At 71.9% G+C, this 56,240-nt stretch carries 60 protein-coding genes and 1 pseudogene (2 of these 61 cut by a window edge); 24 read left to right on the top strand and 37 right to left on the bottom strand.

Annotated features, from left to right (window positions below):
- From dapA to thyX, 5 genes are all read right to left on the bottom strand, one after another.
- Positions 1 to 922, bottom strand: partial view of a 4-hydroxy-tetrahydrodipicolinate synthase gene (gene dapA / locus AB0H62_RS14980; protein WP_220242281.1) — the 5' portion only. 92 nt of this gene lie to the left of the window's left edge; the window shows 922 of its 1,014 coding nt (coding positions 1–922); the start codon lies at positions 920 to 922; its stop codon lies beyond the left edge, outside the window.
- Between the two features lie 103 nt (positions 923 to 1,025).
- The gene (locus AB0H62_RS14985; RefSeq protein ID WP_220242282.1) at positions 1,026 to 2,513 is read right to left on the bottom strand and encodes a serine/threonine-protein kinase; all 1,488 of its coding nucleotides are present in this window, start codon (positions 2,511 to 2,513) and stop codon (positions 1,026 to 1,028) included.
- 87 nt (positions 2,514 to 2,600) lie between these two features.
- Complete coding sequence (locus AB0H62_RS14990; protein ID WP_220242283.1) at positions 2,601 to 3,842, bottom strand: Nramp family divalent metal transporter; 1,242 nt, start codon at positions 3,840 to 3,842, stop codon at positions 2,601 to 2,603.
- A gap of 153 nt (positions 3,843 to 3,995) precedes the next feature.
- Positions 3,996 to 4,394, bottom strand: a complete 399-nt coding sequence (locus AB0H62_RS14995; RefSeq protein WP_220242284.1) for an ACT domain-containing protein — start codon at positions 4,392 to 4,394, stop codon at positions 3,996 to 3,998.
- A complete protein-coding gene (gene thyX, locus AB0H62_RS15000) occupies positions 4,394 to 5,146 on the bottom strand; it encodes an FAD-dependent thymidylate synthase (RefSeq protein WP_220242285.1) in 753 nt (250 codons plus the stop codon). Before thyX ends, AB0H62_RS14995 begins: the two co-directional genes overlap by 1 nt.
- Positions 5,147 to 5,276: 130 nt before the next feature.
- Between thyX and AB0H62_RS15005 the strand changes: the two genes are divergently transcribed.
- Together AB0H62_RS15005 and AB0H62_RS15010 are read left to right on the top strand one after the other, a co-directional pair.
- Entirely contained in the window at positions 5,277 to 5,783 is a 507-nt protein-coding gene (locus tag AB0H62_RS15005; protein ID WP_220242286.1) for a toxin-antitoxin system HicB family antitoxin, read from the top strand.
- A gap of 15 nt (positions 5,784 to 5,798) precedes the next feature.
- Entirely contained in the window at positions 5,799 to 6,788 is a 990-nt protein-coding gene (locus AB0H62_RS15010) for a DUF4097 family beta strand repeat-containing protein (RefSeq protein WP_220242287.1), read from the top strand.
- 581 nt (positions 6,789 to 7,369) lie between these two features.
- On the opposite strand, the gene AB0H62_RS15015 is transcribed toward AB0H62_RS15010, so the two are convergent.
- Entirely contained in the window at positions 7,370 to 8,584 is a 1,215-nt protein-coding gene (locus AB0H62_RS15015; RefSeq protein ID WP_360586449.1) for a crosslink repair DNA glycosylase YcaQ family protein, read from the bottom strand.
- A 64-nt stretch (positions 8,585 to 8,648) separates the two neighbouring features.
- On the opposite strand from AB0H62_RS15015, the gene AB0H62_RS15020 reads away from it, so the two are divergent.
- On the top strand, positions 8,649 to 9,209 hold the full coding sequence (locus AB0H62_RS15020; protein WP_220242289.1) for a GNAT family N-acetyltransferase: 561 nt from the start codon (positions 8,649 to 8,651) through the stop codon (positions 9,207 to 9,209).
- Here AB0H62_RS15020 and AB0H62_RS15025 read toward each other — a convergent pair.
- Entirely contained in the window at positions 9,199 to 9,678 is a 480-nt protein-coding gene (locus tag AB0H62_RS15025) for a GtrA family protein (RefSeq protein WP_360586452.1), read from the bottom strand. The two genes, AB0H62_RS15020 and AB0H62_RS15025, sit on opposite strands and share 11 nt — an antisense overlap.
- Before the next feature lie 167 nt (positions 9,679 to 9,845).
- On the opposite strand from AB0H62_RS15025, the gene AB0H62_RS15030 reads away from it, so the two are divergent.
- Complete coding sequence (locus tag AB0H62_RS15030; protein WP_220242291.1) at positions 9,846 to 10,373, top strand: hypothetical protein; 528 nt, start codon at positions 9,846 to 9,848, stop codon at positions 10,371 to 10,373.
- 88 nt (positions 10,374 to 10,461) lie between these two features.
- Here AB0H62_RS15030 and AB0H62_RS15035 read toward each other — a convergent pair whose 3' ends face one another.
- From AB0H62_RS15035 to AB0H62_RS15100, 14 genes are all read right to left on the bottom strand, one after another.
- The gene (locus tag AB0H62_RS15035) at positions 10,462 to 10,908 is read right to left on the bottom strand and encodes a tetratricopeptide repeat protein (RefSeq protein WP_220242292.1); all 447 of its coding nucleotides are present in this window, start codon (positions 10,906 to 10,908) and stop codon (positions 10,462 to 10,464) included.
- Positions 10,905 to 11,654 (bottom strand): 4-hydroxy-tetrahydrodipicolinate reductase, encoded by a 750-nt coding sequence (gene dapB, locus AB0H62_RS15040; RefSeq protein ID WP_220242293.1) that lies wholly within the window; start codon positions 11,652 to 11,654, stop codon positions 10,905 to 10,907. Before dapB ends, AB0H62_RS15035 begins: the two co-directional genes overlap by 4 nt.
- Positions 11,651 to 13,015 (bottom strand): pitrilysin family protein, encoded by a 1,365-nt coding sequence (locus tag AB0H62_RS15045; protein ID WP_360586656.1) that lies wholly within the window; start codon positions 13,013 to 13,015, stop codon positions 11,651 to 11,653. The genes dapB and AB0H62_RS15045 overlap by 4 nt, the downstream gene beginning before the upstream one ends.
- Before the next feature lie 298 nt (positions 13,016 to 13,313).
- Positions 13,314 to 15,563 (bottom strand): polyribonucleotide nucleotidyltransferase, encoded by a 2,250-nt coding sequence (locus tag AB0H62_RS15050; RefSeq protein WP_220242295.1) that lies wholly within the window; start codon positions 15,561 to 15,563, stop codon positions 13,314 to 13,316.
- A 238-nt stretch (positions 15,564 to 15,801) separates the two neighbouring features.
- Complete coding sequence (rpsO, locus tag AB0H62_RS15055) at positions 15,802 to 16,071, bottom strand: 30S ribosomal protein S15 (protein ID WP_220242296.1); 270 nt, start codon at positions 16,069 to 16,071, stop codon at positions 15,802 to 15,804.
- 141 nt (positions 16,072 to 16,212) lie between these two features.
- Entirely contained in the window at positions 16,213 to 16,728 is a 516-nt protein-coding gene (thpR, locus tag AB0H62_RS15060) for an RNA 2',3'-cyclic phosphodiesterase (protein ID WP_360586455.1), read from the bottom strand.
- A gap of 4 nt (positions 16,729 to 16,732) precedes the next feature.
- Entirely contained in the window at positions 16,733 to 17,206 is a 474-nt protein-coding gene (locus tag AB0H62_RS15065) for a helix-turn-helix transcriptional regulator (protein ID WP_220242298.1), read from the bottom strand.
- A gap of 150 nt (positions 17,207 to 17,356) precedes the next feature.
- Positions 17,357 to 18,322: a bifunctional riboflavin kinase/FAD synthetase gene (locus AB0H62_RS15070; RefSeq protein WP_354870079.1), complete on the bottom strand. Its 966-nt coding sequence runs from the start codon at positions 18,320 to 18,322 to the stop codon at positions 17,357 to 17,359.
- 48 nt (positions 18,323 to 18,370) lie between these two features.
- Positions 18,371 to 19,285 (bottom strand): tRNA pseudouridine(55) synthase TruB, encoded by a 915-nt coding sequence (gene truB, locus AB0H62_RS15075; protein WP_360586457.1) that lies wholly within the window; start codon positions 19,283 to 19,285, stop codon positions 18,371 to 18,373.
- A gap of 46 nt (positions 19,286 to 19,331) precedes the next feature.
- Positions 19,332 to 20,654, bottom strand: coding sequence for an MFS transporter (locus AB0H62_RS15080; protein ID WP_220246904.1), 1,323 nt, complete (start codon positions 20,652 to 20,654; stop codon positions 19,332 to 19,334).
- A 123-nt stretch (positions 20,655 to 20,777) separates the two neighbouring features.
- Positions 20,778 to 21,596 carry a PhzF family phenazine biosynthesis protein gene (locus AB0H62_RS15085; protein WP_360586459.1) on the bottom strand — a complete coding sequence of 273 codons (819 nt, stop codon included), beginning with the start codon at positions 21,594 to 21,596 and terminating at the stop codon, positions 20,778 to 20,780.
- A 21-nt stretch (positions 21,597 to 21,617) separates the two neighbouring features.
- Positions 21,618 to 22,931 carry an MATE family efflux transporter gene (locus AB0H62_RS15090; protein WP_220246905.1) on the bottom strand — a complete coding sequence of 438 codons (1,314 nt, stop codon included), beginning with the start codon at positions 22,929 to 22,931 and terminating at the stop codon, positions 21,618 to 21,620.
- Between the two features lie 67 nt (positions 22,932 to 22,998).
- A complete protein-coding gene (locus tag AB0H62_RS15095) occupies positions 22,999 to 24,138 on the bottom strand; it encodes a cytochrome P450 (protein ID WP_360586461.1) in 1,140 nt (379 codons plus the stop codon).
- Positions 24,131 to 25,156, bottom strand: coding sequence for a bifunctional oligoribonuclease/PAP phosphatase NrnA (locus AB0H62_RS15100; protein ID WP_220242302.1), 1,026 nt, complete (start codon positions 25,154 to 25,156; stop codon positions 24,131 to 24,133). Before AB0H62_RS15100 ends, AB0H62_RS15095 begins: the two co-directional genes overlap by 8 nt.
- Positions 25,157 to 25,181: 25 nt before the next feature.
- On the opposite strand from AB0H62_RS15100, the gene AB0H62_RS15105 reads away from it, so the two are divergent.
- Positions 25,182 to 26,225, top strand: a complete 1,044-nt coding sequence (locus tag AB0H62_RS15105) for an SAM-dependent methyltransferase (protein WP_360586463.1) — start codon at positions 25,182 to 25,184, stop codon at positions 26,223 to 26,225.
- A gap of 14 nt (positions 26,226 to 26,239) precedes the next feature.
- On the opposite strand, the gene AB0H62_RS15110 is transcribed toward AB0H62_RS15105, so the two are convergent.
- On the bottom strand, positions 26,240 to 27,211 hold the full coding sequence (locus tag AB0H62_RS15110) for an amidohydrolase family protein (protein ID WP_360586465.1): 972 nt from the start codon (positions 27,209 to 27,211) through the stop codon (positions 26,240 to 26,242).
- A gap of 70 nt (positions 27,212 to 27,281) precedes the next feature.
- On the opposite strand from AB0H62_RS15110, the gene AB0H62_RS15115 reads away from it, so the two are divergent.
- Positions 27,282 to 27,764, top strand: coding sequence for a MarR family transcriptional regulator (locus AB0H62_RS15115; RefSeq protein ID WP_220242305.1), 483 nt, complete (start codon positions 27,282 to 27,284; stop codon positions 27,762 to 27,764).
- Positions 27,765 to 27,943: 179 nt separating this feature from the next.
- Here the strand turns inward: AB0H62_RS15115 and rbfA are convergent, their stop codons facing one another.
- The 6 genes from rbfA to rimP all read right to left on the bottom strand — a co-directional run bounded on the left by rbfA (position 27,944) and on the right by rimP (position 33,974).
- Positions 27,944 to 28,432, bottom strand: coding sequence for a 30S ribosome-binding factor RbfA (gene rbfA / locus AB0H62_RS15120; RefSeq protein WP_360586468.1), 489 nt, complete (start codon positions 28,430 to 28,432; stop codon positions 27,944 to 27,946).
- A gap of 32 nt (positions 28,433 to 28,464) precedes the next feature.
- A complete protein-coding gene (locus tag AB0H62_RS15125; RefSeq protein WP_220242307.1) occupies positions 28,465 to 28,758 on the bottom strand; it encodes a DUF503 domain-containing protein in 294 nt (97 codons plus the stop codon).
- Between the two features lie 78 nt (positions 28,759 to 28,836).
- Entirely contained in the window at positions 28,837 to 31,887 is a 3,051-nt protein-coding gene (gene infB / locus AB0H62_RS15130; RefSeq protein ID WP_220242308.1) for a translation initiation factor IF-2, read from the bottom strand.
- A gap of 82 nt (positions 31,888 to 31,969) precedes the next feature.
- Complete coding sequence (locus AB0H62_RS15135; RefSeq protein WP_360586471.1) at positions 31,970 to 32,386, bottom strand: YlxR family protein; 417 nt, start codon at positions 32,384 to 32,386, stop codon at positions 31,970 to 31,972.
- On the bottom strand, positions 32,383 to 33,429 hold the full coding sequence (gene nusA, locus AB0H62_RS15140; RefSeq protein WP_220242309.1) for a transcription termination factor NusA: 1,047 nt from the start codon (positions 33,427 to 33,429) through the stop codon (positions 32,383 to 32,385). The genes AB0H62_RS15135 and nusA overlap by 4 nt, the downstream gene beginning before the upstream one ends.
- Positions 33,426 to 33,974, bottom strand: coding sequence for a ribosome maturation factor RimP (rimP, locus tag AB0H62_RS15145; protein ID WP_220242310.1), 549 nt, complete (start codon positions 33,972 to 33,974; stop codon positions 33,426 to 33,428). Before rimP ends, nusA begins: the two co-directional genes overlap by 4 nt.
- A gap of 133 nt (positions 33,975 to 34,107) precedes the next feature.
- Between rimP and AB0H62_RS15150 the strand changes: the two genes are divergently transcribed.
- Positions 34,108 to 35,025 carry a ferritin-like domain-containing protein gene (locus AB0H62_RS15150; protein ID WP_220246906.1) on the top strand — a complete coding sequence of 306 codons (918 nt, stop codon included), beginning with the start codon at positions 34,108 to 34,110 and terminating at the stop codon, positions 35,023 to 35,025.
- A 66-nt stretch (positions 35,026 to 35,091) separates the two neighbouring features.
- Here the strand turns inward: AB0H62_RS15150 and AB0H62_RS15155 are convergent, their stop codons facing one another.
- The 6 genes and pseudogenes from AB0H62_RS15155 to AB0H62_RS15180 all read right to left on the bottom strand — a co-directional run bounded on the left by AB0H62_RS15155 (position 35,092) and on the right by AB0H62_RS15180 (position 39,567).
- Positions 35,092 to 35,793 (bottom strand): hypothetical protein, encoded by a 702-nt coding sequence (locus tag AB0H62_RS15155; RefSeq protein ID WP_255638200.1) that lies wholly within the window; start codon positions 35,791 to 35,793, stop codon positions 35,092 to 35,094.
- A gap of 157 nt (positions 35,794 to 35,950) precedes the next feature.
- Positions 35,951 to 36,115: a hypothetical protein gene (locus tag AB0H62_RS15160; RefSeq protein ID WP_220242311.1), complete on the bottom strand. Its 165-nt coding sequence runs from the start codon at positions 36,113 to 36,115 to the stop codon at positions 35,951 to 35,953.
- 41 nt (positions 36,116 to 36,156) lie between these two features.
- A pseudogene (locus tag AB0H62_RS15165) lies at positions 36,157 to 36,519 on the bottom strand (hypothetical protein); the annotation flags it as partial.
- Positions 36,520 to 36,666: 147 nt separating this feature from the next.
- On the bottom strand, positions 36,667 to 37,440 hold the full coding sequence (locus AB0H62_RS15170) for an isocitrate lyase/phosphoenolpyruvate mutase family protein (protein WP_220242312.1): 774 nt from the start codon (positions 37,438 to 37,440) through the stop codon (positions 36,667 to 36,669).
- Positions 37,441 to 37,489: 49 nt separating this feature from the next.
- Positions 37,490 to 38,104 carry a GPP34 family phosphoprotein gene (locus tag AB0H62_RS15175; protein ID WP_220242313.1) on the bottom strand — a complete coding sequence of 205 codons (615 nt, stop codon included), beginning with the start codon at positions 38,102 to 38,104 and terminating at the stop codon, positions 37,490 to 37,492.
- A complete protein-coding gene (locus AB0H62_RS15180; protein WP_255638201.1) occupies positions 38,101 to 39,567 on the bottom strand; it encodes a glycosyltransferase family 39 protein in 1,467 nt (488 codons plus the stop codon). The genes AB0H62_RS15175 and AB0H62_RS15180 overlap by 4 nt, the downstream gene beginning before the upstream one ends.
- A 156-nt stretch (positions 39,568 to 39,723) precedes the next feature.
- Between AB0H62_RS15180 and AB0H62_RS15185 the strand changes: the two genes are divergently transcribed.
- Entirely contained in the window at positions 39,724 to 40,935 is a 1,212-nt protein-coding gene (locus tag AB0H62_RS15185) for a histidine kinase (RefSeq protein WP_360586475.1), read from the top strand.
- Positions 40,932 to 41,582 (top strand): response regulator transcription factor, encoded by a 651-nt coding sequence (locus AB0H62_RS15190; RefSeq protein WP_360586477.1) that lies wholly within the window; start codon positions 40,932 to 40,934, stop codon positions 41,580 to 41,582. Before AB0H62_RS15185 ends, AB0H62_RS15190 begins: the two co-directional genes overlap by 4 nt.
- Positions 41,583 to 41,626: 44 nt before the next feature.
- Here the strand turns inward: AB0H62_RS15190 and AB0H62_RS15195 are convergent, their stop codons facing one another.
- Positions 41,627 to 41,998 (bottom strand): helix-turn-helix domain-containing protein, encoded by a 372-nt coding sequence (locus AB0H62_RS15195; RefSeq protein ID WP_220242315.1) that lies wholly within the window; start codon positions 41,996 to 41,998, stop codon positions 41,627 to 41,629.
- A 116-nt stretch (positions 41,999 to 42,114) separates the two neighbouring features.
- Positions 42,115 to 42,549, bottom strand: a complete 435-nt coding sequence (locus AB0H62_RS15200) for an SRPBCC family protein (RefSeq protein ID WP_266118105.1) — start codon at positions 42,547 to 42,549, stop codon at positions 42,115 to 42,117.
- 50 nt (positions 42,550 to 42,599) lie between these two features.
- Between AB0H62_RS15200 and AB0H62_RS15205 the strand changes: the two genes are divergently transcribed.
- From AB0H62_RS15205 to AB0H62_RS15255, 11 genes are all read left to right on the top strand, one after another.
- Entirely contained in the window at positions 42,600 to 43,157 is a 558-nt protein-coding gene (locus tag AB0H62_RS15205) for a TetR/AcrR family transcriptional regulator (RefSeq protein WP_220242317.1), read from the top strand.
- A 38-nt stretch (positions 43,158 to 43,195) separates the two neighbouring features.
- Positions 43,196 to 44,206, top strand: coding sequence for an Lrp/AsnC family transcriptional regulator (locus AB0H62_RS15210; protein WP_220242318.1), 1,011 nt, complete (start codon positions 43,196 to 43,198; stop codon positions 44,204 to 44,206).
- On the top strand, positions 44,203 to 45,099 hold the full coding sequence (locus AB0H62_RS15215) for a polysaccharide deacetylase (protein WP_220242319.1): 897 nt from the start codon (positions 44,203 to 44,205) through the stop codon (positions 45,097 to 45,099). Before AB0H62_RS15210 ends, AB0H62_RS15215 begins: the two co-directional genes overlap by 4 nt.
- Entirely contained in the window at positions 45,096 to 46,394 is a 1,299-nt protein-coding gene (locus AB0H62_RS15220) for an MFS transporter (protein ID WP_220242320.1), read from the top strand. The genes AB0H62_RS15215 and AB0H62_RS15220 overlap by 4 nt, the downstream gene beginning before the upstream one ends.
- Positions 46,394 to 47,185, top strand: coding sequence for an SDR family oxidoreductase (locus AB0H62_RS15225; RefSeq protein ID WP_220242321.1), 792 nt, complete (start codon positions 46,394 to 46,396; stop codon positions 47,183 to 47,185). Before AB0H62_RS15220 ends, AB0H62_RS15225 begins: the two co-directional genes overlap by 1 nt.
- Positions 47,178 to 48,176 carry a 2-dehydropantoate 2-reductase gene (locus AB0H62_RS15230; protein ID WP_360586481.1) on the top strand — a complete coding sequence of 333 codons (999 nt, stop codon included), beginning with the start codon at positions 47,178 to 47,180 and terminating at the stop codon, positions 48,174 to 48,176. Before AB0H62_RS15225 ends, AB0H62_RS15230 begins: the two co-directional genes overlap by 8 nt.
- Positions 48,173 to 49,324, top strand: a complete 1,152-nt coding sequence (locus AB0H62_RS15235; RefSeq protein WP_360586483.1) for a M20 family metallopeptidase — start codon at positions 48,173 to 48,175, stop codon at positions 49,322 to 49,324. Before AB0H62_RS15230 ends, AB0H62_RS15235 begins: the two co-directional genes overlap by 4 nt.
- 110 nt (positions 49,325 to 49,434) lie before the next feature.
- Positions 49,435 to 49,869 (top strand): hypothetical protein, encoded by a 435-nt coding sequence (locus AB0H62_RS15240; protein ID WP_220242324.1) that lies wholly within the window; start codon positions 49,435 to 49,437, stop codon positions 49,867 to 49,869.
- On the top strand, positions 49,866 to 50,054 hold the full coding sequence (locus AB0H62_RS15245; protein ID WP_220242325.1) for a hypothetical protein: 189 nt from the start codon (positions 49,866 to 49,868) through the stop codon (positions 50,052 to 50,054). Before AB0H62_RS15240 ends, AB0H62_RS15245 begins: the two co-directional genes overlap by 4 nt.
- 390 nt (positions 50,055 to 50,444) lie before the next feature.
- The gene (locus AB0H62_RS15250) at positions 50,445 to 51,131 is read left to right on the top strand and encodes a response regulator transcription factor (protein ID WP_360586486.1); all 687 of its coding nucleotides are present in this window, start codon (positions 50,445 to 50,447) and stop codon (positions 51,129 to 51,131) included.
- Complete coding sequence (locus AB0H62_RS15255) at positions 51,128 to 52,510, top strand: HAMP domain-containing sensor histidine kinase (protein ID WP_220242327.1); 1,383 nt, start codon at positions 51,128 to 51,130, stop codon at positions 52,508 to 52,510. The genes AB0H62_RS15250 and AB0H62_RS15255 overlap by 4 nt, the downstream gene beginning before the upstream one ends.
- On the opposite strand, the gene AB0H62_RS15260 is transcribed toward AB0H62_RS15255, so the two are convergent.
- Entirely contained in the window at positions 52,464 to 52,865 is a 402-nt protein-coding gene (locus AB0H62_RS15260; RefSeq protein WP_220242328.1) for an ester cyclase, read from the bottom strand. The two genes, AB0H62_RS15255 and AB0H62_RS15260, sit on opposite strands and share 47 nt — an antisense overlap.
- Before the next feature lie 56 nt (positions 52,866 to 52,921).
- Here AB0H62_RS15260 and AB0H62_RS15265 point away from each other — a divergent pair, with 56 nt between their 5' ends.
- The 4 genes from AB0H62_RS15265 to AB0H62_RS15280 form a co-directional block, all read left to right on the top strand.
- The gene (locus AB0H62_RS15265; RefSeq protein ID WP_220242329.1) at positions 52,922 to 53,488 is read left to right on the top strand and encodes a TetR/AcrR family transcriptional regulator; all 567 of its coding nucleotides are present in this window, start codon (positions 52,922 to 52,924) and stop codon (positions 53,486 to 53,488) included.
- Between the two features lie 9 nt (positions 53,489 to 53,497).
- Positions 53,498 to 54,406: a LysR family transcriptional regulator gene (locus tag AB0H62_RS15270; RefSeq protein WP_360586489.1), complete on the top strand. Its 909-nt coding sequence runs from the start codon at positions 53,498 to 53,500 to the stop codon at positions 54,404 to 54,406.
- Positions 54,407 to 54,531: 125 nt separating this feature from the next.
- On the top strand, positions 54,532 to 55,692 hold the full coding sequence (locus tag AB0H62_RS15275) for a CoA transferase (protein ID WP_360586491.1): 1,161 nt from the start codon (positions 54,532 to 54,534) through the stop codon (positions 55,690 to 55,692).
- 34 nt (positions 55,693 to 55,726) lie between these two features.
- On the top strand, positions 55,727 to 56,240 hold the 5' portion of the coding sequence (locus AB0H62_RS15280; protein ID WP_360586493.1) for a crotonase/enoyl-CoA hydratase family protein. 251 nt of this gene lie beyond the right edge of the window; only the first 514 of its 765 coding nucleotides appear in the window; the start codon lies at positions 55,727 to 55,729; its stop codon lies beyond the right edge, outside the window.

Consider the following 56,240-nt stretch of genomic DNA (forward strand, 5'->3'; position numbering starts at 1 on the left):
CCTGGGCCGCGCTGTCGCCCAGCGGCACGCCGCCCTGGGCGAGATCGGCCGCGATCAGGGCACTTTGCTCCTCCGTGGCGGGCACGACGGGCAGCCGCGGGTCGCCGATGTCGAAGCCGCGCAGCCGCAGCGACGCCTTGGCGAACGCGACGCCGCCGACGCGCGACATCGCCCGCATCACCGGCAGCATGGCGCGGTGGTTGGTGCGCGCGGTGGAGGTGTCGCCGCTCTCGTAGGCCTCGATCATCGCGCGGATGCGCCCGGCCACCACGTGGCCGATCACGCTGACCACACCGACGCCGCCGACGGCGATCCACGGCAGGTTCAGGCCGTCGTCGCCCGAGTAGTAGGCCAGGTGCGTATTGGCGATCACCTCGGAGCCGGCGATGAGATCGCCCTTGGCGTCCTTCACCGCGGCGATCCGCGGGTGCTCGGCCAGCCGCAGCAGCGTGTCGACCTCGATGGGCACGATCGAGCGCGGCGGGATGTCGTAGAGCATCACCGGCAGGTCGGTGGCGTCGGCGACCGTGGTGAAGTGCGCGAACAGGCCGGCCTGGCTGGGTCGCGAGTAGTACGGCGTGACCACGAGCAGGCCGTGGGCGCCCGCCTCGGCGGCGGCACGGGCCTGCTCGACGCTGTGCGCGGTGTTGTTGGTGCCGGCGCCCGCCACCACGGTGGCCCGGTCGCCGACGGCCTCGACGACGGCGCGGATCAGCGCCGTCTTCTCCTCGTCGCTCGTGGTCGGGCTCTCGCCGGTGGTGCCGTTCAGGACCAGCCCGTCGTTGCCCAGCTCCACGAGGTGCTCGGCGAGCTCCTGGGCCCGCTTCAGGTCCAGCGCGCCGTCGCTGTCGAAGGGCGTGGCCATCGCGGTGAGCACGCGGCCGAACGGGCGTCCGGGCGCGGCGGTAGGTGGAGTGGACATGGTGTTGACGGTACCTCGTCGAACGGGTGAACCCGGGCCCGACCTGGTGAAGATCGGAGATTTTCCCGGCCGGGCGGGCGCCGGGCGGAACATCTCGCCCCGGTCACTTGATCTTAGTGGTGATCTGCGCCGGGATCTGGGCGTTGCCGGGCTTCGCGAGCACGCAGTAGAACTCTCGGCTGGGCTGGCTGTAGTCGTTGGGCGGCGCGAGCTCCCACTGGCGCTGGGTGGGCACGATCGCCTGGTAGGTCAGGCCTGCCCGCTGGTTTTCCGGCACCACCGACGAGTGGAACGACGCCGCGCAGCGCGCCTCGGCGAGCCGGGTCACGGACTCGAGACCGGGGTAGGCGGCGACCTGCGCGCCGTCGCTGCTGTAGTTCTCGGTCGGCAGGATGTCACCGACGTCGTAGACCTCGAGGGTGTGGCTTTTCTCGCACGTCGCGCTGTTGTCGTCGCCGATGACGACACCCTGCTGCACTGCCGCGTTGAAGCAGCGGTAGGACAGGCCGATCTGCGTCTTGAGAAAGCCGTCGGGGCCGTAGGTGACGGTGGGCTGCAGCTGCGGGTCGACCTTCGGCGTCCACACGGGTTTGCCGAGGAAGAAGCCGCCGACCAGCGCGGCGACGACGAGCACGGCGGCGCCGGCGAGCCACCGGCCGCGGCGCGAGCCCTTCGGCGGCGCGGCGACCCGCGTCGGGGCGGTGCCGAGTGCCGGAGCGGTGCTGCCCGACGGCGGCGTGGGCGGCTGACCGGCCGCGGTGGCGAGCAGGTTCCGGGTCTGCGGGGCCGTGAGCCGCGCCTCCGGCTTGGTCACCAGCAGCCCGAGGATCGCCGCGGCGAGCGGGCCCTGGCCGCGGGTGAGGTACGGGACCTCGGTCATGATCGCGTGCAGCGTCGCGGCCGTGGTCGGCCGTTCGAACGCGACGATGCCCTCCACGGCGAAGAACAGCGTCGCGCCGAGTGACCACAGGTCCGACTCGGGCATGGCCTCGCGGCCCTCGACGCGTTCAGGCGCCATGAACGCCGGCGAGCCCACGATCACGCCGCTCGTGGTGAGGCGTGGGTCGTCGATGGCGTGCGCGATGCCGAAGTCGGTGAGCTTCACGCGGCCGTCGGGCGCGACCATGATGTTGGCGGGCTTCACGTCGCGGTGCACGATCCCGGCGGCGTGCGCGGCCTGCAGCGCGGCGAGCACGCGGTCGCCGATCACCGCGACGTGCGCGGCAGGCATCGGGCCCTGGCGGCGCACGAGGTCGGCCAGCGTCGGGGCCTCGACGAGCTCCATCACGATGAACGTGGTGCCGTTGTCGGTGATGATGTCGTAGACCGTGACCACGGCCGGGTCGTTGAGCCGCCCGCCGGTGCGAACCTCACGCAGCACGCGTTCGGAGAACACGGCTTGGCCCTCCGTGTCCGGCAGCCGCAGTTCCTTGATGGCCACCTGGCGGCCGATCACCTGGTCCTGCGCGCGCCACACCACGCCCATGCCGCCGCGGCCGAGCTCACCCAGCAGCAGGTAGCGGCCGGCGACGAGCCGCGGCCCGGGCGCCGGGCGAGTCGGGTCGTACGGACGCGTCTGTTCGTCGGTCACGGGGCCGGGCTCCTCGTTCGGGGTCGCGCAGATGCTAGTCGGACCGCGCGAGGCCCAAGCCGGTTCCTTCGGGTTTCAGCCCCGGTTTCAGCCCGCGACGGTGAGGTAGATGAGCGCGATGTTGAGCGTGATGATCACGGCCGCGACGCACCACGCCAGCACGGTGGTGATCCGGCGGTTCACGTCGGTGCCCATGAGCTGCGCGTCCGACGTGAGACGGATCAGCGGCACGAGCGCGAACGGGATGCCGAACGACAGCACCACCTGCGACACCACCAGCGCCGCACTCGGGTCGGCGCCCAGCGCGAGCACCAGGATCGCCGGCGTGAGCGTGACGAGCCGGCGCACGAGGATCGGGAACTTCTTGCGCAGCAAGCCTTGCATGATCATCGCGCCCGCGTAGGCGCCGACCGACGTGGACGCGAGGCCCGAGGCCAGCAACCCGATCGCGAACAGCAGCGCCACCGTCGGGCCGAGCGCTGTGGCGACGGCTCCGTGCGCGCCCTCGATCGAGTCGACGCCGGGCAGGCCTTGCAGGTTCGTGGCGGCGAGCAGCAGCATGCCGAGGTTGACCGCGCCGGCGAGGAGCATCGCGAGGCCGACGTCGTAGCGGGTCGCACGAAGCAGGCGTCGCCGCTTCTCGGGCGCAGGCGTGCCGTGGCGGTCGCGGACGAGCCCGGAGTGCAGGTAGACCGCGTGCGGCATCACGGTGGCGCCGAGCATCGCGGCGGCGATCAGCACGCTGTCGGCGCCATCGAAGCGCGGCACGAGCCCGCTCGCGATCCCCGACGCCGAGGGCGGCTCCACGAACAGGCTCGCCAGGAAGCCTATGGCGATCACGGCGAGCAGACCCGTCACGACACGTTCGAACGGGCGCTGGCCGCCGCGGTCCTGCACCGCGAGCAACGTCAGCGACACGAAGCCGGTGATCAGGCCGCCGACCACGAGCGGCAGGTCGAACAGCAGGTTCAGCGCGATGGCGCCCCCGACGACCTCGGCCAGGTCCGTCGCCACGGCGACCACCTCGGCCTGCGCCCAGTACGCCAGCCGCGCCGAGCGCGGCAGCCGCTCGCGCAGCGCCTCGGGCAGCGAACGGCCCGTGACCAGGCCGAGCTTCGCCGACAGGTACTGCACCAGCACGGCCATCAGGTTCGCCGCGACGATCACCCACACCAGCAGGTACCCGAACCGCGCGCCCGCGCTGATGTTGGACGCGACGTTGCCCGGATCCACGTACGCCACGGCGGCGACGAACGCCGGACCGAGCAGAGCCGAGCCCGCACGCAGGCGGGCGAGCCGCCTGGGTCGGACCGCTTCCGCCACTGCCATCTCGTCGCCCTCCATCTATCGGGTGTCCCAACTCGAAGTTTAGGCACGCCGAACTTTCCAGGGCAAGGGTGTGCTCGGCCACCAGCCGGTTGGCCGTATCGGACAACGACGGCCCTCCGCCTTGCGGGCGGAGGGCCGTCGTCGTGAGTCTGCTCAGGCGGGCAGGCCGACCTCGTGGCCGGCGTCGCGGAACGCCTTCACCGCGCGGTCGAGCTCCGCGGCGCGCACGAGGATGTGGTCGGTGTCGAAAGTGGACAGTGAGAACAGCGCGACGCCGGCGGCAGCAAGTTCCGAGGCCAGCGCCGAGATCACGCCGGTGAGCGTGAACTCCAGCGGGCCGCGCACGCTCATCAGGCGCCAGCCGTGCTCGACGACGCCACCCGAGGGCTCGCGGCCCGTCGGGCAGATCACCGAAAGCTCCTCCGGCGTGCGGGTGACGGACACGAGCGCGGGCTCGGCGGGGTCGAGCAGGTCTGCGGGCACCGGTGCGTCGGCGGGCAGGCGCACCACCGAGTAATCGCCCGGGCGGACGTCGATCGCGAGTCGTTTCATCAGCCTTCGAGCACCTTCGGGCTCGAGGCGACCTCGGTGCCGTCGGGCAGGGTGGAGATGGTGAAGTCGGCGAACACGTTGCCCGCGGCCTTCTGCAGCTCCCGCAGGCACTCGATGGCCAGCGCGCGGATCTCGACGTCGGCGTGCTCGGTGGCGCGCATGGCCACGAAGTGGCGCCAGGCGCGGTAGTTGCCGGTGACGACGATGCGCGTCTCGGTGGCGTTCGGGAGCACGGAGCGAGCGGCCTGGCGAGCCTGCTTGCGGCGCAGCGTGGCGCTCGGCGCGTCGGCGAACTTCTCCTCGAGCCCGGCGAGCAGCTCGGTGTAGGCGTCGGCGCTCGCCTGCGCGGCCTTGAGGAACTTCTCGTGCAGTTCGGGGTCGTTCGCGATCACGTCGGGCTCGACGAAGGCCGCGTCACGCTCGGGAACGTAGCGCTGTGAGAGCTGCGAGTAGGAGAAGTGGCGGTGGCGGATGAGCTCGTGGGTGAGCGAGCGCGAGATGCCGGTGATGTAGAAGCTCACGGATCCGTGCTCCAGCACGGAAAGGTGGCCGACCTCGATGATGTGGTCGATGTACCCGGCGTTGGTGGCCGTCTTCGGATTCGGCTTCTTCCACGACTGGTAGCAGGCGCGCCCGGCGAACTCGGCCAGGGCCTGTCCCCCGTCGGCGTCCGTCGTCCACGGCACGTCCTCCGGCGGGAAGAACTCCGTTTTCGCGACCAGTTGCACTCTGGGCGACACGGTCTCGACCACGTCAGCACTCCCTCTCCGGCTTGCGGCTCCCGGCCCGCACTCTAACCGCTTGTGTGTTCGACACCGGCGTGACACCACTTGATGTCACGACGTCCTTGACTGACGTCACATGTGACGTCATAGTGGTGTCATGGACCTGACGCCGTACATCGCGAACCTTCGCGAAGACCTCGCGAACACGGCCTCCGCCGGGGACGAGCAGACCCGGCGCACGGCCGCTCTCCTTTCGTCCGCACTCGAACCCTCGGCCCGGCTCACGTTGATGAACGCGCTGGCCGACCTCGCCGCCGAGGTGACCGCCGCCCTGCCGGGCCAGGTCGTGGACGTCCGGCTCGACGGCCGCGACGTGCGCGTGGTCGTGACCGGCGCACCCGAGCCCGGCGAACCGGCCCGGACGGACCAGGCGCGCACGCCGCCCCCGCCCATCGACGGCGGAGACATCTCGCGCATCACGCTGCGGCTCGTGGAACAGATCAAGAGCCAGGCCGAGCAGGCGGCGGCCGCGCAGGGGGTCTCGCTCAACACGTTCGTCGCCCAGGCCGTGCAGGGGGCGCTCGGCCAGGCGCAGCACCACCAGCAGCGGCACCACCAGGGCGGCCGCTCGGAGACCAAGCTGCACGGCTGGGTCCAGAGCTAGAAGGCGGAAGCGACGATGAGTGAAGAAAATTCCAATCGGGACGAAGCCGCCGAGGAAGCCGTCGCTGGTGCGGCGGAGGAGGCTGTCGCCGCGGCTGACTTTGGTTCGTCCACTTCGGACGATCCGCTGGCGCGTTCACAGGAGTTCGAGGCCGACGGCCCGCTGGAGCTCGACGTCGGCGTGACGATCGGCCGCGTGGAGCTGGTGCTGGACCGCGAGTCCGGCGCGCGGGTCGACCTGCGGCACGACGTCGGCGAGCAGCCACCGTGGGTCAGTGGTGTGAACAACCTGCTGTCGTGGGTCGGCGAGCGCTTCGGCGACCAGCTGGGCGTGACCGCGGACGCCTCGCCGGCCGACGCGGTGCGCCAGGCGCGCATCGAGAAGACCGGCAACCGGCTCATGGTGCGGGCGGCGAAGGAGTGGCAGCTGCGGAACGTGCCGGTGGCCGTCACCGTGCACGCGCCGAAGGGCTCCCACGTGGAGGTCCGCGCCGGCGCCGCCGACGTCACGGTCACCGGCACCGCCGGGCGCGCCGACATCCTCACCGGCTCCGGCGAGGTCACCCTGGAACAGGCCGACGGCGCCGCCACCGTGCGCACCGGCACGGGCCGCGTGAAGCTCGGCCCGACGCCCGCCGGCCTCCAGCTGCGCACCGGCAGCGGCTCGGTGGAGGCGGCGTCCGTCTCGGGCTCCGCGACTCTCGCCACGGGCACCGGCAACGTCTGGCTCGGCTCCGTCGCGGGCGAAGTCATGGCCCGCACCGGCAGCGGCGACCTCTCCGTCGCCGAAGCGGCCTCCGGCTCGGTCGATCTGATCACCGGCTCCGGCGAAGTCCGCGTGGGCATCCGCCGCGGCGTCGCGGCCGAAGTCGAGCTCGCCTCGTCCGCGGGCCGCGTCCACAGCGAGCTGGACGTGTCCGACGTGCCGCCCGAAGCGGGCACCACCCTGCGCGTCCGCGCCCGCACCGGCACCGGCAACGCGGTGGTGACCCGCGCGGCCGGCTAAGGGGGAGGCGGCGGGCCGGACCGAGGCATCCGGTCCGGCCCGCCGCTTCGTATCCACAGCCTGTCCGGCACGAAACCCTTGTGCAGCAAGGAATTCTGGCTCGGTGAACGCGCTTTCGGCACACCAGGCACTCCGCCGCCGAACATCGACTTTCCCGCCAGGTGCCCAGCTCCCCTGCGGCAGGAATCCGCTCCGGCCCGCCACATCTCGCCGGACGGCAACTCCCGCGCGAGACCCTTGCCCGGCAACGCATTCAGGCCAGCTCGGCGCACCACCCGCGCCAAGAGCACCGCCATGCCCATGAAACCGGCTCTTCCGCCAGGGTGCACACCCGTGGTCAGGCGTGAGGCTTCGTGCGACACGCAGGCTCCGCCGCGCGAAGCACCCGCCCGGCAAGGCGTTCGAGTCTGACCCCCCGCAATACGCGTGACAACCGCACCACCAGGTCGCCAGGTCGCCGGAACCGGCCGTGCCGCCCGGTGAGCAGCGTCGGCGCCAGATATCCGCTCCGGCCCACCGCTTCTCGTCCGCCCACCTGTTCCGGCGCGAACTCCCTGCGCCGCAACGCGTTCAAGCGTCGCTCAGCGCACCGCGCGCGACAACGGCCCCGCCAGGTCACCGCGCGGGCCCACCGCCACGCCGTCCAACCCGAGCCACTGCGCCATGTGCGCCAGCTCCCCCGCCAGCTCGTCGGCGACCCGCGGCACGTCGGCGCCCTCCTCGGCGAAGGAGCCCTGCACGCGCAGCACGCCGGCGGCGCGGTCGGACTTGAGGTCCACGCGGGCGGCCAGCGAACCGTCGAGCAGGAACGGGAAGACGTAGTAGCCGTAGAGCCGCTTGGGTTCCGGCACGTAGATCTCGATGCGGTAGCGGAAGCCGAAGAGCCGCTCGGTGCGGGCGCGTTCCCAGATGAGCGGGTCGAACGGGCACAGCAGGGCCCGCCCGGTCACCGCGCGCGGGGTGCGAGCGGCCGTGTGCCGGTAGGCGATGCCGCGCCAGTCGCGGACCTGGACGGGTTCCAGGGTGCCCGCTTCGACCAGTTCGGCGACGGCCTGGCGCGCGACGTCCGGGCCGAGCCGGTAGTAGTCGCGCAGGTCGGTCTCCGTGGCCACGCCGAGAGCACGCGCGGAGCGGTCGATCAGGCCACGGGCACCCTCCTCGGCCGACACCTGCCGGGAAAGGATCTCCGGCGGCACCACGCGTTCGGTCAGGTCGTAGAGCCGCTCGAACGACCGGCGCGTGCCCGTGGACAGGCGGCCGAGGCCGAACAGGTACTCGCACGCCTTCTTCACCACCGAGCGTTCCCACCACGCGCCGGGCCCACGGCCGGCGACCTCCGCTTCGAGCACCTTCTCGATGGCGCCCGCGCCGATGGGGCCGTGTTCCTTGACGATGGCGAGCACGTCGTCGATCAGGCCCGGGACGGTGTCGACGACGCGGGTGTAGTTGCGCCACCAGCCGTCGCGTTTGGCGCCGGAGCGCAGGAGCGGCCAGTCTTCGACGGGCAGCAGGCTCGCTTCGTGAGCCCACGACTCGACGAGCATCCGCGGTTTGCGCGCGGTGCCGGTCCAGGCGGCGTCGTCGACGAGGGCCTGGTCGTAGGCGCCCAGGCGCGAGAACACGGGCATGTAGTGCGCGCGGACGGCGACGTTGACTGAGTCCAGCTGCAGCAGCTGGACACGCGAAAGCACCTTGGCCAGGTGCCGGCGGGTGGGCGGCGCGGCGGAGCGCGCGTCGGCGAACCCCTGCGCGGCCAGCGCCGTGCGGCGGGTCGCTTGAAGGCTGATCGTCTGCATGGTCGGTCCATCGTGCCAGCCGCCCCCGACAGTTTCCGCGACGGCGGGCGGTAGATTCCCCCGCGTGAGTGCCGCCGAAGTCCGTCCCGCGAGCCTGTCCGACGCCGCGGAGATCGCCCGCATCCAGCGCCTCACCTGGCGGGCGGCCTACACCGACCTGCTGGGCGCCGAGGCCATCGACGCGCTCGACGCCGCCGACCTCGAAGGCACGTGGGCCGAGACCATCGAGTTCCCCGCCACGCGGGTCTACCTCGCGGTGGAAGGCGAGTTCACCGTCGGCTACTGCGTGGCCGGCCCCGCGCCCGCCGACGAGATCGCCACCGCTGACGGCACCGCCCCGCCCGACGCCGCCACCACCGCGCTGATCGCGACGCTCGTCGTCGAGCCGCGCTGGGGCCGCCGCGGGCACGCCGGTCGGCTGCTCGGCACGGCCGCCGCCGACCTGCGCTCAGACGGGCTCGACCGCGGCGTCACGTGGGTCGCGCAGTCGGACCACCCGACGCTCGGGTTCTACCGGCGCGCGGGCTGGGCGCCCGACGGGACCGTGCGCACCCTCGACACGGGCCGCGGCACGTTGCGCGAAGTGCGCCTCACCGGCACGTTGCAGCTGGACCTCACGCACTGACGGCGGGCTCTTCGCGCTTCGCGAAGACGACCCAGCGCATCACCGAGTACATGAACACGCCCTCGCACGCCCCCGCGATCAGCCGCGACAGGTGATACTCCATGCCCAGTGCGGCGAGCCCGGCGCCGACGCCCAGCAGGAACGCCGCGTAGTTCACCCCGATCGCCACCACGTACAGCACCGCCTGGCGCCCGACGGGCGCGTGCGAGCGGAAGTTCAGCGCGCGGTTGAGCACGAAGCTGAGCGCGAACGCGAGTACGTAGGACGCGCTGATCGCCAACCACACCGGCCAGCCGAGGCTGCTGTGGAACACCGTCAGCAGCCCGAGGTCGACGCCGAACGTGAACCCGTTGATGATCACGAACCCGAGGAAGCTCGGCGCGACGAGACGCGAAAGCCCGAAGGGCAGGACTCGGACGACGGCCGCGCAGAACCCGGCGAAGCGATCGGCGAAGGGCACGTCGGTCACGCCCGAATGGTGGCAGGTGGAGGTGTCCTGAACCGAACGTCCAGGTGATCTTCTGGGGTCAGCACCCGCCGGAATAGGGGGGTTAGCCCCCGTGACCTTTTCGTGACGACTGCTAGCCTCGAATGACGAGGATCACTTCGGGCGGTTCACTTCAGGGGGGAGGCACGATGGGCTGGTTGCTCGTGACGCTCGGCGTCGCGTTCGGCTCGGCGATCGTGCCGGTCGTGAACGCGGAACTGTTCGTGGTCGGCCTCTGCGCCAGCCAGCACGACGTGCACTGGCTGTGGCTCGGCGCGGCCGTCGCCGTCGGCCAGATCGCCGGCAAGCTGCTGTACTACCTCGCCGCGCGCGGCTCCATCCGCCTCCCGCCGTTTTTGCACGATCGCCTCCACAACCGCCTCCACCGCGAACGCCTGCCCAGCGCCCGCCGCGACCGCTGGCACCGGCGCACCAAGGTGCTGCGCGCCAAGATCGAAGCCCTGCGCGAACGCTGCCAGCGCCACCCGCACTGGATGGCGGGCACCTACGGCGTCAGCTCGCTCATCGGCCTCCCGCCCTTCATGGCGACGAGCGTGCTCGCCGGCATGGTGCGGATGCGGCTGGTCACGTTCCTGGCCGCGGGGCTCGCGGGCCGCTGGGTGCGGTTCAGCCTGCTGGCGGCGTCGCCGGCGCTGCTCGCGGGCTGGATGCACTGAGCCACTCGGCGGCCGGGTCATCGCTGCATCGTCGACCCGCACGGACGCCGCGGAACGGCAACCCCTGTTCCGCGGCGACCCCTGCTTTTCAGCGGTCGGCGGCTTCCAGTTCCACTGCCTTGCGCATCGTCGCCCGGGCGCGGCGGCGGTCGCCCGCGATGTCGTAGGCGTAGGCGAGGCGGTACCACGCGCGCCAGTCCTCGGAGTTGGCCTGGACTTCCTCGCGGCGGGCGTCGAACCAGGTGTCGGCGGCGGTGCGGTCGACGCGGCCGGACGGGCGGCGCGGGAGGTCGGACACGTCGGGCAGCGCGCCCTCCGCGTCGAGGCGACGGGAGAGGCGCTGGATCTGCAGGCCGGAACGCCAGGTGGCCACCACGATCCACACGCCCAGCAGCGGCAGCACGAACACGCCCACGCCGAGCGCGATGCCCGCGGGCGAACCGGTGGCGAACAGCGCCACGGCCCGGTCCGCCAGCAGGACCAGGTACACGACCAGCGCGGCGGTCAGCAGCAGCGCGATGTTGCGGGCCCTCACAGGTCGAGCACGTTCTCCAGGCCGACCGTGAGGCCGGGGCGCGACACCACCGAACGCACACCCAGCAGCACCCCGGGCATGAACGACGTGCGGTCCAGCGAGTCGTGCCGGATGGTCAGGGTCTCCCCCTCGCCGCCGAACAGGATCTCCTCGTGCGCCACCAATCCCGGCAGGCGCACGGAGTGCACCGGAACCTCCGAAACCCGCGCCCCGCGGGCACCGTCCAGTTCGGACGTCGTGGCGTCCGGACCCGGTTCCAGGCCGGCGGCCCGGCGCGCCTCGCCGATCATGCGCGCGGTGTGCGAAGCGGTGCCCGACGGTGCGTCGGCCTTGCGGTTGTGGTGCAGCTCGATGATCTCGGCCGACGCGTAGAACCGCGCCGCCTGAGCCGCGAAGCGCATCGCCAGCACCGCGCCCAGCGCGAAGTTCGGCGCGACCAGTACGCCCAGCGAAGGCTTCCCGGCGAGCAGCGAACGCACCTCCGCCAGCCGCTCCTCGCTGAACCCGGTCGTGCCGACCACGGCGTGCAGGTCGTGCTCGATCAAGTACCGCAGGTTGTCCATCACGGCGTCGGGGTGGGTGAAGTCCACCACCACCTGGGCCTCGCCCAGCGGCGCGAAGTCGTCTCCGGCGTCGAGCGCGGCCACCAGCTTCAGGTCGGCGGCGCCTTCGACGGCGTTCACCACCGTCGCACCCATGCGGCCGCGCGCGCCCAGCACGCCGACGCGGATCAGGGAGTCGGTCATGACGCGATCACCTCGTGCAGATCGTCCGGCAGGTCGTCGGCGTGAGCGTACGGCCCCACGACCGCCGCCGACGACACCCCACCGGGGCGGCGCAGCAGAGTGCGAGCCAGCGCACACACCTCTTCGGTCGTCACCGCGTCCACCCGGGCCACGGTGTCGTCGACACCCAGGTAACGGCCGTAGTTCAGCTCGTTCTTGCCGATGCGCGACATGCGCGACGACGTGTCCTCCAGGCCCAGCACCAATCCGCCGCGCAGCTGCCCCTTGGCTCGCGCCACCTCGGCGTCGGTCAGCCCGTCGGCGGCGACGCCGTCGAGCACCTCGCGGATCACGCCCGCGACCTGCCCGAGCCGCTCCGGCTGGCAGCCCGCGTACACGGCCATGTGCCCGGTGTCGGCGTAGCTCGCCACCGACGAGTACACCTGGTAGGCGAGCCCGCGCCGCTCCCGGATCTCCTGGAACAGCCGCGAGCTCATGCCGCCGCCCAGCGCCGCGTTGAGCACCGACAGCGCGAAGCGGCGCTCGTCGTGGCGCGGCAGCGAGCGCATCCCGAGCATCACGTGGGCCTGCTCGGTGTCGTCGGTGTGCAGCGCCAGCTTCGGCACGGTCTGGATGCGCGCGCGGCCCGCCCGCGGCGGCACCGGGACGCCCGCGCCGTTGAGCCGATCACCCAAAGCCTTGCGCACCAGGCGAAGCACCTGGTTGTGCTCGATGTTCCCGGCGACCGCGAGCACCATCCGCGGCATCGTGTAGCGGCGCTTGTAGAAGCCGCGCAACGCCATGGGCGACATCTCCGTGATGGACTTCTCGGTGCCCAGCACCGGCCGGCCGAGCGGGTGCTCGCCGAGGATCGCGCCCACGAACGTCTCGTGCAGCAGGTCCTCGGGGTCGTCGTCGCGCATCGCGATCTCTTCGAGCACCACGCTGCGCTCGGTGTCCATGTCGCGGTCGGTGCACAGCGCCTCGAACACCACGTCGGTCACGAGGTCCATGGCCAGCGGCAGGTCGGCGTCGAGCACCTGCGCGTAGTAGCAGGTGTGTTCCTTGGCCGTGAACGCGTTGAACTCACCGCCGACGGCGTCGATCTCCTCGGCGATCTGCGTAGCGTCCCGGTTGGCGGTTCCCTTGAACAGCAGGTGTTCCAGGTAGTGCGCGGCCCCCGCGACGGCGAGCGGCTCGTCGCGCGAACCGACGCCGACCCACAACCCCACCGTGGCCGAGCGCGACGCCGGGACGTACTCGGTGATCACCCGCAGGCCGCCGGGGAGCACGCTCCGCCTGACGATCGCACCGTCCGGAGTGGACTCGAGCGTGCGGGTGCTGCCGACGGGCTGCTCGTGCCCGGAAACCTGCCGTGCCATGGGTTCCTTACTCACGATGCCGTGAAGGCCTCCTCGCGCCGTTTCCGCGAGGAGGCCTTCGACGGGAGAGCTGTGCTGATGAGCACCGATCCGGCCACAGCCACGGCGGGAACGGTCACCAGACAGGGCAACGTCCAGTTGGGTACCCGCCTACTTTTGGCCGGATCGGTGATCACTGTGCTGATGAGCACCGATCCGGCCACAGCCACGGCGGGAACGGTCACCAGACAGGGCAACGTCCAGTTCGGTACCCGCCTACTTTTGGCCGGATCGGTGCTGCTTTCCTCCAGACCGTGCCTTACTTGGCTTCGGCGTTCTCCGCGTCAGCGTTGTCGGCGCCCTCGGCCGGGGCCGCGTCCTCTTCCTTGACCACGATCAGGCTGATCTTGCCGCGGTTGTCGATGTCGGCGATCTCGACGCGGAGCTTGTCGCCCACGTTGACCACGTCCTCGACCTTGGCGATCCGCTTGCCGTTGCCCAGCTTCGAGATGTGGACGAGCCCATCCTTGCCCGGCAGCAGCGAGACGAACGCGCCGAACGCGGCCGTCTTCACCACGGTGCCGAGGAAGCGCTCGCCGACCTTCGGCAGCTGCGGGTTGGCGATGGCGTTGATCATGTCGATCGCCGACTCGGCCGACGGGCCATCGGCCGCGCCCACGTAGATCGTGCCGTCGTCCTCGATGGAGATGTCGGCACCGGTCTGCTCGGTGATCGAGTTGATCATCTTGCCCTTCGGGCCGATGACCTCGCCGATCTTGTCCACCGGGATCTTCACGCTGGTGACGCGCGGGGCGAACGGGCTCATCTCGTCCGGGCCGTCGATCGCCTCGGCGATGACCTCCAGGATGGTGAGACGAGCGTCCTTCGCCTGCTTCAGCGCGGCCGCGAGGACCTCCGACGGGATGCCGTCGAGCTTCGTGTCGAGCTGCAGCGCGGTGATGATGTCCTTGGTGCCGGCGACCTTGAAGTCCATGTCGCCCATGGCGTCCTCGGCACCGAGGATGTCGGTCAGCGCGACGTAGCGCGTCTCGCCGTCGACCTCGTCCGAGATCAGGCCCATCGCGATGCCCGCGACCGGCGCCTTCAGCGGCACGCCGGCGTTGTACAGACCCATGGTGGACGCGCAGACCGAGCCCATCGAGGTCGAGCCGTTGGAGCCCAGCGCCTCGGAGACCTGGCGAATCGCGTACGGGAACTCGTCCCGCTTCGGCAGCACCGGCACGAGGGCGCGCTCGGCGAGCATGCCGTGGCCGATCTCGCGCCGCTTCGGCGAACCGACGCGGCCGGTCTCACCGGTGGAGAACGGCGGGAAGTTGTAGTGGTGCATGTAGCGCTTGTGCGTCTCCGGGGACAGCGAGTCGATCTGCTGCTCCAGGCGAAGCATGTTCAGCGTGGTGACGCCCAGGATCTGCGTTTCTCCACGCTCAAAGAGCGCCGAACCGTGCGCCCGCGGGATCACGGCGACCTCGGCCGCGAGCGACCGGATGTCGGTGAGGCCACGGCCGTCCATGCGGATCTTGTCCGTGAGGACGCGCTTGCGCATGACCTTCTTGGACAGCGCCTTGAACGCGGCGCCGATCTCCTTCTCGCGGCCCTCGAAGGCTTCGCCCTCGCCGATGCCCACCTTCTCCAGCACCGCGGCCTTGACCTGGTCGGTCGCGGCGTCGCGGTCCTGCTTGCCGGCGATCTGGAGCGCGTTCGCCAGATCGTCGGTCGCGATCGCGGCGACGGCGTCGAAGGCGTCCTGCTCGTAGGCCAGGAAGACCGGGAACTCGCCGGTCGGCTTGGCGGCGACGTCGGCCAGCTTCTGCTGGGCCTCGCACAGCACCTTGATGAACGGCTTGGCGGCCTCGAGGCCCTCGGCGACCGAGACCTCGTCCGGCGCCTTGCCGCCGTCGGCGATCAGGTCGAGCGTGTTCTCGGTGCCCTCGGCCTCGACCATCATGATCGCGACGTCGTCACCGACGATGCGACCGGCGACGACCATGTTGAAGGTCGCCTTCGCGAGCTGCGACCAGGTCGGGAACGCGACCCACTGGTCCTCGATCAGGGCGACGCGGACGCCGCCGACCGGGCCCGAGAACGGCAGGCCGGCGATCTGGGTCGACGCCGATGCGGCATTGATGGCCAGCACGTCGTAGGGGTCGTCCGGGTTGAGGCTCTGGACGGTGATGACGACCTGGATCTCATTGCGGAGACCGTCGGTGAACGACGGGCGCAGCGGCCGGTCGATCAGGCGGCAGGTCAGGATCGCGTCGGTCGAGGGACGGCCCTCGCGGCGGAAGAACGCGCCGGGGATGCGGCCGGCCGCGTACATGCGCTCCTCGACGTCCACCGTCAGCGGGAAGAAGTCGAAGTGGTCCTTCGGGTGCTTCGACGCCGTGGTGGCCGAGAGCAGCATGGTCTCTTCGTCGAGGTACGCGACGACGGAGCCGGCGGCCTGCTTGGCCAGGCGGCCCGTCTCGAAACGCACGGTGCGGGTGCCGAACCGGCCGTTGTCGATCACGGCTTCGGTCTCGTGCACGGTGACTCCGGTGGAGTCGGTCATAGGGTGTATCTCCTCTTTTGTGCTACGTCCGGCGCGAGTCTCCCACCCTGGGACCCGGTTCGCCCGCGGACGCTCGAGGAATGAGGCCGGTCTTCGATCGAAGTCTCCGGGTCTTCTCACCCGGAAACCACTACCGAGGACCGGCGGACGGATCCTCCAGCGCGCTCGCGCCGCTTCTTTTCTTCTGTTCTGGCACCGAGGGGGAGCGACCGGACCGGTCACTCCCCCTCGGGTCACACTATCGGCGCAGGCCGAGCCGCTGGATCAGCGACCGGTAGCGCTCGATGTCCACCTTCATCACGTAGTTCAGCAGCCGGCGGCGACGGCCGACCAGCAGCAGGAGCCCGCGACGCGAGTGGTGGTCGTGCTTGTGAGCCTTGAGGTGCTCGGTGAGGCCGACGATGCGCTTGGTCAGCAGCGCGACCTGGGCCTCGGGGGATCCGGTGTCCGAGTCGTGCACGCCGTACTCGGTCAGGATCGACTTCTTCTCATCGGTGGACAGCGCCACTGGTGTTGCTCCTCATGAAATCGGTGCCGTGGGGCCCGTACCGCGCTGCGCGGCCGGGTAGTCGGTCTCGGCCGCCACGGACTGCAGCCGGACCCGGTTGTCAAGGTTACCAGCCGTGTGATCAGTGCCTTCAGTCGCGGTTCACGTTCCGGCGGCGCTCAGCGGGAACGTCCGCAGCTCCCGGTAGCGCGGGCCGACCGTGCCGGCACTGGCCATGAGCACCACCTCGCCGGCGGTCCACTTACGACTGGAGAACCCGGCTAGCCGCCGCGTCCAAGGTTCGGCCGCGCCCCGGCGTTCACGCGGGTACCGCGCCAGCGTGAGGTGCGCCTGGTAGGGACGCTCCTCCTGGTCCGCGCCGGCCGCTTCCGCGAGCCGCGTCAGCCCATCCCCCACGACGCCCAACCACAGCACGCCGGGAAATGTTCCCGGGCCGGTCAGCCGGACGTCGACGGCCGGGCGGCCGGCCAGTGCGGGGACGAGTTCGGCCGTCCGTTCGTCCGGGTCTGCTTCGCCGTAGTACGCGAGCGTGACGTGCCAGTCCTCCGGCGCCGACCAGCGCAGGCCGGGGCCGGGTTCGCCGAGGGACTCGCCCAGAGACAGCGCCACGGCGGCCACGACGTCGGCCGGCGGGCGCAGCGCGGTGAACAGTCGCACGGGTCTAGTGGCTGGCCCCGGCGCGGCGCAGGAGCTCGGCGAGGATCGGGAAGTCGTCGTCGAGGCGCTTCGCGGCCTCGGTGAGGTCCTCCTCCTCGGCGACCTCGCGCAGCGCGGCGAGCACGAGCCGCTCGTCGGAACCCACCGGGATGTTGTCGCGCCCGACCGTGGGCCGCGAGTCGCGCACGTCCTCCAGCGCCGCCTGCATCGCGTCGCGGTTGCCCGCCGCGACCTCGGGCACGAGGATCTTGCGCTCCAGCATGATCATGCGGGCCAGCACCACGGGGTTGCCGATCTTGGCGCGCCGGCCGCTCATCACCTGGCTGAGCATGGGGGCGCTGATGCCGAGGACCTCCGCGAGGAACGCCTGCGAGATGTCGAAAGCGACGACCAGTCTGCGCACCCGATCACCCAGTGGTTCGCCGTACCACTCCCGCTGCAGCGCGACGTTCCGCTGGACGATCTTGTGGTCCTCCACCAGTTCCGCTCCCCTTGGTCCCCTCGTCCGGCCGGACCGGCGTGTCCGGACCGTTTCACCCGCCCGTGAGCATCTTGCCACCGGACCCGTACCCGGGCGGCCGGAACCGCCCATTCCGCCCCCTGCCGGACCCCGTCCGGGGGAACGACCTCAGTCTTCGGCGCCCAGCGCCTCGCGGGTGCGCGCCACGTCGTCGTCGATCCGCACCACGAGCTCCTCGGACCGGCTGAACCGCTCCTGGTCGCGCAGCCGCGTGACGAAGTCCAGGGCCACGTGCTGGCCGTAGAAGTCCTCGTCGACGTCGAGCACGAACGCCTCGACCGTGCGCTCACGGCCCGAGAACGTCGGGTTCGTGCCCACCGACACCGCGGCGCGCAGCCGCCGGCCCGGGTCCGACGGGCGGGTGAACCACGCCGTGTAGACGCCGTCGGCGGGCACCGCGGCGAACCGCGGCGTCGACAGGTTCGCGGTCGGGTAGCCGAGGTCGTGGCCCCGGCCGTCGCCGCGCACGACGATGCCCTCGAGCCGGTGCGGGCGCCCGAGCGCGTCGGCCGCGGCGACCACGTCGCCGGCGTCGATGCACGAGCGCACGTAGGTGGAGGAGAAGGTGATGTCGTTGGCGATGCGGTCGTCGGCGAGCGAACGGCCCTGCAGCTCCGCGCCGTAGGCCACGAAGCCGAAGCGGCTGCCGAGCTTGCGCAGCAGCGTCACGTCGCCCGCGGCCTTGGCGCCGAACGTGAAGTTGTCGCCCACCAGCACGGCGGCGGCGTGCAGCCGGTCCACCAGCACCTCGTGCACGAACTCGTGCGGCGACAGGCGCGAGAGCTCGAGAGTGAAAGGCAGCACGGCGAACACGTCGACGCCCAGCTCCTCCACGAGCTCGGCCTTGCGCCGCAAGGTGGTCAGCTGCGCCGGGTGGCTGCCCGGGCGCAGGACCTCCGACGGGTGCGGGTCGAACGTGAGCACCACGCTCGGCACGCCGCGTTCGGCCGCCGCCCGCACCGTGCGCGAGATGAGCACCTGGTGCCCGCGGTGCACGCCGTCGAACACGCCGATGGTGACCACGCACCGTCCCCAGCCACTCGGGAGGTCCCCGAGGCCACGCCACCGCTGCACTGTCGTCAACTCTCCCCGCGCCGGTCTCTCGCCCAACCGCGACCCACCCTATGCGGGCAGCAGGACCACCACCGACCGGGCCACACCCTCCGTGTCGGCGGCCAGGGCGAGCACGCGGCCGTCGGGTGCGAAGAGGCCGTAGGTCCCGTCGATGCCGGCCGCCGGGATGGCCCGGCCGTGGCGCACGGCCTGCGCTTCGGTGGCGTCGACGTCGCGGCGCGGGAAGGCCGCGGCTACGGCGGCGTCGAGGTCCAGCGACAGCTCGGGCGTCTCCTCGAGCTGGTCGAGCGTGCGCGCGCGGGCGAGGGTGAAGGGCCCGACCGTGGTGCGCCGCAACGCGAGCAGGTGCCCGCCGACGCCGAGCCCCGCGCCGAGGTCGCGGGCCAGCGCGCGCACGTAGGTGCCTGAGGAGCACTCGACCACGGCGTCGAGCTCGATCCGGTCGTCCTCGCGGCGCGTGGCCAGCACGTCGAAGCGGTAGACGGTGACGGGCCGCGGCGGGAGCACCACGTCCTCCCCCGCGCGCACCCGAGCGTAGGCCCGCTTGCCGTCGATCTTCACGGCGCTGACGGCGCTGGGCACCTGCTGGATGTCGCCGGTGAGCTCGGCGACGCCGGCCGCGAGCTGCTCGTCGGTGATCTTCGCGACCACCGCCGGGTCGCCCTCGGTGAGCACCTCGCCCTCGGCGTCGTCGGTGGTGGTGGAGCTGCCCAGCGACAGCGTCGCGAGGTAGGTCTTGCGATCGAGCGCCAGGTGGCCCAGCAGCTTGGTGGCACGCTCGATGCCGAGCACGAGCACGCCGGTGGCCATCGGGTCGAGCGTGCCGGCGTGGCCGACCTTGCGGGTGCCCATGATCCGACGCGCCCTGGCGACGACGTCGTGCGAGGTCATTCCGGCCGGTTTGTCGACGATGAGCAGACCGGGCGGCGGAGCGGGGCGGCGCGGTTCTTTCGGGCGAGACACGGGCCGAACCCTATCGAGACGGCCGGTTCGGACCGGCGAGCACCTCTCAGGCGGCGACGGCCGCGGGTTCGGCCGGCACCTCGCCGTCCCAGCGCCGGCGCGTGAGCCGCACCGGCACGTCCTCGCCACGGGCTTCGGCGGCGAACACGTGGGCCCTGGCGCGGCGCCACCACACGAGCATCCGCCACGTGCCCAGCGCGAGCACGACCACGATGCTCAGCAGGGACACGCGGAAGTTCCCGCCCGTCCACTGCAGCAGAATGCCGACCACGAGCGAGGTGACCGTGGTCGCGACGAACCCGGCGACGTTCACCAGGCCGGTCGCCGTGCCGACGCGCTCGATCGGGTTGTAGTCCCGCGCCAGCGCGAAGCCGATCATCGACACCGGGCCGCCGAGCGACAGCAGCGCGAACGCGGGCCCGAGCACGCCGAGCGGGAGGTGCCCGTTCCAGCCGAGCAGCACGGCCCACGTGACGGCGGCGGTGCCGAGGTACCCGCCGACGATCGGCATCCGCAGCTCCGGGTGACGGCTGATGACCGTGCCCAGCACCGGGCCGCCGGCCAGCGAGCCGAACACGAACACGGTCAGCATCGCGCTCGCCGTGGCGGCCGGGATTCCTTGGCCCTCCACGAGAAACGGGACGCCCCACAACAGCGTGAGCACGTTGGGCGCGAACATCGTGCTGAAGTGCGTCCAGAACCCGAGCCGGGTGCCGGGCACGCGCCACGCGGCGCGGATCTGGCGCGCGAGCAGCGCCGGGTGCACCGGCTTGCGCTCGGGCTCGGGGACGCCGAGCGGGGTGTCGCGCACGCGCAGCACCACCGGCACCGCGACCAGGAGTGTGAGCGCGCCGACCGAGACGAACGTGACCGTCCACCCGGGACCGGCGAGCAGCAGCGTGAGCGGCACCGTGGCGGCGAGGTTGCCGATGTAGCCGACTGCGGAAGTGAAGGACGTGATCAACGCGTACTGCCGCGCCGGGAAGTGGGCGGCGATCAGGCGCAGCACGCTGACGAACGTCAGCGCGTCGCCCAGGCCGAGCACGCCGCGGGCGAGCAGGCCGACGCCGTAGCTTTCGGCGAGGCCGAGCAGCAGCTGCCCGGTGCCCAGGATGAGCACGGCGGCGGTGAGCACACGGCGCGGGCCGTAGCGGTCGACGAGCACGCCGGTGGGGATCTGCATGGCGGCGTAGACCCCCACCTGCAGCACGGTGAACGTGCCGAGCGCCGCGGCGCCGACGCCGAACCGGTCCGCCGCTTCCAGGCCCGCGACTCCGAACGAGGTGCGGTGGAACACGGCGAGCAGATACACGAAGACGGCGGTGAGCCAGATGAGCCAGGACCGGACGGTGGCGCGGCCGGGCGACAAGGTTTCCTCCTGCGGGTAGCGGTCGTCGGGGAAGGACGACGACACTGCCGCCTCGATTGTTGTATCGCCTCAGCAAGCTCGAAACATAGCCGTTATCTCGGTGGGATACACCACATCACCCGATCACCGCAGCGCCACTTGACCTGCGACTCCCACCACTGTGTCGCCGCCCACCCACACTTCGCCGCCCGCGCGCTCGACGTGCACGCGCCCGCGCCGGCCGAGCCGGGTGCCCTGCGCGGCCACGTAGGACTCCGGCGCGCGGCCCGAACCGATGAGCCATTGGCCGATCGCGGCGTTGAGGCTGCCGGTCACCGGGTCCTCGACCAGGCCCGTGAAGGCCCGGACCTCGAACGCCGTGGGCGATCCGGCCGGGTGCGGTCCGACGACGCCGACCTTGTACTTCCCGAGCGCCGCGACGTCGCGTTCGACCGCGAGGACCGCCTCGGCGTCGGTGAGGAGCACGGCGAGCCAGCCGGGGCCGTTGTCGGCCCACCGCGCGTCGACGACGTCGCTCTCGGCCAGGTGCAGGGCCTTCCGGACGGCGGCGAGGTCCTCGGGCGCGACGGGGCCGCCGCGCGTGAGCGGCGGCGCGGCGAAGGCGAGCCGCTCGCCGGTGCGCCGCACGCGGACCAGGCCGGCGCCGCACTCCTGCACGAGGTCCTCGCCCTTCGGCGTGCCGCCGGCTTCGAGCCACGCGCGGGCCGAGCCGAGCGTGGGATGCCCGGCGAAGGGCAGCTCGCGCTCGACGGTGAAGATCCGTACGTGGTAGTCGGCCTCGGCGCTCGTCGGCGGGAGCAGGAACGTGGTCTCGCTGAGGTTGGTCCACCGTGCGAACGCGGCCATCTTGTCGTCGGAGAGGCCCTCGGCGTCGTGCACCACGGCGAGTGCGTTGCCGAGGGTGAGCTCATCGGTGAAGACGTCGACCTGGCTGAAGCGCATGGCTCCACCTTGGCACGGCGTTCAGGCGCCGCGGATGGCCCCGACCACCGCCCAGCGGCCGGAGCGCCAGCGGATCAGCACGGCGGCCAGGCGGAACACCATGAACAGCGACAGACCCGTCCAGATGCCCGTGAGCCCCCAGCCGAACGCGAGCGACAGCCAGATCAGCGGCAGGAAGCCCAGCCCCGCGCTGACGAGCGTGGCGGTACGCAGGAACGCGGCGTCGCCGGCGCCCAGCAGCACGCCGTCGAGCGCGAACACCACACCCGCGATCGGTTGCAGCGCCACGAAGAACCACCACGCGTGCGGGATCTCCGCGAGCACCCCCGGGTCCGAGGTGAACGCGTGCGGCAGCGTGCTCCACAACGCGCCGAAGAGCACACACAGGACGCAGCCGAGCACCAACCCGTACGCGACGATCTGGTTCGCGACCCCGCGCGCCTGCCGCGCGGCTCCCCCGCCCAGGGCCGCGCCGACGAGCGACTGCGCGGCGATCGCGACGGAGTCGAGCACGAGCGAGAGGAACGTCCACAGCTGCAGCACGACCTGGTGCGCGCCGACCGCCTCGGTCGACGTCCGCGCCGCCACGGCGGCCGCCGAGACGAAGCACGCCTGGAACGCGAGGCTGCGCAGCACGAGGTCGCGGCCCAGGCTCAGCTGCGCGCGCATCACGCCGAAGTCCGGCCGCAGCGGCACGCGCTCGCGCACCAGCGCCGCGAAGAACAGCGACGCCGAGACCACCTGGGCCACCACGTTGGCGATCGCCGAGCCCTCCAGGCCGAGCCCCGCGGCGTAGACGAGCACCGGGCACAGCACGGCCGAGATGCCGTTGCCCGCCAGCACGTACCGCAGCGGGCGCGCCGCGTCCTGCACGCCGCGCATCCAGCCGTTGCCGGCCATGGTGACCAGGATCAGCGGCGCCCCGAACAGCGCGATCCGCAACCACGACACGGCCGCCGCCGCGATCTCGTCGCTGCCCGACAGCGCGCGGGCGATCGGCCCGGCCAGCAGCTGACCCGCCACCAGCAGCACCAGCCCCACCAGCACCGCGAGCCACGTGGCCTGGACGCCTTCGCTCACCGCGTCGCGCCGCCGCCCGGCGCCGTGCAGCCGCGCGGTGCGCGAGGTCGTGCCGTAGGAGAGGAACGTGAGCTGCGTGGAGATCTGCGACAGCACCACCCCGCCCAGCGCCAGCCCCGCCAGCGGCAACGCGCCCAGGTGCCCGACCACCGCGGTGTCCACCAGCACGTACAACGGCTCCGCCGCCAGCACCCCCAGCGCGGGCACGGCAAGCCCCAGCACGCGGCGCGCGGGGATCCGGTCTTCGGAGGTCACGGGCGGGGCAGGCGGGGCTTCGTCAGGCACCCGGGGAGCGTAACGACCGCCGCCGACATTCCGGACGTCAAGCGCGCAGGATCACCGGCAGGGAGGCCAACCCGCGGCTGCGGAACGACGAGCGCCACTCTGGGTCGCCCGCCAGGGCCATCGCAGGGAAGCGGCGCAGCAGGGTGTCGAAGCCGATCTCCAGCTCGAGGCGGGCCAGGGGTGCGCCGAGGCAGTAGTGGGGGCCGTGGCCGAAGGCGAGGTGGGGGTTGTCCGGGCGGTCGGCGTCGAAGGTGTCCGGGTCTTCGAACACCGTGTCGTCGCGGTGGGCGGAGGCGAGGGCGAGCAGGACGGTGTCGCCGGCGGGGATCTTGGTGTCACCGATTTCGAGGTCCTGCAGGGGAAATCGGCGGATGGCGAGCTGGACCGGGGACGCGTGGCGCAGGATTTCGTCCACAATGGACACCGAGGACCCGGCCGGCGCCGACCGCGGTGCCGGGCGGGTGAGCAGCTCGTGCAGGCCGTTGCCCAGCACGTGGACCACGGTCTCGTACCCCGCGAGCAGCAGGAGGAACGCGGCGCTGAGCAGTTCGTCGTCGGTGAGGTCCGGGGCGACGACGCTGAGCAGGTCCTCCCCCGGCTCCGCGCGCTTGGCCGCGATGAGCTCGGTGAGGAACCCGAACAGCGACCGCATGGCGTCCCGCGCGACCGCGGCGTTCGTCGACATCAGGACGGCGTCGGTCCACGTGCGGACGACGGCGACGTCCGCGGGGGCGACGCCGAGCAGCACGCAGATCACCGTGATCGGCAGCGGCACGGCGTAGCCGGCCATCAGGTCGGCCTCGGCCGGGAGCGCGTCGGCGAGCTCCTCGGCGATGCGCGTGACCTCCGGCCGCAGCGCCTCGACGCGCCGTGGCGTGAAGGCGCGCCCCAGGAGCCGGCGCAGGCGGGTGTGCTCCGGCGCGTCGAGGTTGAGCAGGTTCTTGTCGAGCGCGGGCGGCAGCGCGAGGCCCCGGTAGCCGCCCGACGAGTGGGCCTTGTCCAGCGACAGCCGCGGATCGCCGAGGCCGGCTTTGACCTCGGCGTAGCGCGTGACCAGCCAGATCGGCGCGCCGTCGGGTGACTCCGCTCGGTGCACGGGGCCGGCGGCGCGCAGCCGGGCGTACGCGCACACCGGGTCGGCCAGGAACTCGTCGTCGAACCGGACGGGTTCAGGCACTCCGGTCCCCCAGCAGCGGCGCCCGGCCGAGCGCGGCCCGCAGCCGCGCCAGCACGTCGTCCGACGTGCCCTCCATCGTGCAGCCCGCGGCCATCCGGTGCCCGCCGCCGCCGAACTCCGAGGCCACCGCCGACACGTCGACCCTGCCCGCGGACCGCAGCGAGACCGTCCACACGGAACCCCGCGAGTCGGGCGCGAACTCCTTCAGTACCCCCGCGACGCCGGCTTCACGCGTCGCGCGCACCACGTCGATCACCGACTCGACCTCTTCCGGCCGCACGCTCGCCGCCACGGCCGAGCGCACCACGGCGTGCACGAACCCGAAGCCCTGCGCGGCTTCCGGCTCCAGCTCCGCTTCGGACAGCACGGCCGAGAGCATCGGCAGCCACGCGAACGGGTGGTCGTCCACGATCCGCCGCGCCACCTCCGTCGGGTCGACGCCGGCCTCCAGCAGGCGCGCGGCGATCCGGTGCGTTTCGGGGCGGGCGCGGCGGAAACCGCTGGTGTCCGTGACGATCCCCGCGTACAGGCAGCGCGCGGCCGGCTCGTCCAGCTCGACGCCCATCGCCTCGACGATCTGCGCGACGAGCACCGCGGTCGCCTCGGTGGCCTCGTCGACCACGTGGTGCGTGCCGTAGAACGCGTTGGTGGCGTGGTGGTCCACCACCAGCACGGCGCCGCCGGCGGAGCGGACGGCGTCGACGCGCGAGGCGAGCCGACCCAGCCGCGCCGGCACCGGCGTGTCGAGAGCGACCAGCAGCTGCTCCGACGCGGGCAGATCGTCGGGCTTGGTGAGCAGCCCGTCGACGTCGAGCCAGGTCAGGGTCTCGGGGGCGTCGTCGGGCTCGCCGAAGGACACCCGCACGCGGGCGCCGCGCAAGTGCAGCACGTGGCCGAGGGCCAGTGCGCTGCCGAGTGCGTCGGCGTCCGGGCGCACGTGGCCCAGCAGCGTCACGTCGGTGGCCCCGGCGAGCAGGGCGGCGGCGGCTTCGATGTCCTGCGCCAAAGTAGCTGTCACAGTGCGTCACGCTACGCTCTGCGGGATGCCTGAGTATGCGATTCTCGTTCACCCGTCCGCCAACCGGGTCTACGCCGCCTCGTCGCCCGCGCTGCTGCGGGCCGAGCTGGCGGTGTTCGGCGCGGCCGGGCTTTCCGCCGAGCTGTCGGACGCCGAGGAGGTTGAACTCGGCGGCGTGGGCTACGTCAAGTTCGCGACGCCGGAGCCGCTGACCGAACCGGACGTCGCGCTGCTGTCCAACCTGTCCTCGCTCTACGCCCTGTTCGAGCTGGGCGACGGCGTGCTGCGCCCCGTCCTGGTGCGGCCACTGGAGAAGACGGACTCGGACCTGCTCACGATCCAGAAGTACGCGGGCAAGACCAATGAGCAGTTCACGAAGCTGCTGCTCAACGTCACCCTGCTCGCCACCGTCGACCCGACCGGATGGCTCGAGCGCCCGCGGACGCTGCTCGACCCGCTGTGCGGGCGCGGCACCACGCTGAACCAGGCCGTGATGTACGGCTTCGACGCCACCGGTCTCGACGTGGACGGCAAGGATTTCGAGGCCTACGAGCAGTTCCTCAAGACCTGGCTGCGCACCAAGCGGGTGAAGCACACCGCCGACTCCGGGCAGCTGCGGCGCAACAAGGTCCGCCTCGGGCGCCGCCTCGACGTCGAGTACGCGTTCGACAAGGACGACTACAAGGGCGGCCAGACGCGCCGGCTCACCTACTTCAACGCCGACACCCTCACCACCGACGAACTGCTGCGCGCGAACTCCGTGGACGTGATCGTGACCGACGCCCCGTACGGCGTGCAGCACGGCAGCCACCGCACGCAGGACGCGAGCCTCGCGCGCAGCCCGCGCGACCTGCTGGCGGCGGCCGTTCCCGTGTGGACGCGCGTGCTCCGCCCGGGCGGGGCGCTCGGGATCTCCTGGAACCTCAACGTCCTCCCGCGCGAAGAGCTCGTCGCGGTGCTCTCACGGGCCGGCCTCGACGTGCGCGAGGGCGGGCCGTACGAGGAGTTCGCCCACCGCGTGGACCAGGCGATCGAGCGGGACCTCGTGGTGGCGGCGAAACCGGCCTGAGACGTCGTTTGTGGTCAGAGCCCGAGGAGCTTGCGCGCGTTGCCTTCCGCGATCTTCTCGTGCACCTCGCGGTCGAGGTCCAGCGCGTCGAACCACGCGGCGGCCTCGCCCATCGACTCGAACGGGTAGTCGGCTGAGAACAGCACGCGGTCGGCCCCGACCTCGTTGATCGTGAACGCCAGCTCGGGCGTGGCGAAGTTGCCGCTCGTGGTGAGGTGGAAGTTCTCGCGCAGGTGCTCGCGCAAGGGTTTGTGCGCCGGGATGCCCGCGGGCTTGACCTTGAGCCGGTGGTCGGTGCGCCAGATGTTGAACGGCAGCAGCTCGCCCAGGTGCCCGAGGATCACCTGCACGCCCGGGTGTTCGTCGAACAGGCCACTGGCCATGAGCCGCAACGCGTGCGTGCCGGTTTCGATCGAGAATCCCCACGCCGAGCCGTAGAGCCACGGGTGGCCTTCGAGCATCCGGCTGTCACGCGGCAGCGGGTCGCGCGGGTGCAGGTACACGGGCACGCCCAGGTCTTCGACGGCCGCCCAGAACTGCCGGTACCGCGGCTCGTCCAGGTAGGCGATCCGGTCACCGTCCACTTCGGAGAACCCGTTCACCAGCGCGCCCTTGAACCCCAGCTCGGTCACGGCGCGGCGCAGCTCGACGACGGCTTCTTCGGGATCCTGCAACGGAAGCGCGGCGAACGCGGCGAAGCGATCCGGCCTCAGCTGCACGTGCCGCGCGGCCACGTCGTTGGTGCGGCGCGCCCAGTCCACGGACTGCGCACGGTCGGACAGCCCCTGGATTCCGGGCGCCAGCAGGGAAAGCACGACGATCTCGATGCCGGCCGCGTCCATCAGCTTCAGGCGCTCGTCCTGGATGTCCAGCAACTGGCGGCGGTGCGGCGGCCACGTCTGCTCGGTGAAGTGTTCGCGCGATTGCTCGACGATGTCGGGGTCACCGGTGCCGAAGTGTTCCTCGAGGGCGATCTTGCGGACCATGCTGCGCCTCCTCTTGGTTCAGTGGTCTGAACATAGCATGCTATGAACTCCGGTGATCTAATCTTTCCGGGTGACCGTGCCCTCCGGGTCCTCCGAGCCCGCCGACACCGCCGTCGACCGCTTCGCCGACGCCTGCAACGCGCTCTACTCGGCCATGCGCACCAACCGCGCCCGCCTCGACGCGCAGGCCGCGGCCGCCTCCGCCCTCAGCGACTCGCAGGCCCAGCTCGTGACTCCCCTGGCCCGGCTCGGCGCCATGACCATCGGCGAGCTCGCGCAGGAGGCGAAGCTCGCCCAGCCCACCGTCACGCGCTCGGTGAAGGCCCTGGAGTCCGCCGGCCTCGTGCGCCGCACCCCGCACGCCCACGACGACCGCCGTGTCGTCGTCGACCTCACCGACCGCGGCCGCGCCCACTGGGACCGCGCCCGCACCCGCCTGCGCGACAACCAGCGCGCGGCGTGGGACCTGCTGCCTGACGACCTGCGGCCCCAGGCGCTGGAACTGCTGAAGGCGCTGACCGACGCCGTGACCGCCACTCGGCCGGCGGACTGACCGGACGAAAAACCGCCGGCCCTGAACGTTGTGCGTTCAGGGCCGGCGGCCTGGTGGGCGGGGTAGCCGCGGGCGGCGTACCCAGCGGGGCGGAGCGCCCGGAGGAGGTGGCGACGAACGGCGCGGCGCCACCGAACAGCGCGCCGCGTCGTGGGACGTCGGGGATCCTCCGGAGCGGTTCAGCCTCGGGTCTCCTCTTCGGCTTCGATTTCGGTGTCGGCGAGGTCGTCGTCGTCTTCGCGCGGCGCCTTGTACGGGTCGGCTTCGCCGGCGTGCTGGGCGCCGGTGGCCTGGCGGGCCACCTCGGCGTCGGCCTCGCGGGCCTTGGCGAGCAGTTCCTCGATGCGGCGTGCGTCGTCGGGGATGCTGTCGGCCACGAAGGCGAGGGTCGGGGTGTAGCGGACTCCGGTGCCCTGCCCGACTTTGGTGCGCAGCACACCACGCGCGGACTCGAGGGCCGCCGCGGCGCCGGCGAAGTCCGGCTCCGAGTTGAGGCTTTCGCCGAGCACCGTGTAGTACACCGTGGCGTCGTGCAGGTCCGCGGTGATCTTGGTGTCCGTGATGGTCACGGCACCGAGCCGCGGATCCTTGACGTCGTGCTCGATCGCCGACGCCACGATCTGCGAGATCCGCTTGGCGAGCTTGCGAGCCCGAGCAGGATCGGCCATGGGAGGTGTCTCCTTCTGAAATGTTCTCCGGTCTAGTCGTCCGGACCCAGCAGCCGGCGGTGTGCCGACAGCAGGACGAACTCCGGTCGCGAGGCCACGAACCGCTCGCACGAGTCGAGCACGTCCCGGACGTGCTCGCCACCCGCGGCGACCACGGCCACCCCGATCAGGGCTCGCCGGTGCAGGTCGAGGTGACCGGCTTCGGACACCGAGACGGCGAAGCGCTTGCGCACCTCCGCCACGACCGGCTTGATCACGGATCGCTTCTGCTTCAACGAGTGAATGTCATCGAGCAGGATGTCGAGCTCGAGAGCTCCGACGTACATAGGCAGCGAAGTTGTGCCGCAAGGAACCGGGTGGCCCGGGGTGCGGGCCGAAACCCGCACCCCGGAACCGATCAGCCCTTACGCACGGGGCTTCTCCCGCTGTTCGTAGGTCTCGATCACGTCGTCGACCTTGATGTCACTGTACGAACCCAGCGTCAGACCACATTCGTACCCTTCACGAACCTCGACCACGTCGTCCTTGAACCGCCGCAGCGAGCTGATCGGCAGGTTCTCGGCGATGACGGTGCCATCGCGGAGAAGGCGCGCCTTGGCGTTGCGCCGGATCTCCCCGGACATGACCAGGCAACCCGCGATCGTGCCGATCTTGGAGGACTTGAAGACGTCGCGGACCTCGGCGCGACCGAGCTCCACCTCTTCGAACTCCGGCTTGAGCATGCCCTTGAGGGCCTGCTCGATCTCGTCGATCGCCTGGTAGATGACCGTGTAGTACCGGACGTCGACGCCCTCGCGGGTGGCCCGCTCGGTCGCCTTGCCCTGGGCCCGGACGTTGAACCCGAGCACGATCGCGTCGGACGCGGTCGCCAGGTCGATGTCCGACTCGGTCACGCCACCGACACCGCGGTGCACCACGTTCAGCTCGACGTCGTCGCCGACGTCCAGCTGCAGCAGTGCCGCCTCGAGCGCTTCGACGGTACCCGAGTTGTCACCCTTGATGATCAGGTTGAGGCTGCTCGTCTCCTTCAAGGCGGAGTCGAGGTCCTCGAGGCTGACCCGCTTGCGGCGCGACGCGTTGAGCGCGTTGCGGGTGCGAGCGGAGCGGCGCTCGGCGATCTGCCGGGCGACGCGGTCCTCGTCGACCACCAGGAAGGTGTCGCCCGCGCCCGGCACCGAGGTGAACCCGATGACCTGGACGGGACGCGAGGGCAGCGCCTCGGTGACGTCCACGTTGTGCTCGTCCACCATGCGGCGGACGCGGCCGTAGGCGTCGCCCGCGACGACGGAGTCGCCGACGCGCAGCGTGCCTCGCTGCACCAGCACCGTGGCCACCGGGCCGCGGCCGCGGTCGAGGTGCGCCTCGATCGCGACACCCTGGGCCTCCATGTCCGGGTTGGCCCGGAGGTCCAGAGCGGCGTCGGCCGTCAGCAGGATCGCCTCGAGGAGGCCATCGATGTTGATGTTCTCCCGCGCGGAGATGTCCACGAACATCGTGTCGCCGCCGTACTCCTCGGCCACGAGGTTGTACTCGGTGAGCTGCTGGCGGATCTTCTGCGGGTTGGCGCCTTCCTTGTCGATCTTGTTGACCGCGACCACGATCGGGGCCTTGGCGGCCTGCGCGTGGTTGATCGCCTCGACCGTCTGCGGCATGACCCCGTCGTCGGCGGCCACCACGATCACCGCGATGTCCGTCGAGTTCGCACCACGAGCACGCATGGCGGTGAACGCCTCGTGACCCGGGGTGTCGATGAAGGTGATCAGCCGCGGCGTGCCCTCGAGCTCGGTCTCGATCTGGTAGGCGCCGATGTGCTGGGTGATGCCACCGGCTTCACTCTCGCGCACCTTCGTCTTCCGGATCGTGTCCAGCAGGCGGGTCTTACCGTGGTCGACGTGACCCATGATCGTCACGACCGGCGGCCGGACCTGCAGGTCCTCCTCGCCACCCTCGTCCTCACCGTAGGTGATGTCGAAGGTCTCCAGCAGCTCGCGGTCCTCCTCCTCGGGGGACACGACCTGGACGACGTAGTTCATCTCGCCGCCGAGCAGCTCGAGGATGTCGTCGGACACGGACTGCGTCGCCGTGACCATCTCGCCGAGGTGGAAGAGCACCTGCACCAGCGAAGCCGGGTTGGCGTCGATCTTCTCGGCGAAGTCGGTCAGCGAGGCACCACGCGGCAGCCGGATCGTCTCGCCCTGGCCCTTGGGCAGGCGGACGCCGCCGACGCTGGGCGCCTGCATGTTGTCCATGTACTCCTGGCGCTTCTGTCGCTTCGACTTGCGACCCTTGCGCGAGGGACCACCGGGACGCCCGAAGGCACCCGCGGTACCGCCACGGCCACCGGGGCCGCCACGACCGCCGCCGCCACCGCGGAAGCCACCGCCACCGCCGGCAGGAGCACCGGTGCCGCCACCGGGACGGAAGCCGCCGCCACCGCCACCGGGACCGCCACCGGGACCGCCGCGGAAGCCACCGCCACCGCCGCCACCACCGGGACGGAAGCCGCCGCCACCGCCGCCACCACCGGGACGACCGCCGCCACCACCGGGACCGCCACGGGCACCGCCACCGGGACCACCACGGGCGCCACCGCCCGGACCGGCCGGACGCGGGGTGCGGCCCGGCATCATGCCGGGGTTCGGCCGCGGGGGCATGTTGCCCGGGCTCGGCCGATTGCCACCGGCGCCACCGCCGGGACGCGGCGCGGGCCGGTCACCGCCGCCACCGGCACCGCCGGGACGCGGCGGACGGTTGTCGCCGCCCTGACCCGGACCGGGGCGCTGGGCCGGCGGACGCGGGGCCGGGGCGCCGGAACCGACGCCGAACGGGTTGTTGCCGACGCGCGGAGTGCGCGGGCCGGGCTTGGGACCGCCGGGCTTGGGGCCCTGCGGCTTCGGCGGCACGACCGAGCCGGACGCAGCAGCGTCCTGCTTCGGCGCGTGCTTCGGCGCCGCGGTGCTGCCACCGGACGGCTCGGCCTTGGCCGCGGGGGCCTGCACCTGGGGCTGCGGTTCCTGCTGCGGCTGGGCCGGAGCAGGCGTGGCCGGGCGCGGGCCGGGACGCGGGCCCGGACCCGGGCGGCTGCCCGGGGTGGCCGGACGCGGGCCGGACTGCTGCGGAGCGGCGGACGGAGCGGCCTTGGCCGCCGGCGCCTGCTGCTGGGTCTGCTGCGGAGCGGGCGCGGCCGCGGGCCGGGGAGCCTGCGGAGCGGGAGCGGCAGCGTTCGAGTTGCCCGAGCCGGGGGCGGGCGGCATGGGCCGCGGGCCGGGCGTCGGACCGGACTTCTTCCCGCCCTTGGCGGGGTACGCGTCACGCAGACGGCGGGCGACGGGCGCCTCGACCGTGGATGACGCGGACTTCACGAACTCGCCCTGCTCCTTGAGCTTGGCGAGAACTTCCTTGCTGGTGATGCCGAGCTCTTTCGCGAGCTCGTGTACACGGGCCTTGCCTGGCACAGCTCTCCTCATCTAGGGGAGGCCAGGCGGTGAAGAGACCCGCTGACCTCGTCCTTATTGTCGCGCGTTCATGGCGTCGGCTTCACGGCTGACTCATGACGGGTCGACCTGCTTCCTTGTTCCACTGCGGTTCCGGGTGGGTCCCGGAGCCGATCTCCGTGGTGGGCGCTGCGAATGCCGCATGCTCGCGCAGCCCCGCGGCGTCGAGCGCGCCCTGGGCCCGAAGTGCCCGTGGGAACGCCCGCTTCCGCTCGGCCTTGACCAGACAACCCGGTGCCGGGTGCAGCCACGCACCCCGCCCCGGCAGCCGCCGACGTTCGTCGACGACCAGCCGTCCGGCCACCGCGACCACTCGCAGCAGCTCACCGATCAGGACCCGCTGCCGGCAACCAACGCACGTGCGTACCGGGAAGTGCCGGTGGCGCTGGAGGTCGGTCGTGTCGCCACGCACCCGCGGCGGACCCTGAACCAGTGATGAGTCTAGCGCTTCGACCTTCACTCAGCCGAACCGGTTGTCGCGGCGGGCCGCGCCTGTCCGGCGTGGTCTTGATCACCTGCCGGATCGACGGGTGCGGCGTCGCTGCGGATGTCGATGCGCCAGCCCGTGAGCCGGGCCGCGAGCCGCGCGTTCTGGCCCTCCTTGCCGATGGCGAGGGAGAGCTGGAAATCGGGCACGACGACGCGAGCCGTCTTCGCCCGCTCGTCCACGACACGTACCGAAACAACCTTCGCCGGGGACAATGCATTCCCCACGAAGCGGGCCGGATCCTCCGAGTAGTCGATGATGTCGATCTTCTCGCCGGCCAGCTCGCTCATCACGTTGCGCACGCGCGCGCCCATCGGGCCGATGCAGGCACCCTTGGCGTTCACCCCGGGCACGGTGGAGCGCACCGCGATCTTGGTGCGGTGCCCCGATTCGCGCGCCACGGCGGCGATCTCGACGGTGCCGTCGGCGATCTCGGGCACCTCGAGCGCGAAGAGCTTGCGCACCAGGTTCGGGTGCGTGCGCGAGAGCATGATCTGCGGCCCGCGGTTGCTCCGCGAGACCCCGACCACGAACGCCTTGATGCGCGTGCCGTGCTCGTAGGACTCCCCCGCGACCTGCTCACCCGAGGGCAGGATCCCCTCGGTGTCGCCGACCTGGACCACGACCATGCCGCGGGCGTTGGCGCGCGCGTCGCGCTGCACCACGCCGGCCACGATCTCGCCCTCCTTGGCGGAGAACTCGCCGAAGGTCTTCTCGTGCTCGGCGTCGCGCAGCCGCTGCAGGATGACCTGGCGGGCGGTCGTCGCGGCGATCCGGCCGAAGCCCTCCGGCGTGTCGTCCCACTCCTCGTCGACCTCGCCCTCGGGGGTGAGGGTGTGCGCGAGGACGCGGACGAGGCCGGTCTTCTTGTCGATGTCGATACGAGCGTGGGACTGGTGCCCCTCGGTGTGCTTGTAGGCGGTGAGCAGGGCCGTCTCGATGGCCTCGATCACCGTGTCGAAGGGGATGTCCTTGTCCCGTTCGATCGCCCGCAGCGCGGCGATGTCCACGTTCACTTCGGCTCCTCCTTCGCTTCCGTCTGGCCGGCAGGGGTGCTGCGCTTGCCGGACGCGTCTTCTTCCAACAGTTTGAGCTCGTCGACGGGTGGTTGCTTGAACTCGATCTCCACCACGGCCTTCGCCACCGACTTGTAGTGCACGTCTTTCAGCCGGTCCTCGAAGAGCACGGTCACGCTCTCCTCGCCGGCGTGGCCCACCCGCGCGACGAACTCCGCACCTTCCGCGGGCGTGATGCGGACGAGGCGGAACTTCGCGCGCCGCCAGTGGCGCGGCTGCGCGAGCGGCCGGTCCAGCCCCGGCGAGGTGACCTCGAGGGTGTAGGCGCTCGCGAGCACGTGCTCGTTCTCGTCGAGCGCCGCCGACACCTTGCGGCTGATCTCGGCGATCTCGTCCAGCCCGACACCGTCGTCGGAGTCGACGACGACCTTGACCAGCTGCTTGCGGCCGGCCTGCTGCACCTCGAACGAGTCGAGGTCGAAACCCGCGACGGTGACGGCTTCGGCCACTATCGGCTGAAGCCGGCTGGCGAGTTCGTTGGGCACGTGGAGCACTCCTGTTCGGCCGAGGTGACGCGGGCTGGTCACGACTGTGGTCGGTGTGGACCAGCTTATCCTGCGCACCCAGGAGGACGCGCGAGCGGCGGTGCCGGTGCCGGGCCTGGCAGGATGGGCCGACGTGACCGCAAGACCGACCGACCTTTCCCGGCGCGGCGTTCTGCGCCTGGGCGCCGTCGCCGCTTTGGCCCTCCCGCTGGCGGCCTGTTCCGGGGGATACGACGAGAGCCCCGACCCGCTCGCCCCGCTGCTGTCCGCCGCCGACGCGGACGCCGCCGCGGCCAGAGCCCTCGGTGGCGACGTCGCCGGGCAGGTCGCCGACGCGCGCGCCGCCCAGGCTGCCGCCCTGAAACCCGAGGTGGACCGGCTGAACCGGCCCAAGCCGACGACGGCGCCCCCGGCCGCGCCCGCCGACCTGGGCGCGTTCAAGGAGCGCCTGGCGACGGCCCGCAAGCAGGCCGAGGACCTCGTGCCCACGCTCCCGGCCTACCGCGCCGGCCTGGTCGCCGGCGTCGCGGCGGGCTGCGCGAGCCTGCAGCGCCTCGCCTCGACGCTCGGGCCCGGCGAAGACGCCCAGGCCGTGGTCGCGCCCGCCGGCACTGCCGCGTCCGACGCCGTCGACCCCCTGCAGAAGGCGCTGGCCTCGGAGCACGCCGCGCTGTGGGTGTACGGGCTGGTCACGGCCTTCCTGCCGGGCGAGTTCGGCGACGCCCTGAAGGCCGGGCGCGCCGAGCACACCGCGCGCCGCGACGTCGTCACCCAGATGATCGAGGCCGCGGGCGGCACGCCGGTGGCCCCGGAAGCGGCGTACGTGCCGCCGAAGCCGGTCAACGACACCGCCTCGGCCGCCGCCCTGGTGGCGAGCGCCGAGGAGGACTCGGCGGCCGCGTGGCTCGGCGTCGTGACCCACACGGACGACGCGGGGCTGCGGAAGATGGCTTTGCAGGCGTTGATCGCGGCGGCCCGGCGGGGCACGCCGTGGCGCCAGGAGGCCGACGAGAAGCCGACGGCGCTGGCGATGCCGGGGCAGCCGGCTTGAGGTTTCGGTGAAAAAAAGGGCCGTTCCCGGTGTCTCCGGGAACGGCCCTCTTCGCGTCGTTTGGCGTCAGTGCAGGTCGGGACCGAGGTCCAGCGCGCTGGTGGCGATGCGCTTGAGCAGCACGTCGTCGCGGTGCTTGGCGTAGAAGTCGGCCAGGACGATGGTGACGTCGGTGCCCGTGACCTGGGACTCGTACTCCGACTGGTCGCCACTCACCTTGGGCGCGCCCGCGGCCTTGTACGTGCCGTCGCGCACCAGGTCACTCACGTTGCCGGTGCCGTCCCGGTCGGTCAGCGCCTTGAGCTGCGCCGCCTGCGCCGCGGTCGGCATGCTCACCTTGACGACGGAGACGAGCGCCTTCGCGTCGCCGTACTCGACCGTGAAAAGCCCGCGCGCCAGCGAGGAGCACGGGTTGGTCTGGAAGAACTTCTTGGTGTCGTCGTAGGCCTTCGCCGCGCAGTCGGTGGACTTGTTCGGGCCTTCCACCAGCTTGTAGTCGAAGGGGTTCGTCTTCACCGGCGCCTGCGCCACCGGCTCGGGCGTGCTGTCGTGCCGGATGAGGAACCAGACCAGCCCCGCCACGACGGCGATCACGACCAGCCCCGCACCGCGCAGCAGCAGCGCCTTGGTGTCCTGCGGCGGGGTTGGATCTTGACCTGGGCCTGGGCCTGGGCCGAGGCCTTGGCCGGGCGGCGACCCCGGCTGCGCGGGCACCGCAGCGAGCGGCGCCGTGTCCGAGGGACCGGGGGTGAATTGGGGACCGACCACGGGCACATACGGTAGTTCACCGCGCTGAGCGCCTTCAGCCGAATGCGGTGAGAAGGCGTTCGACGTCGTCAGGGGTGGTTTCGAGCCAGAGCTGGGCCCTTCGCGAAGGCTCGATCGCGGGGGCCGCGGAGGACGAGAGCTGCCAAGGCGCTTCCTGTCAGCTGTCGGCGGCCTGCCCGGCCAGAGCGAGGTCACCTTGTGCGCGCAGCAACACCGCACGGGCGGCTTCGCCCTCAGCGGCAACCTCCCACATCGCGTCGAGGTAGTCGCGGTACTGGCGGACGTCGTCCGGATCGCGCGTGACGACCTCCGTGTGCAGCACCTCGGCGTTCAGCAGCTCGTCGTCGAAGACCCAGAATCCGTGAAGGGGAACGAACGGCAGCGGACGCTCGTGAAGTCCCCCGACGCCACCAGGACGCGCGCGCCCTCGGGCAGGCCTCCCGCGACGTTGGCGATCAGCTGAGACACGGACGCGCCGATGGCCACGCGTCCCGTCGGCACGCCGGCCAGCCGCGCGAACGCCTCGCGTGAGCGCGCCACGGCCTCGTCGAGCCCACCCGGCAGGTCCGCCCCGACCCGCCAGCGCTGCACGGCCGCCGCCACGGCGTCCGCGACGGGCTCCGGCGGGATCCCGATGCTCGGCGTGTTCAGGTACCCGGCGGGAACAGCGAACTCGGCTCCGAAGGCGACGCATGCCCTTGACGCTACTGAACTGGTGGCAGCAATTCGGCCAAGTCGGCGTACTCGGGGTCGCCACGCCCCAAGCCGCACATACCTCCAGCCCCGCCGAGCCGCGGCCGTGCGGGCAGCCCGCCGCGTCGGCGAAGGAGGGAGGAAGCGGCGCCGTCCTACAGCGAAGCGCGCATCCCCTCACTACAGGGCCGGCGGCAACAGCCCGGCCACCTCGGCGTAAGACGGCGGAGGCAGTGGCAGCGAAGTCCCGTCGCGGGCAGCGTCCACGGCCGCCAGGGCGGCGGCCAGCGCGACGCGGTACGGCGTCGAGCCCAGGCTCACCCTCGCCACCCCCAGCTCGGCGAGGCCAGCCGGCGTGACGCGGCCCGGCAGGAACAGGACGTTGAGCGGCACGTCCACCGCCGCCACCACCTCCGCGACCTCGCCCGGGTCGGCGAGGCCCGGGACGAACACCCCGTCGGCGCCCGCGTCGCGGTAGGCGCGGGCCCGTTCGATCGCGGCGGAGACCGGGCCGGAGCCGAGCCAGTGGGTGTCCGTGCGCGCGTTCAGGAAAACGGGCGAAGCCGAACGGACGGCCGCGATCAAAGCGCTCTGCACCTCCACCGGCGCGAGGGTGCCGTCGGCGCGGCCGTCTTCGAGGTTCACGCCCACGGCGCCTGCTTCGGCGAGTTCCGCGACCAGGTCGGCGACCTCGGCCGGGTCCGCGCTGAAGCCGTCGGCGATGTCGACGCTCACCAGCACGTCCAGCGGCGCCAGCACCCGGGTCAGCGCCACCGTCGCCGCGCGGGACGCCGGGGCCCCGTCGGCCAGGCCCGCAGCGGCCGACACGCCGAGGCTCGTCGTGCCGACCGCCGGGTGCCCCGCCGCGGCGAGCGCGGCCGCGAAGCCGAACTCCCACACATTGGGCAGCAGCAACGGTTTCCCGGGCACGTGCAGAGCGGCGAACGAAGTCATGCCCGCAACCTACGCGCGCGACGCTTCGGTGGCTGCCGAAGCAATCCGCTCAGCTCCCACCCGCCATGGTCGCCGCCCGGCGAGTGCGCAGCAGTCCGCGCAGCGCCGGCACCGCCGGGCCCACGGCCTCGTCCAGCTCCGCGAGGCGCGCGGCGTGGCGGCGGGACGAGCGGCGGGTGAACCCCACCTGGGCCGCCGCGGCGAGGGCGGTCAGCGCGGCGGCGCGGGTGTCCACTTCGGACAAGGGCACGCGCAGCGCTCGGTCCACAGTGGCGCGGACCTCATCGGCCCGCAACCGATCGTCCAGGCGGAAAACCTTCCGGCGCAGCACCGGCGTGACGTGCGACCGCAGGAGTCCCGCGGCGGCCAGCTGCAGCTCCAGGGAGTGGAGGGTGTCGGCCGAGTCGCGGCGCAGCAGGCGTCGCCAGCGGGTCGGGCCCGCGTCGGCGAGGTCGGTGAGCAGGTCGTCGAGCAGCAGGTCGCCGGTGGGGCCGTCGCCGGTCGCCGAGACGCGGCCGCCGGTGACCGTCAGGTGGCCGCGCAGCAGGAGGTCGGTGACGGCGGAAGCGCGCACGAGCAGCGCGGCGTGGCTGCGTCTGCGGACGCGGCCCTGGTCCGGGTCGCACGCGAGCAGGTAGGCCTGGGCGGCCAGCGAGGGGGTCATTGCCGTTTCACCAACGGCCAGATCTGGTCCCACGACTGCGTCCTTCCGGTGTAGAGCCAAATAAGTCCTGGTACGACCTCGGTCACCGACGCGAAGTAGGGCTTCAGCAGCGTCGGGTCGAAGCCGGTGAAAAGCACGTCCCGCGCCTGGTCCGGTGGCCGGTCGAAGTACCAGTATCCGCGGTGTCCACTGTAGACTTCGGTGATCCCGTATCGCGGGCCGTAGTACTCGACGGCCGCGGCGAACGGGTAGATCTCCGCGTACACCGCCGTCTGCGCCTTCACCCCGGGTGGCAGCGACGAGTACGTCTGCCCCACGACGTCGGCGACCTGCTTCTGCGCCGTCTCGCCGCCCGCGAACACCGTGCCGAGCGAAAACGGCCCGAACGACGTCGCCGTGACCGACGCCGGCCACACCGGCAGCGCGGCCACGGTGACGGCGGCCGACAGCCCGAACGCGATCCCCACCGGGATCCGCCACCAGCGCACCAGGTCGCGCCGGCTCAGCTCCGTGGCCGCGGCCGCGAACGGCAACGCGTAGAGGCTCATCAGGTAGTACGAACGGCCGTGGGTCAGCACCACCGCGACGGTTACCAGCAGCAACGCCAAGGCAAGGTAGCGGTACGGCCGCAGCTCGGGCGAGCGGAACAGGCGCCACACCCCGTAGAGCAGGGCCGGCACGCCGACGCCCATGCCCGCGCCGAGCAGCCCGTCGCGCGCGAAGGCGAAGTAGCCGGGGAACTCGGCGGCGACGACGTCGGCCATGTGCGCGTACGGCCAGTCGTGCGTGGCCTGCCAGACGAGCGCGGGGATCGTGGCGACCACCGCGATCAGCGCGCCCAGCCACAGCTTCGGGCGGCTCAGCAGGCGGCGTGGACCGAGGACGGCCGCGGACACCAGCACGGCGGCCCACAGCGCGGGGATGAGGAACTTGACCTCCAGCGACACCGCCGTGACCGCGCCCGCCCACACCAGCAGGCCGTCGCGGCGCGTGCGGGTCCAGCGGACCAGCAGGAAAACGACGACCGTCCACAGGAACGGATCCAGCGCGTAGGTGGAGACCCAGTGGCTGAGGACGACCAGGTTGGACGTCGCGGACAGCCCGCCCGCCATCAGCTGCGCCGGGCGGCGGCCACCCAGTTCGCGGGCGATCAGCGCGGTGACCACCACGCCGGCGCCGACCGCGAGCGCCATCGGCAGCCGGAACGCGAGCAGCGAACCGGGGAACAGGCGGTCGAGCGTGCCCGCGAGCAGCGGGACGAGCGGTGGCTGGTCGAAATACCCCCAGGCCGGATGATCTCGACCAGCCACCAGGAAATAGAGCTCGTCGAACCCGTGCGCGTAGCGGACGCTCGTGAGCACGAGCAGCGCCGCCGCCAGCGCGGCCACGGTGAGCACCGGCAGCCGGGCGAACGGGGCGATCTCCCCCGTGCTGGTCTCGCGGCTCGTCATGAGGCTCGTCATGATCCGAGTCCACCGCGCCGGCCCGGGTCGGCGTAACGGTGATCGGTAGCCGATGCGGACGACGAATGTTGTCCCGCGCGCAACTTTCGTTGCGGATCCTCCCCCGGCCGGTGCGATTCCGCCGCGGCGGTCCGGACCAGCCGTTACCGTGACGGGGTGAGCGAAGTGCGGCGTGGAACCTGGCCCCGCCCGGCCGAAATGGGCTGGCTGCTGACCGCGGCGCTCCTGTTCGCCGGGCTCGACTTCGCGCTGCACTGGGCCGGGCCGACGAGCGGGGCCTTCGGGCCGTACGCCGGGCTGGCGCTGCGCCTCGCGTGCGACCTTTCGCTGCTCGCGGTGTTCCGCTTCCCCGACGCGGTGGCCGGGGTGCTCGTGGTGGCGTCGCTGGCGATGCTGGCGTCGGATCTGTTCTGGCCCGGGCTGCTGGTGCCCGCCGACCAGCCGAGCCTGATGACCGTGCCGACCGTGACGCCGGTGGTGCTGAGCCAGCTCCCGCGCGTGATGGACCGGCGGCAGTTGCTGTGGATCGGCGGTGTGCTGGCGGTGCTGGCGACGCGGCCGTGGGACCCCGCGTGGAACACGACGCCGTTCGGGCTGCTGAGCACCGCGTTGCCCGTGGCGGTGGCGCTGTACTTCGAGGCGCGCCGGCAGCTGCTGCGTTCGCTGCGGGACCGGGCCGAGCGCGCCGAACGCGAGCAGCACCTGCTCGCCGAGCGAGCCCGCGCCGAGGAACGGCGGCGGCTCGCGGGCGAGATGCACGACGTGGTGACCCACCGGCTGAGCCTGATGGTGCTGCACGCGGGCGCGCTCGGCGTGGTGTCGACGGACCCGGCCGTGCGCTCCGCGGCCGAGGACATCCGCCGCGAGGGCGCGCACGCGCTCGACGAGCTGCGTGATCTGGTGGGCGTGCTGCGCGACGGTTCGAGCATCGAGCCCCCGGCCGCTTCACCGGCCCCGGTCGCTTCGCCGGCGGACCTGGTGGCCGAGTCGATGGCCGTCGGCGTGGCCACGGAGCTTTCGATGAGCGGGGACCCGGACCAGGTGTCGCCGACGGTGGCGCGCACCGCGTACCGCGTGGTGCAGGAGGCGCTGACGAACGTCCGCAAGCACGCGCCGGGTTCGGCGGCCGCCGTGTCGCTGCGGTACCACTCGGGTGGTCTCGACGTGTTCGTCACCAACACCCGCGGGTGCCTGCCGCCCGACCCGACGCTCGCCGGCAGCGGCTCGGGCGCCGGGCTGAGCGGGCTGCGGCAACGCGTCGAGCTCGTCGGCGGGCAGCTCGAGTCCGGCCCCGAGCCCGGCGGCGGATTCCGCGTCGGTGCGATACTTCCCGCCTACGTCCCGACGACGGAAGGTGCTCCCCGGTGATCACGGTGGTCGTGGCCGACGACGAGCCGATGGTCTGCGCGCACCTGCGCACGATTCTGGGCTCGGCCGAGGACCTCACGGTGGTCGCCTCGGCTTCCGACGGCGCCGAAGCGGTCGAGGCCGTCGTCCGGCATCGCCCCGACGTCGTGCTCATGGACCTGCGCATGCCGGGCGTCGACGGTCTCACGGCCATCGCCCGCATCGTGCAGTTGCCGAACCCACCCGCGGTCGTCGCCCTGACCACCTTCGACGCCGACACCTACGTCATCCGAGCGCTGCGCGCGGGCGCCGCGGGCTTCCTCGTGAAATCCACGCCGCCCGAAGACCTCATCGGCCTCGTCCGCGTCGCCGCCGACGGCCACACCGTCCTGTCCCCCTCCGCGGCCCGCCGCCTCGTCGCGCTGTCAGCCGACGGCCACGCCCGCACCGACTCGGCCCTCCGCCGCGCCGGCGCCCTCACCGACCGCGAACGCGACGTCCTCACCTGCCTCGGCGAGGGACTGTCCAATGCGGACATCGCCGCCCGCCTCCACCTCGCGGAGGCCACGGTGAAGAGTTATGTGTCGCGGATGCTGGTGAAGCTGGAGTGCGCGAACCGGACGCAGGCGGGGTTGCTGGCGCATGAGGCCGGGTTGGTGAGCCGCTGAGATTCAGCGGTCTTCATGGTGCGTCGACGAAATCCCGCTCCAGGTCAAGCCGACGCGGGAGTGTGTTCCGCGTCGAACGCCTCGCGGGCGGCGGTCACCTGGGTCATGTGGTGGCGGGCCCAGCGGTCGAGCATGTCGAGGGGCTCGGACAGGTCGCGGCCCAGCGAAGTGAGTTCGTATTCCACGCGGGGTGGGATGACGGGGTACGCCGTGCGCGTGAGGACGCCGTCGCGGACGAGGCTGCGGAGGGTTTGCGTCAGGACTTTCTGGGAGATGCCCTCGACGCGTTTGCCGATCTGGGTGAAGCGCAGCGGGCCGTCGCGGAGGGAGCCGACGATGAGGACAGTCCACTGGTCGCCGATGCGGTCGAGGAGCTGGCGGGTCGGGCAGTCGCGGTCGTAAGGGTTTCCCAGCACCACAGGCCTCCTCGAAGTCACTCTCCCATAGAGAGTAACACTCCTGGACGCCACCACGCCCCAAGGACACCGCCGCACCCCCAGCGCAGCGCTGCCCACACCCGAGCGCCCGAAACCTACTGAGCAACCCGAGACGTCTCCGCCACCAAACCCGCCACCACGCGGCCGATGAACCGCCCCAGCACCAGCCGGTAGAACCACCCCGTCCCCGGCACTTTGCCCGTGAACGACGAGTGCCAGTGGATCTCCGTGCCGCCGTCGACCGGCGTGAGGTCGACGTAGGCGCGGTAGTCGCGAAGGGGCAGGCCGCTGCGCAGGGCGTAGCCGAACCGGCGGTTGGGGACCAGTTCGATCACCTCCTCGCACGAGCGCGTGCGGCCGGTGCGGAACACGCGCAGCGCGCCCAGCCCCTCGCGTTCCGACGAACCCGCGCGGGCCAGTTCGAACGAGCCCAGCGGCGACCAGCGCGGCCAGCTCTCGCCGTCGCGCAGCAGCGCGTAGACCGTCGCCGGGTCGGCGGACGTGCGGGCCCGGACCGAGATTCGTTGCATCAGGCCTCCTCGAAGAGCGTGTACCACGTGGTACACGTACCATCTGGTACATGGCGGAGGCAAGGGCAAAGCTCCTCGACGCGGCCGTCGAGCACATCGCGCGGAACGGGGCGGACCAGAGCCTCCGCACGCTCGCGACGGCGCTCGGCACGAGCCACCGAATGCTCATCTACCACTTCGGCTCGAAGGAAGGCCTGCTCACAGAGGTCGCGCGCGAGGTGGAACGCCGGCAGCGCGCCGTGCTCGCCGACCTCGACCCGAGCCTGCCGCCGGACGAGCTGGCGCGCGTGTTCTGGCGCCGGCTCACCGACGAAGCGCTGCGCCACAATGAAAAGCTCTTCTTCCAGCTCTACGGTCAAGCCCTCGGCGGCGCGCCCGGCACGGCGGAGTTCCTCGACGGCGTGATCGACGGCTGGCTCGCGCCCGTCGAAGCGCTGCTCGAACGGCTCGGCGTGCCCGAGCAGCACCGCGCGGCGCAGGCCCGGCTCGGCCTCGCCGTGGCGCGCGGGCTGCTGCTCGACCTCGTCACCACGGGTGACCGTGAAGCCGTCGACGCGGCGATGGAACGCTTCCTGACCCTGCAGGACGCCGGTTTCTTGCAGACCTGACCCTTGACTTGACGTTTTCCTGCATCCACGATGCAGGCGTGCCCGACGAAGTCAAAGTCAGCGATCTGGATCGGCGCATCGTCGCCGCACTGCAGCTCAACGGGCGCGCGTCGTGGGGCGCGATCGCCCGGCACGTGGGCACGAGCGAGTCCACCGTGCTGCGCCGCGCCGGCCAGCTGACGGAATCCGGCCAGCTGCGCGTGATCGGCGTGGTCGACGTGCTGCGCTGCGGTCTCGGCGTGCCGGTGCTGGCGCGGCTGCGATGCCGGCCCGGTACGGCGGCCGCCGTCGCCGAGGCGCTGGCCGCGCGGCCCGAGGTCCGCTACGCCACGGTGCTCGCCGGCAGCGCCGACTGCTCCGCCGAGTTCGTGCTCCCCACCTACCGCGAAATCGCCCGCCTGCAGGGCGATTTCCCCGCCGCCGACAACGTTCGCGACGCCGAGACCTTCGCCGTGATGCGCACGTTCACCTCCAACCACGACTGGAACTCCGGCGAGCTCAGCGCGGAAGCGGCGGCCGAGCTGCGCGACGGCGAGGTGCGGCCGTTCGAGGAACAGCACTGGGAACGCCCGCCGGAGCAGCTCGACGAGCTGGACCTCGCGATCAGCGCCGCCCTCGGCGAAGACGGCCGGCTGTCGTTCAAAGAGGTCTCGCGCCAGGTCGGCACGAGCGAGTCCACCGTCGCGCGCCGCGTCGACTCCCTCGTACGCCGTGGTTGCCTGCGCTTCCGCACGCTCGCCGAGCCCGCGATGTTCGGCTACGCCCTCGAGTTCATGCTCTGGCTCTCGGTCGTCCCGGCCGAGCTCGACCGCGCCGGGCAGCAGCTCGCCGCGCACCCGGGCACCAAGTACCTCAGCGCCACGACCGGCCGCTTCAACCTCGTCGGCCAGATCGTGCTGCGCCACTACGGCGAGCTCTACCGCCACACCACCGACGTCGTCGGCGCCCTCCCGGGCCTGCGGGAAGCCGACGTGACCCTGCAGGTCTCGACCCTCAAACGCGCCTGGTCGCCCACGCCGGCGGCCGCAGCAACTCGGGAGGAAGCATGACCGAACAACCTTGGCTCTGGGACGAGAAGACGTGGCGGGGACACGTCGAGCACGTCCGCGCCGGCCGCTCACTGCGCCCGGCGTCGTGGCCCGGCGGTGCGAAAGTGGCCGTGGCGCTGTCCTTCGACTCCGACCACGAGACGCCCGCCCTGCGCGACGGCGAGGTGCTGCCCGGCAAGCTCGCCCAGGGCGAGTACGGCGCCCGCGTCGGCGTGCCCCGGCTGCTCAAACTGCTGGACCGCTTCAACGCCCCCGCGTCCTTCTTCGTCCCCGCCGTGTCGGCCCTGCTGCACGACGGCGAAGTCAAGTCCTATGTGGACGCCGGTCACGAAGTGGCCCTGCACGGCTGGATCCACGAACGCAACACCGCCCTCACCGAGACCGAGGAGCGCGACCTCGCCTACCGGGCCGCCGACGTGCTGGAACGCCTCACCGGCACCCGCCCGGTCGGCATCCGCACGCCGTCGTGGGACTTCTCGGCCCACACCCTCACCATCACCCGCGAGCTCGGCCTGAAGTACGACTCCTCGCTGATGGCCGACGACGACTGCTACGAGCTGCTCGAGAACGGCGAGCCCACCGGCGTCGTCGAGCTACCCGTGGAGTGGATCCGCGACGACGCGCCGTACTTCATGATGGACCGCTTCGCCTCGCTGCGGCCGTACACGCCGCCGCGCGGGGTGCTCTCGATCTGGCGCGACGAGTTCGACGCCGCCTACTCCGAGGGCGGGCTGTTCCAGCTCACCATGCACCCGCACATCATCGGGCACCGCTCACGCGTCGCGATCCTCACCGAGCTGCTCGACCACATCAGCGGCCACGAAGGCGTGTGGTTCGCCACCCACGCCCAGGTCGTCGACCACGTCCTCGCGGCCGAAGGGACGCAGCCATGACGACCGTGCCATCGACTTCGGACATCTCCACGGAAACCCACCGCCTGAACCCACAGCAGCGCAAGGCGATCGTCGCCGGCTCCATCGGCAACACCGTCGAGTGGGTCGACTGGGCGGTGTACGCCACCTTCTCCCCCATCTTCGCCGGCCAGTTCTTCGCCGGCGGCAACGAAACCACGGCGCTGCTGTCCACGTTGGCCGTGTTCGCCGTCGGCTTCGTGATGCGCCCGATCGGCGGCGCGGTGCTCGGCTCGTATGCCGACCGGCGCGGCCGCAAGAAGGGCCTCACGCTCACCATCTCGCTGATGGCGGGCGCGTCGATCGTGATCGCGGTCTGCCCCACCTACACCCAGATCGGCGTCGGCGCCCCGATCGTCCTGCTGCTCGCCCGGCTCGTGCAGGGCTTCTCGGCGGGCGGCGAGTTCGGTTCGTCGTCGGCGTTCCTCATCGAGTCGGCCGCCACCGGACGCCGGGCGTTCGCCGGGTCCTGGCAGCAGGTCTCCGTCGGCGCCGGCTCGCTCATCGCGGCCCTGCTCGGCACCATCCTCAACTCGACGCTGTCCGACTCCGACCTGCACGGCTGGGGCTGGCGGCTCGCGTTCGGCGTCGCCGGGCTGCTGGGCCTGGTCGGGCTGTGGCTGCGCCGCTCGGTGCACGAGACGGAAGCGTTCGGCAAGATCACCGCCAAACCACGCCGGAACCCCGTCGTCGCGATGGTCCGCGACCACCCGGGCGCGGCGCTGCGCGTCGCCGGCGTGACGATCGCGGGCACGCTCATCTACTACGTGTGGGTCAGCTACATGCCGGCCTACGCCCACCTCGCCACCGGAATCCCGCTCAAGACGGCGCTGCTGGCCAACACGCTGGCGATGCTCGTGTTCATCTGCCTGCTGCCCTTCGGCGGGCTGCTCTCCGACCGTATCGGCCGCAAACCCACGATGACGGCGTTCGCGGCCGGGTTCGTGATCTTCGCGTGGCCCGCGTTCCACTTCCTGGCCAACGGGTTCTGGAGTGTGTTCGTGATCGAGCTCATCGGGCTCGTGCTGATCGTCGGCTACTCGGCCAACTGCGCGGTGATCATGGCCGAGCAGTTCCCGCCCGAGGTGCGCACCACCGGCATCGGGCTGCCCTACGCGCTGGCGGTCGCCGTGTTCGGCGGCACCGCGCCGTACATCACGACCTGGCTCAACGCCAACCACCACGGGGATCTCGTGTGGATCTACGTCGCCGTCGCCGCGCTGATCGGCGTCGCGGTCTACCTCACGATGCCCGAGACGAAGGGAAAGCAGCTCTAGTGCGCACCGTGCTCGTCACCGGTGCCGCGGGCGGGATCGGGGCCGCGATCGCGGCCCGCTTCGCCGCCGCGGGCGACCGGCTGACTTTGTCGGACCTGCGTCCGGCCGAACTGTCCGCAGTGGCCGGAAAGCTGCGCGCCGACCACGGCGTGACCGTGGCCGAGCTGCCCGGTGACCTCGCCGACGCCGCCTACGCCGAAGGCCTGGTGGACGCGGCCGGCGCGGTCGACGTGCTGGTCAACGCCGCCGGCATCTACCCCGCCACGCGCCTGCTCGACATGACCGCCCAGCGGTGGGACCGCGTGCAGGACGTGAACGTGCGGGCCGCGGTGCTCACCACCGTCGCGTTCGGACGCAAACACGTGGCCGCCGGCACCACCGGCACGGTCGTGAACATCTCCTCCGGCGCGGCCACCCGCGCCCGGCCCGGCGCCTCGCACTACGCGACGTCGAAGGCCGCGCTGGAGATGGCGACCAAGGCGTGTGCGGTGGAGCTCGGTCCGCACGGCATCCGCGTCAACGCCGTAAGCCCCGGGTTCGTGACGGTCGACAGCGAAGCCAATCCCGTGACCGAGGCCTACGCCGCGGCCGTGTCCGTGAACCCGCTCGGCCGCCGCGGTGCGCCGCGTGAGATCGCCGACGCCGTGTTCTGGCTCGCCGGCCCGGAGGCCGGGTGGATCACCGGCACGGTGCTGCGGGTCGACGGCGGCTCGACCGCGGGTGCGGCGGGCCTGCCGCTGCACTGGTCCGGGGAAACCCCAGTCCAAACGGGAGGAAGCACGCATGTCTGAGCGCCGCTCTTACACAGTGGTGGGCGGCGGCGCGATCGGCGGGACGCTGGCGTTCCACCTCGCGAAAGCCGGGCACCCGGTGGTGATCGTCGACGCCGACGCGGCGCACGTGACCGCGATCAACGAGCGCGGGCTGACGCTGGTGCGCCCCGAAGGTGAGGAGCACGTCGACCTTCCCGCGTTCGTTCCCGACGAGGCGCCGCCGGAGCTGAGCCGCGTGCTGCTCGCGGTGAAGGCCCAGGCCACGGAGCACGCCATGCAGTGGCTCGAACCGCTGCTGGCGTCCGACGGGTTCGTCGTTTCTCTGCAGAACGGCCTGAACGAGCAGCTCATCGCGTCGTTCGTCGGCGAGCAGCGCACGGTGGGCGCGTTCGTGAACTTGTTCGCCGACGTCGCCGAGCCCGGCGTGGTGCGCGACGGCGGGGCCGGCGCCCTGGTCATCGGCGAGCCCGACGGCCGGATCACCGGCCGTGTCGAGGAAGTCGTGGCCGATCTGCAGGCCTGGGGCCCGGCGAAGGCGACCGCGAACGTCGAGGGCTACCTGTGGGCCAAGCTCGGGTTCGGCGCGATGCTGACCACGACCGCGCTGGCCGACGCGCCGATGGCCGACCTCATCGACCGGCACCGGCCGCTGATGCACGCGCTCGCGGCCGAGGTGTTCGCCGCGGCCGGTTCGCGGGTCCTGGAGCCGTTCGACCAGTTCGATCCCACCGCGTACCTGCCGGGCGCGGACGGGCGCGAAGCGGCGACGGACCGGCTGGTGGCCTGGCTGCGCACGCAGCCGAAGGACCGCAGCGGGATCTGGCGCGACATCGCCGTGCGCCACCGACCGGTGGAGGTCTTCCACCACTACGCGCCGGTGCTCGACGAAGCCGCCGCGCTGGGGATCGGCCTGCCGCTGCTCAACGCCGTGCTGAAACGCCTCGGCGACGTCGAGTCCGGCGCCGCGATGTCCGAGGACCACCTCACCGAACTGGAGGCACACCTGTGACCGGGATCCGCGAGCTGCACGATTGGGTGCGCGCGCACCGCGACGACCTGCTCGCCGACCTCGCCGAGTACGTCGGCATCGAGACTCCCAGTGACGACAAGGAAAGTCTCACTCGCGGACTGTCCTGGGTGGACGGCTGGCTGCGCTCCCGGCTCGGTGAGCCGGCGGCCGTGCGCGACGTCGACGGCGGCCGCCACGGCGACATCAAGGTCTACGACTACCCCGGTGCCGGCGAGCAGCCCGTCCTCCTGCTCTGCCACTACGACACCGTGTGGCCGCTGGGCACGCTCGCCGAGTGGCCCTTCACCGTCGACGGCGACCGCGCGACCGGGCCCGGCGTCTTCGACATGAAGTCGGGCCTGGTCCACGCCGTGTGGGCGCTGCGCGCGCTCGACGCCGCCGGTGTGGCGCGCCCGGCGATCCGGCTGGTCCTCAACGGCGACGAGGAGCTCGGCAGCCCCGCCTCGCGGCCGACGATCGAGGAAGCGGCCGCGGGCACGAAGGCGACGCTGGTGTTCGAGGCCAGCGCCGACGGTGCCGTGAAGACCTCCCGCAAAGGCGTGGGCCTGTTCCAGGCACGCGCGAAAGGCGTGGAATCCCACGCGGGCCTGGACCCGACGAAAGGCGCGAGCGCGATCGACGAGCTGGCCCGCGCGATCCTGACGCTGCACGCGCTGACCGACCTCGACGCCGGGACCACCGTGAACGTCGGTGTGATCTCCGGCGGCAGCAGGCAGAACGTGATCGCCGGGGCGGCGCGCGGCGAGATCGACGTGCGCGTGTCCAGCGCCGCCGAAGCCGCCCGCATCGACGCGGGCGTCGCGGCCATCACGGCCCACGACCCGCGCGCCACCGTCACCGTGGAGGGCGGCTGGAACCGGCCCGTGATGGAGCGTTCCGACGGCATCGCGCGGCTCTACGAGCTCGCGCGCGACCTCGCGGCCGAGCTGGGCGTGACCCTGCGCGAATGCTCCGTCGGCGGCGCCAGCGACGGCAACTTCGTGGCCGCCCTGGGCCACCCGGTCCTCGACGGCTTCGGCGCCGTCGGCGACGGCGCCCACGCGCGTCACGAGCACATCAGCGTCGAGGGCATGCTCGAACGCACCGCGCTGGCGGCCGCGGTCCTGCACCGGCTCGGCACCGAGTAGGCGGCCGGGCTTTACGAAGCCCGAACATTCACCCCACACCCCTCGTACACCCGGACGAGAAGGTACTGCCCGTACCCGGAACTCACCGGTCACGAGAGGGAGAACAAGCGATGCGAGGAACCACCTGGACCCGGCGGCTGGCGTTGGCGGGCGGCGGTGTCGCGGCCGGGCTGCTGGTCGTGACGCCGCTGGCCGTGGCGGACACCACCGCTCCACCGGCCCCGTCGTCGAGCGCGGCGCCGGTGGCCCCGATCACGCTCAGCCCTGAGGAGTCGCAGCAGGTCTGCGGCGAGTGGGTGCCCAAGCTGCAGAAGCGGGCACAGAACCTGACCGACCGCATCAACGGCGGCGCCGAGGTCGCCGGGTCCGTCGCGAACCTCAAGGCGCGCTCGGCCGACCAGAAGGCCAAGGGCCACACCGCGGCAGCCGACCGGTTGCAGAAGCGCGCGGACAAGCGCCAGAGCCGGATCAGCCAGCTCGGCGACGCGAAGAGCAAGCTCGACGCGTTCGCCTCGGCGCACTGCAAGCCCGCGGGCACGAAGTGAGGGCGGCCCGGCTCGCGGCCGCGGTCGGGGCGGCCGCGCTCCTGGCGCTCGCGTGCACCGCGTGCGACGGCGGCGACACTGCGGCGCCGTCGGGCGGGGGCTCACAGGCGACGAGCGAGCTCAACGGCATCCAGTCCACGCTCGACAGCATCGAGTCGGACATGGCGGGCGACGGCTCACCCTGAGTCAGGCAGGCAACGGCTCACCCCGAGCCGTTCATGGCAGGCGACAGCCCGCCGCAAGCACGCCGCCACGGGCAACAGCCCGCCATGGCACGGACATCGTCAGCGACGGCTCGCCCCCGGCTGACATCGCGGGCGCGAGTCAGCCACCGAGGGCACCAGCCCACCGCAAGTCCGAAGTGGCAGGCCACGGCTCACCCTGAGCCGCCGTGGCAGCCGACCGCTCATCACAAGCCGGTCGTCGCGGGCACCGCCCGCCGACCCAGGCCACGCGGGCGGCGGCTCACGGCAAGTCGCACAGCCCGCGATGTCCCCCACATCGCGAGCGACGGCTCGCCCTGAGCCGCGTAGCCTCTCGGTCGACGTTGGCGGAGAGGGAGAACGGGAGCCCGCATGGGGTCAGCCGGGCGCGGCCTCGTCCTCGTCGTCGAGGACGAGGCCGCGATCTCCGAACTCGCCGCGATGTACCTGCGGCGCGACGGGTTCGGGGTGCACGTGGAGTCCGACGGCGCGGCCGCGCTGGGGGCCGTCCGCCGGCTCAAGCCGGTGGCAGTGGTGCTCGACATCGGACTGTCCGGAATGGACGGGATCGAAATCTGCAAGGCGTTGCGCGCGGCCGGCGACTGGACGCCGGTCCTGTTCGTCACCGCGCGAGACGACGAGCTCGACCGCCTGCTCGGCCTCGAGATCGGCGCCGACGACTACCTCACCAAACCCTTCAGCCCGCGCGAGCTGGCGGCCCGCGTGCGCACGGTGCTGCGCCGTGCGTCCGGGGGCACGCCGGCCGCGGAGACCTTCGAATGCGGTGGCGCGCGCGTCGACGTGACGAGCCGCCGCGCGTGGGCGGGCGGGCAGGAGATCACGCTGACGTCCACGGAGTTCGACCTGCTCACCCACCTCGTCCGCCACCCCGGCCACGTGCTCTCGCGCGACCAGCTGCTGTCCGCCGTGTGGGGCTACTCCGCCGCGGCGGGCACCCGCACGGTCGACGTGCACGTGGCTCAGCTGCGCGCGAAGCTCGGCGAGCACAGTCCGATCAGGACGGTGCGCGGCATCGGCTACGCGGCGGACGCCGGATGAGGGGCACGCTCGCGCTGCGCATCACGGTCGTGTGCCTGGCGGTGGCGGGGATCGCCGTGATCGTCTCGGGCCTGGTGGCGACGCGGCTCGTGCGCACGACCGCCGACACCGTGCTGCAGCAGTCGTTGAAAGCCCAGGCCGACGTGGTCGCCACGCAGCTCGACGACACCGGCATCGGCAACCGCCTCGGCGTCGGCAAGGTCGCCGACGTGGTGCGCGGCCAGGGCATCGCCGTGGTCGTGCGGCGCCCGGGCGGTCAGGACGTGGGCGACGCGACGTCGACCCGAGTGGCCGAACGGGCCGGGCTCGCGTCGGGCGCGAACCAGTCGGACCGCGTGACGGTGGACGGGCAGCAATACCTCGTGGAGGTCCGTGCCGTCGGCCCGCGCGCGGCGGCGTTCGCGCTGGTCCAGCCCGCGCGCAGCGGTGAGGCGACGCAGCGCGCGCTGGTGCGCAACATCGCGCTGGCACTGGGCATCGGGCTGCTCGTCGCGGCCGTCGCCGGGTACGCGTCCGGACGGCTGCTCGGCCGGCCCCTGCGGAAGGCTGCGGCCGCGGCGGTCAGCCTGCGCACCGGCCGGCGTGACGTGCGCGTGCCCGTGGAAGGACCCGTCGAGGTCGCCGAGGTCGCCGGCTCGCTCAACGAATTGGCCGACGCCCTGGCCCACAGCGAGGCGCGCCAGCGGGAGTTCCTGCTGTCGGTGTCCCACGAGCTGCGCACCCCGCTCACCGCGGTGACCGGCTTCGCCGAGGCCATCGCCGACGGCGTCGCCGAGGGCCCCGACGCGCGCCGCGCGGGCGAGACCATCCACCGCGAGGCGCAGCGGCTCGAACGGCTGGTGAGCGACCTGCTCGAACTCGCCCGCCTCGGCGCCGACGAGTTCCGCCTCGACCTCGCGACGCTCGACCTGGCCGCGCTCGTCACCGACCGCGCGCAGGTCTGGCAGCTGCGCTGCGAACGCGAAAACGTGCCTCTCTACGTCGATTCCCCCGCCGCACCGGTGCTCGTCACCGCCGACGTGCGCCGGCTGCAGCAGGTGGTCGACGGCCTCGCGGAGAACGCCCTGCGCGTGACCCCGGCCGGCGCCCCGATGGTGTTCTCCCTGGTCGTGGACCAGGGCCACGCGCACCTTGCCGTGCGCGACGGCGGGCCCGGCCTCGCGCCGGAGGACTACGCCGTGGCCTTCGAGCGCGGCGTGCTCAACAGGCGCTACCGCGACCGCCGCCCCGTCGGCTCCGGCATCGGCCTGGCCCTGGTCCACGGCCTGGTCGAGCGCATGGGCGGGGCGCTCCGGGCCGGGCCGGCTCCTGAGGGCGGCGCCGCGTTCACGATCACGCTCCCGCTCGCAGCTGCGCCGCCCGGTCCATCACGTCCATGAGCGCCCAGTGCTCGACGATCCGCCCGTCGCGCACCCGGACCATGTCCATGCTGGTCACGGCGTACGAACGACCGGTGGAGGCCTGCGTGCCGGTGCTCGTGTAGCGGTTCACGGAGAACTCGCCGTCGCTCACGTTCTGCTCGACGCGCACCGCCAGGTCGCGGAAGTCCGCGAGGAACTCGCCGCGGCTGATCGCAGCCCACTTCTCCCGCCACGCGGCGATGCCGACGTGATCTCCCCCGGCGCCGCCGCGGTGATCGATGACGTCCGGGTCCACGTACTTGAGGCCCTCTTCGGTGAACGCCGTCTCGACGATCCGGCGGTGCACCTCGGCCGGGGTGAGTTCGCTGGTCATGGCCGCGTACTCTAAGTGGGGAACTCCCCACTTAGCAACCCCCGAGGAGGCCGGCCGTGACACCACGGGCCGACGCACGCGACAACCGGGCGCAGCTCGTGCGCGCCGCCCGCGAGGTGTTCGCCGCCGAGGGCAGCGACGCGCCACTGGACCGCGTGGCCAAGCACGCCGGCATCGGCAACGCCACGCTGTACCGCCACTTCCCCCGGCGCCGCGACCTGCTCGCGGCGGTCTACGCCGAAGAGGTCGAGACACTCCGAGCCGAGGGCGAGGCCCTGCTGGCGCACGAGGACCCCGAAGCCGCGCTGTTCGCGTGGCTCGGACTCTTCGTCGACCACGTCCGGGACAAACGCGACCTCGCACTGTCCATAACGGACGATCCCGGCAGCGACCGCGAGGTACTTTTTGCCCACTGGCACGGGGTGATGACCGACACAGCCACCGCCCTGGCCACCCGCGCCGGCCTCACCGACGAAGTCGAACCCCTCGACCTGCTGGTGCTCGCGACGGGAATCGCCTTGTCCGGCGCGGAAAAACCCCGCACCGAACGGCTGCTGCGCGTCATCCGCCGGGGCAGCACCGGCGCCGGTCAAGCAGACGCCGGTCAAGCTCGCACGGGTTAAGCTCACGTCGTGGAAATGCTGCACCTGCGCTACTTCGTGGCCGTCGCCGAAGAGTTGAACTTCTCGGCGGCCGCGCGGCGGCTCCACATGGCCGCGTCGCCGTTGAGCCAGCGGATCAAGGACCTCGAGCACGAGCTCGGGCAGAAGCTGTTCGACCGCAGCACGCACCACGTCACCCTCACCGTCGCTAGCACCGCACTGCTGCCGATCGCGCGCGAGGTGCTGGAGCAGGTGAACTCCATCCCGTGGCGGCTGCGCGAGGCGGCGAAACCCCAGCGCAGCACGGTGTTCCTCGGCATGCCCGCGGGTGTGCACCCGGACCTGCGCGACCGCGTCACGGCGCTGGCCGAGCGGGTGCGCGAGCGGTTCGAGCTCAAGCGCTGGCCCGGCCCCAGCCCCGACCTCGTCGACGCCGTGCTCGACGGGCGGCTCGCGTTGACGCTGGCGCGCATGCCCGTGACCGACCCGGCGCTCGAAGCAGTGCCGGCGATGTCCGAGCGGCTCGGCGCCGTGGTGCCGGCCGACCAGTTCACCGGCCGGGACTCGGTGAGCCTGGCCGAGCTGTCCGGGTTCGCCTACATCGCCTCACCCGAGGATTCGACACCGGCCTATTTCGAGCAGCTCGACCGGCAATTGATGTCCTTGGGCATCAAGAAGCGGCTCAAACTGGCGAAAACCGGATATTCGGGCGTCTCGGAAATCATTTCCTCCGGGCTGGCGTTTTCCATTTCCATGCTCGACGAGGCCAGCCCCATGCACCTCTACCGCCTCGAGAACGTCGCCGTGCTGCCGTTCACCGATTTCCGTCCTGAGCTGGAGACAAACCTGCTCTGGCGACGTGACCGGGGCGACAGCGGCGACCTGGCCGAGCTCGTCGCCGCCGCGCGCGAGATCTTCGCCGAACCCCTGACCAACTGAAACAGCACAAGAATGGTGTGATCACTGCGGTCATACCATTTTTCGCGACATGATCATTCCCTTTCTTCACCTGCGCTACTAACTTCGGTGGCAGAGCAAGAACAGCAGGTGCGAAAGGATCGAAGATGGACGAGCAGAACACCGCCACCGGGCCGCTGGACGGGGTGCGCGTGATCGACCTCTCGACCGTGGTGATGGGTCCGTACGCGGCACAGATCCTCGCTGACCTGGGCGCCGACGTGATCAAGATCGAGTCCCCAGCCGACACCGTCCGGGTGGGCCAGTACCGCACCACGCCGGGGATGACCCCGCTCAACCTCAACGTGAACCGCAACAAGCGCAGCGTCGCCCTGAACCTCAAGGACGCCGGCGAGCGCGAGCAGGCGCTGGCGCTGATCGACACCGCCGACGTGCTGATCACGAACATGCGCCCCGGCGCCCTGGCGCGGCTCGGAATGGACTACGCCGAGGTCGCGAAGCGCAACCCGGGCCTGATCTACGCCCACGCGCAGGGCTTCCGCAGCGACTCCGACCGCGCGGGCAACGCCGCGTACGACGAGACCGTGCAGGCCGCCTCGGGCCTGGTCGACATCGCGAACCGCGCGATCGGCAAGCCGGTGTACCTCCCGACCATCCTCGGCGACAAGGTTTCGTCTCTGACGATCGTCTACACGGTGCTCGCCGCGCTGCACCACCGCGACCGCACCGGCGAGGGCCAGCAGATCGAGATCCCGATGACCGACACGCTCATCGCGTTCAACCTGGTCGAGCACCTCGCCGGACACGTGTTCGAGCCGGCGCAGGGCCCGACGGGCTTCCCGCTGTCGATGTCGCAGGGCCACCGCGCGGCGCCGACGAAGGACGGCCTCGCCTGCGTGATCCCCTACAACCCGCAGAACTTCCGCGACTTCTTCGCCGCCGCCGGGCGCGCCGACCTGGTCGAGGACCCGCGCGTGAACGGCGAGGCGATCGACAACGCCGACGTCGACGCCCTCGCGGAGCTCATCGACGAGTGCGCGCCCGCGCTCACCACCGCCGAGTGGGCCGAGGTCTGCGCCAAGCACAGCATCCCGTTCGCGCCGGTCCTCGAACTGGACCGCGCCCACGAAGACTCCTACGTGCGTGAGGGTCACCTGCTCGACACCGTCGAGCACCCGACCGAGGGCACCATCCGCACGGTCGGCATCCCGGTGCGCTTCTCCGCCACTCCCGGCTCGATCCGTCGCCCGGCGCCGGTCGCCGGCCAGGACACCGCCGCCGTGCTGGCCGAGCTCGCCGCCCGCTGAACACCCCCGGTCACACAAGAAAAGAAGTGACGTCATGAGCACCGAAGTGCGCACCGAACGGATCGGCACCACGCTGCTGATCACGATCGACCGCCCACAGGCACGCAACGCCGTGAACGCGGCCGTCGCGGCCGGGCTGGCGGAAGCGCTGGACACCCTGGAGAGCGACCCGACGCTGCGGGCGGGCGTCCTCACCGGCGCCGAAGGCACCTTCAGCGCCGGAATGGACATCAAGGCCGCGCTGGCCGGTGAGAACCCGGAGATCCCGGGCCGCGGGTTCGGCGGACTGACCGAGGCCGAGCTGACCAAACCGCTGATCGCCGCGGTCGAGGGCTGGGCCATGGGCGGCGGGTTCGAGCTCGCGCTGAGCTGCGACCTGGTCGTCGCCGGCGAAGACGCGAAGTTCGGGCTGCCTGAAGTGAAGCGCGGCCTGATCGCCGGGGGCGGCGGCGTGATCCGCCTGCCGAAGCGTCTCCCGCACCACCTCGCGATGGAGCTGCTGCTGACCGGCGAACCGATCACCGGCACGAAAGCCGGCGAGCTCGGCC

Source organism: Amycolatopsis sp. NPDC050768, from assembly GCF_040654155.1.
Classification (GTDB): Bacteria; Actinomycetota; Actinomycetes; order Mycobacteriales; family Pseudonocardiaceae; genus Amycolatopsis.

Coding starts and splice junctions, on each gene's coding strand:
- AB0H62_RS14990 (WP_220242283.1), bottom strand. CDS start 3,842: ATGGCAGTGGCGGAAGCGGTCCGACCCAGGCGGCTCGCCCGCCTGCGT.
- AB0H62_RS14995 (WP_220242284.1), bottom strand. CDS start 4,394: ATGAAACGACTCGCGATCGACGTCCGCCCGGGCGATTACTCGGTGGTG.
- AB0H62_RS15005 (WP_220242286.1), top strand. CDS start 5,277: ATGGACCTGACGCCGTACATCGCGAACCTTCGCGAAGACCTCGCGAAC.
- AB0H62_RS15010 (WP_220242287.1), top strand. CDS start 5,799: ATGAGTGAAGAAAATTCCAATCGGGACGAAGCCGCCGAGGAAGCCGTC.
- AB0H62_RS15015 (WP_360586449.1), bottom strand. CDS start 8,584: ATGCAGACGATCAGCCTTCAAGCGACCCGCCGCACGGCGCTGGCCGCG.
- AB0H62_RS15030 (WP_220242291.1), top strand. CDS start 9,846: ATGGGCTGGTTGCTCGTGACGCTCGGCGTCGCGTTCGGCTCGGCGATC.
- dapB (WP_220242293.1), bottom strand. CDS start 11,654: ATGACCGACTCCCTGATCCGCGTCGGCGTGCTGGGCGCGCGCGGCCGC.
- AB0H62_RS15045 (WP_360586656.1), bottom strand. CDS start 13,015: ATGGCACGGCAGGTTTCCGGGCACGAGCAGCCCGTCGGCAGCACCCGC.
- AB0H62_RS15050 (WP_220242295.1), bottom strand. CDS start 15,563: ATGACCGACTCCACCGGAGTCACCGTGCACGAGACCGAAGCCGTGATC.
- AB0H62_RS15085 (WP_360586459.1), bottom strand. CDS start 21,596: ATGCGCTTCAGCCAGGTCGACGTCTTCACCGATGAGCTCACCCTCGGC.
- AB0H62_RS15105 (WP_360586463.1), top strand. CDS start 25,182: ATGCCTGAGTATGCGATTCTCGTTCACCCGTCCGCCAACCGGGTCTAC.
- AB0H62_RS15110 (WP_360586465.1), bottom strand. CDS start 27,211: ATGGTCCGCAAGATCGCCCTCGAGGAACACTTCGGCACCGGTGACCCC.
- rbfA (WP_360586468.1), bottom strand. CDS start 28,432: ATGGCCGATCCTGCTCGGGCTCGCAAGCTCGCCAAGCGGATCTCGCAG.
- AB0H62_RS15125 (WP_220242307.1), bottom strand. CDS start 28,758: ATGTACGTCGGAGCTCTCGAGCTCGACATCCTGCTCGATGACATTCAC.
- AB0H62_RS15170 (WP_220242312.1), bottom strand. CDS start 37,440: ATGACTTCGTTCGCCGCTCTGCACGTGCCCGGGAAACCGTTGCTGCTG.
- AB0H62_RS15175 (WP_220242313.1), bottom strand. CDS start 38,104: ATGACCCCCTCGCTGGCCGCCCAGGCCTACCTGCTCGCGTGCGACCCG.
- AB0H62_RS15180 (WP_255638201.1), bottom strand. CDS start 39,567: ATGACGAGCCTCATGACGAGCCGCGAGACCAGCACGGGGGAGATCGCC.
- AB0H62_RS15200 (WP_266118105.1), bottom strand. CDS start 42,549: ATGCAACGAATCTCGGTCCGGGCCCGCACGTCCGCCGACCCGGCGACG.
- AB0H62_RS15205 (WP_220242317.1), top strand. CDS start 42,600: ATGGCGGAGGCAAGGGCAAAGCTCCTCGACGCGGCCGTCGAGCACATC.
- AB0H62_RS15215 (WP_220242319.1), top strand. CDS start 44,203: ATGACCGAACAACCTTGGCTCTGGGACGAGAAGACGTGGCGGGGACAC.
- AB0H62_RS15220 (WP_220242320.1), top strand. CDS start 45,096: ATGACGACCGTGCCATCGACTTCGGACATCTCCACGGAAACCCACCGC.
- AB0H62_RS15230 (WP_360586481.1), top strand. CDS start 47,178: ATGTCTGAGCGCCGCTCTTACACAGTGGTGGGCGGCGGCGCGATCGGC.
- AB0H62_RS15240 (WP_220242324.1), top strand. CDS start 49,435: ATGCGAGGAACCACCTGGACCCGGCGGCTGGCGTTGGCGGGCGGCGGT.
- AB0H62_RS15250 (WP_360586486.1), top strand. CDS start 50,445: ATGGGGTCAGCCGGGCGCGGCCTCGTCCTCGTCGTCGAGGACGAGGCC.
- AB0H62_RS15255 (WP_220242327.1), top strand. CDS start 51,128: ATGAGGGGCACGCTCGCGCTGCGCATCACGGTCGTGTGCCTGGCGGTG.
- AB0H62_RS15260 (WP_220242328.1), bottom strand. CDS start 52,865: ATGACCAGCGAACTCACCCCGGCCGAGGTGCACCGCCGGATCGTCGAG.
- AB0H62_RS15275 (WP_360586491.1), top strand. CDS start 54,532: ATGGACGAGCAGAACACCGCCACCGGGCCGCTGGACGGGGTGCGCGTG.